At 59.4% G+C, this 57,524-nt stretch carries 50 protein-coding genes; 17 read left to right on the top strand and 33 right to left on the bottom strand.

Annotated features, from left to right (window positions below; all coding sequences use genetic code 11):
• The first annotated feature begins 93 nt into the window (after positions 1-93).
• Positions 94-480, top strand: a complete 387-nt coding sequence (locus ACZ89R_RS00250) for a DUF2784 domain-containing protein (RefSeq protein WP_052966899.1) — start codon at positions 94-96, stop codon at positions 478-480.
• 15 nt (positions 481-495) lie between these two features.
• Here the strand turns inward: ACZ89R_RS00250 and ACZ89R_RS00245 are convergent, their stop codons facing one another.
• Together ACZ89R_RS00245 and ACZ89R_RS00240 are read right to left on the bottom strand one after the other, a co-directional pair.
• Complete coding sequence (locus tag ACZ89R_RS00245) at positions 496-2,073, bottom strand: sensor domain-containing diguanylate cyclase (RefSeq protein WP_429547142.1); 1,578 nt, start codon at positions 2,071-2,073, stop codon at positions 496-498.
• Positions 2,074-2,223: 150 nt separating this feature from the next.
• Positions 2,224-2,751, bottom strand: coding sequence for a DUF3087 domain-containing protein (locus ACZ89R_RS00240; protein WP_429547143.1), 528 nt, complete (start codon positions 2,749-2,751; stop codon positions 2,224-2,226).
• 226 nt (positions 2,752-2,977) lie between these two features.
• Between ACZ89R_RS00240 and ppnN the strand changes: the two genes are divergently transcribed.
• Positions 2,978-4,351, top strand: coding sequence for a nucleotide 5'-monophosphate nucleosidase PpnN (ppnN, locus tag ACZ89R_RS00235; RefSeq protein WP_429547144.1), 1,374 nt, complete (start codon positions 2,978-2,980; stop codon positions 4,349-4,351).
• Positions 4,352-4,646: 295 nt separating this feature from the next.
• On the opposite strand, the gene ACZ89R_RS00230 is transcribed toward ppnN, so the two are convergent.
• The 7 genes from ACZ89R_RS00230 to ACZ89R_RS00200 form a co-directional block, all read right to left on the bottom strand.
• Positions 4,647-5,006: a DUF6124 family protein gene (locus tag ACZ89R_RS00230; RefSeq protein ID WP_429547145.1), complete on the bottom strand. Its 360-nt coding sequence runs from the start codon at positions 5,004-5,006 to the stop codon at positions 4,647-4,649.
• A 608-nt stretch (positions 5,007-5,614) separates the two neighbouring features.
• Complete coding sequence (locus ACZ89R_RS00225) at positions 5,615-5,986, bottom strand: hypothetical protein (protein WP_427623069.1); 372 nt, start codon at positions 5,984-5,986, stop codon at positions 5,615-5,617.
• Between the two features lie 2 nt (positions 5,987-5,988).
• Complete coding sequence (locus ACZ89R_RS00220; RefSeq protein WP_429547146.1) at positions 5,989-14,616, bottom strand: two-partner secretion domain-containing protein; 8,628 nt, start codon at positions 14,614-14,616, stop codon at positions 5,989-5,991.
• A 30-nt stretch (positions 14,617-14,646) separates the two neighbouring features.
• Complete coding sequence (locus ACZ89R_RS00215; RefSeq protein WP_429547926.1) at positions 14,647-16,356, bottom strand: ShlB/FhaC/HecB family hemolysin secretion/activation protein; 1,710 nt, start codon at positions 16,354-16,356, stop codon at positions 14,647-14,649.
• A gap of 392 nt (positions 16,357-16,748) precedes the next feature.
• A complete protein-coding gene (locus ACZ89R_RS00210; protein WP_429547147.1) occupies positions 16,749-18,176 on the bottom strand; it encodes an FAD/NAD(P)-binding protein in 1,428 nt (475 codons plus the stop codon).
• A 158-nt stretch (positions 18,177-18,334) separates the two neighbouring features.
• Positions 18,335-18,679: a hypothetical protein gene (locus ACZ89R_RS00205; protein ID WP_429547148.1), complete on the bottom strand. Its 345-nt coding sequence runs from the start codon at positions 18,677-18,679 to the stop codon at positions 18,335-18,337.
• 129 nt (positions 18,680-18,808) lie between these two features.
• Positions 18,809-19,372: a helix-turn-helix domain-containing protein gene (locus ACZ89R_RS00200; protein ID WP_401171523.1), complete on the bottom strand. Its 564-nt coding sequence runs from the start codon at positions 19,370-19,372 to the stop codon at positions 18,809-18,811.
• Positions 19,373-19,387: 15 nt separating this feature from the next.
• Here ACZ89R_RS00200 and ACZ89R_RS00195 point away from each other — a divergent pair, with 15 nt between their 5' ends.
• Positions 19,388-20,404 (top strand): DMT family transporter, encoded by a 1,017-nt coding sequence (locus tag ACZ89R_RS00195; protein WP_429547927.1) that lies wholly within the window; start codon positions 19,388-19,390, stop codon positions 20,402-20,404.
• Positions 20,405-20,469: 65 nt separating this feature from the next.
• On the opposite strand, the gene ACZ89R_RS00190 is transcribed toward ACZ89R_RS00195, so the two are convergent.
• Complete coding sequence (locus ACZ89R_RS00190; protein ID WP_429547149.1) at positions 20,470-21,558, bottom strand: acyltransferase family protein; 1,089 nt, start codon at positions 21,556-21,558, stop codon at positions 20,470-20,472.
• A 577-nt stretch (positions 21,559-22,135) separates the two neighbouring features.
• On the opposite strand from ACZ89R_RS00190, the gene ACZ89R_RS00185 reads away from it, so the two are divergent.
• Genes ACZ89R_RS00185 through ACZ89R_RS00160 form a run of 6 tightly spaced genes read left to right on the top strand, consistent with a single transcriptional unit; the run spans position 22,136 to position 28,211 of the window.
• On the top strand, positions 22,136-25,066 hold the full coding sequence (locus tag ACZ89R_RS00185; RefSeq protein WP_429547150.1) for a monovalent cation/H+ antiporter subunit A: 2,931 nt from the start codon (positions 22,136-22,138) through the stop codon (positions 25,064-25,066).
• On the top strand, positions 25,066-25,410 hold the full coding sequence (locus ACZ89R_RS00180) for a Na+/H+ antiporter subunit C (protein WP_008029186.1): 345 nt from the start codon (positions 25,066-25,068) through the stop codon (positions 25,408-25,410). Before ACZ89R_RS00185 ends, ACZ89R_RS00180 begins: the two co-directional genes overlap by 1 nt.
• Entirely contained in the window at positions 25,407-27,092 is a 1,686-nt protein-coding gene (locus tag ACZ89R_RS00175) for a monovalent cation/H+ antiporter subunit D (RefSeq protein ID WP_429547151.1), read from the top strand. Before ACZ89R_RS00180 ends, ACZ89R_RS00175 begins: the two co-directional genes overlap by 4 nt.
• Complete coding sequence (locus tag ACZ89R_RS00170) at positions 27,089-27,577, top strand: Na+/H+ antiporter subunit E (RefSeq protein ID WP_429547152.1); 489 nt, start codon at positions 27,089-27,091, stop codon at positions 27,575-27,577. Before ACZ89R_RS00175 ends, ACZ89R_RS00170 begins: the two co-directional genes overlap by 4 nt.
• The gene (locus ACZ89R_RS00165) at positions 27,574-27,852 is read left to right on the top strand and encodes a K+/H+ antiporter subunit F (RefSeq protein ID WP_123494180.1); all 279 of its coding nucleotides are present in this window, start codon (positions 27,574-27,576) and stop codon (positions 27,850-27,852) included. The genes ACZ89R_RS00170 and ACZ89R_RS00165 overlap by 4 nt, the downstream gene beginning before the upstream one ends.
• The gene (locus tag ACZ89R_RS00160; protein WP_007895414.1) at positions 27,849-28,211 is read left to right on the top strand and encodes a Na+/H+ antiporter subunit G; all 363 of its coding nucleotides are present in this window, start codon (positions 27,849-27,851) and stop codon (positions 28,209-28,211) included. The genes ACZ89R_RS00165 and ACZ89R_RS00160 overlap by 4 nt, the downstream gene beginning before the upstream one ends.
• Before the next feature lie 100 nt (positions 28,212-28,311).
• On the opposite strand, the gene ACZ89R_RS00155 is transcribed toward ACZ89R_RS00160, so the two are convergent.
• From ACZ89R_RS00155 to ACZ89R_RS00140, 4 genes are all read right to left on the bottom strand, one after another.
• Positions 28,312-28,749, bottom strand: coding sequence for a DUF3995 domain-containing protein (locus tag ACZ89R_RS00155; protein WP_429547153.1), 438 nt, complete (start codon positions 28,747-28,749; stop codon positions 28,312-28,314).
• Positions 28,750-28,992: 243 nt separating this feature from the next.
• Entirely contained in the window at positions 28,993-30,009 is a 1,017-nt protein-coding gene (locus ACZ89R_RS00150) for an ABC transporter substrate-binding protein (protein ID WP_429547154.1), read from the bottom strand.
• Positions 30,010-30,128: 119 nt separating this feature from the next.
• Positions 30,129-30,332: a hypothetical protein gene (locus tag ACZ89R_RS00145; protein WP_429547155.1), complete on the bottom strand. Its 204-nt coding sequence runs from the start codon at positions 30,330-30,332 to the stop codon at positions 30,129-30,131.
• On the bottom strand, positions 30,332-30,802 hold the full coding sequence (locus tag ACZ89R_RS00140; RefSeq protein WP_008067697.1) for a hypothetical protein: 471 nt from the start codon (positions 30,800-30,802) through the stop codon (positions 30,332-30,334). The genes ACZ89R_RS00145 and ACZ89R_RS00140 overlap by 1 nt, the downstream gene beginning before the upstream one ends.
• Positions 30,803-31,212: 410 nt before the next feature.
• On the opposite strand from ACZ89R_RS00140, the gene ACZ89R_RS00135 reads away from it, so the two are divergent.
• The 3 genes from ACZ89R_RS00135 (at position 31,213) to ACZ89R_RS00125 (ending at position 32,239) form a co-directional block, all read left to right on the top strand.
• Positions 31,213-31,461 (top strand): hypothetical protein, encoded by a 249-nt coding sequence (locus ACZ89R_RS00135; RefSeq protein WP_123494172.1) that lies wholly within the window; start codon positions 31,213-31,215, stop codon positions 31,459-31,461.
• Positions 31,462-31,618: 157 nt separating this feature from the next.
• Positions 31,619-31,849, top strand: a complete 231-nt coding sequence (locus tag ACZ89R_RS00130; protein ID WP_008067701.1) for a hypothetical protein — start codon at positions 31,619-31,621, stop codon at positions 31,847-31,849.
• A 150-nt stretch (positions 31,850-31,999) separates the two neighbouring features.
• The gene (locus ACZ89R_RS00125) at positions 32,000-32,239 is read left to right on the top strand and encodes a DUF2789 domain-containing protein (RefSeq protein WP_192342784.1); all 240 of its coding nucleotides are present in this window, start codon (positions 32,000-32,002) and stop codon (positions 32,237-32,239) included.
• A gap of 26 nt (positions 32,240-32,265) precedes the next feature.
• Here ACZ89R_RS00125 and ACZ89R_RS00120 read toward each other — a convergent pair whose 3' ends face one another.
• From ACZ89R_RS00120 to ACZ89R_RS00050, 15 genes are all read right to left on the bottom strand, one after another.
• Positions 32,266-33,489 (bottom strand): methyl-accepting chemotaxis protein, encoded by a 1,224-nt coding sequence (locus ACZ89R_RS00120; RefSeq protein ID WP_476241485.1) that lies wholly within the window; start codon positions 33,487-33,489, stop codon positions 32,266-32,268.
• Positions 33,490-34,121: 632 nt separating this feature from the next.
• Positions 34,122-34,526 carry a TraR/DksA family transcriptional regulator gene (locus tag ACZ89R_RS00115; RefSeq protein ID WP_007907888.1) on the bottom strand — a complete coding sequence of 135 codons (405 nt, stop codon included), beginning with the start codon at positions 34,524-34,526 and terminating at the stop codon, positions 34,122-34,124.
• Positions 34,527-34,853: 327 nt separating this feature from the next.
• Entirely contained in the window at positions 34,854-35,876 is a 1,023-nt protein-coding gene (locus ACZ89R_RS00110) for an ABC transporter permease (protein ID WP_007907889.1), read from the bottom strand.
• A gap of 178 nt (positions 35,877-36,054) precedes the next feature.
• A complete protein-coding gene (locus ACZ89R_RS00105) occupies positions 36,055-37,620 on the bottom strand; it encodes a sugar ABC transporter ATP-binding protein (protein WP_429547157.1) in 1,566 nt (521 codons plus the stop codon).
• 69 nt (positions 37,621-37,689) lie between these two features.
• Positions 37,690-38,616, bottom strand: a complete 927-nt coding sequence (locus ACZ89R_RS00100; protein WP_429547158.1) for a sugar ABC transporter substrate-binding protein — start codon at positions 38,614-38,616, stop codon at positions 37,690-37,692.
• Between the two features lie 52 nt (positions 38,617-38,668).
• On the bottom strand, positions 38,669-38,839 hold the full coding sequence (locus ACZ89R_RS00095) for a hypothetical protein (RefSeq protein ID WP_429547159.1): 171 nt from the start codon (positions 38,837-38,839) through the stop codon (positions 38,669-38,671).
• Positions 38,840-38,983: 144 nt separating this feature from the next.
• A complete protein-coding gene (locus tag ACZ89R_RS00090; RefSeq protein WP_429547160.1) occupies positions 38,984-40,036 on the bottom strand; it encodes a Gfo/Idh/MocA family protein in 1,053 nt (350 codons plus the stop codon).
• Positions 40,037-40,173: 137 nt separating this feature from the next.
• Positions 40,174-41,034 carry a sugar phosphate isomerase/epimerase family protein gene (locus tag ACZ89R_RS00085; RefSeq protein ID WP_123360825.1) on the bottom strand — a complete coding sequence of 287 codons (861 nt, stop codon included), beginning with the start codon at positions 41,032-41,034 and terminating at the stop codon, positions 40,174-40,176.
• Between the two features lie 158 nt (positions 41,035-41,192).
• The gene (iolG, locus tag ACZ89R_RS00080; RefSeq protein WP_429547161.1) at positions 41,193-42,218 is read right to left on the bottom strand and encodes a bifunctional inositol 2-dehydrogenase/D-chiro-inositol 1-dehydrogenase; all 1,026 of its coding nucleotides are present in this window, start codon (positions 42,216-42,218) and stop codon (positions 41,193-41,195) included.
• Positions 42,219-42,249: 31 nt separating this feature from the next.
• Entirely contained in the window at positions 42,250-44,181 is a 1,932-nt protein-coding gene (gene iolD / locus ACZ89R_RS00075; protein ID WP_429547162.1) for a 3D-(3,5/4)-trihydroxycyclohexane-1,2-dione acylhydrolase (decyclizing), read from the bottom strand.
• 130 nt (positions 44,182-44,311) lie between these two features.
• Positions 44,312-45,133, bottom strand: coding sequence for a TIM barrel protein (locus ACZ89R_RS00070; protein WP_429547163.1), 822 nt, complete (start codon positions 45,131-45,133; stop codon positions 44,312-44,314).
• 26 nt (positions 45,134-45,159) lie between these two features.
• Complete coding sequence (locus ACZ89R_RS00065; protein WP_429547164.1) at positions 45,160-46,662, bottom strand: CoA-acylating methylmalonate-semialdehyde dehydrogenase; 1,503 nt, start codon at positions 46,660-46,662, stop codon at positions 45,160-45,162.
• 44 nt (positions 46,663-46,706) lie between these two features.
• Positions 46,707-47,516, bottom strand: a complete 810-nt coding sequence (iolB, locus tag ACZ89R_RS00060) for a 5-deoxy-glucuronate isomerase (RefSeq protein ID WP_429547165.1) — start codon at positions 47,514-47,516, stop codon at positions 46,707-46,709.
• Complete coding sequence (iolE, locus tag ACZ89R_RS00055) at positions 47,516-48,406, bottom strand: myo-inosose-2 dehydratase (RefSeq protein WP_429547166.1); 891 nt, start codon at positions 48,404-48,406, stop codon at positions 47,516-47,518. Before iolE ends, iolB begins: the two co-directional genes overlap by 1 nt.
• Before the next feature lie 167 nt (positions 48,407-48,573).
• Entirely contained in the window at positions 48,574-50,511 is a 1,938-nt protein-coding gene (locus ACZ89R_RS00050; protein WP_429547167.1) for a bifunctional 5-dehydro-2-deoxygluconokinase/5-dehydro-2-deoxyphosphogluconate aldolase, read from the bottom strand.
• Here ACZ89R_RS00050 and ACZ89R_RS00045 point away from each other — a divergent pair.
• The 3 genes from ACZ89R_RS00045 to ACZ89R_RS00035 all read left to right on the top strand — a co-directional run bounded on the left by ACZ89R_RS00045 (position 50,510) and on the right by ACZ89R_RS00035 (position 52,456).
• A complete protein-coding gene (locus ACZ89R_RS00045; protein WP_429547168.1) occupies positions 50,510-50,653 on the top strand; it encodes a hypothetical protein in 144 nt (47 codons plus the stop codon). The two genes, ACZ89R_RS00050 and ACZ89R_RS00045, sit on opposite strands and share 2 nt — an antisense overlap.
• 168 nt (positions 50,654-50,821) lie before the next feature.
• Positions 50,822-51,742: a MurR/RpiR family transcriptional regulator gene (locus ACZ89R_RS00040; RefSeq protein ID WP_007907898.1), complete on the top strand. Its 921-nt coding sequence runs from the start codon at positions 50,822-50,824 to the stop codon at positions 51,740-51,742.
• 102 nt (positions 51,743-51,844) lie between these two features.
• Entirely contained in the window at positions 51,845-52,456 is a 612-nt protein-coding gene (locus ACZ89R_RS00035; protein WP_429547169.1) for a glutathione S-transferase, read from the top strand.
• Between the two features lie 155 nt (positions 52,457-52,611).
• Here the strand turns inward: ACZ89R_RS00035 and ACZ89R_RS00030 are convergent, their stop codons facing one another.
• From ACZ89R_RS00030 to ACZ89R_RS00020, 3 genes are all read right to left on the bottom strand, one after another.
• Positions 52,612-53,151 (bottom strand): hypothetical protein, encoded by a 540-nt coding sequence (locus tag ACZ89R_RS00030; RefSeq protein WP_429547170.1) that lies wholly within the window; start codon positions 53,149-53,151, stop codon positions 52,612-52,614.
• A 232-nt stretch (positions 53,152-53,383) separates the two neighbouring features.
• The gene (locus tag ACZ89R_RS00025) at positions 53,384-54,334 is read right to left on the bottom strand and encodes a hypothetical protein (RefSeq protein ID WP_429547171.1); all 951 of its coding nucleotides are present in this window, start codon (positions 54,332-54,334) and stop codon (positions 53,384-53,386) included.
• A 182-nt stretch (positions 54,335-54,516) separates the two neighbouring features.
• Positions 54,517-54,840, bottom strand: a complete 324-nt coding sequence (locus ACZ89R_RS00020; RefSeq protein WP_429547928.1) for a YdcA family protein — start codon at positions 54,838-54,840, stop codon at positions 54,517-54,519.
• 161 nt (positions 54,841-55,001) lie between these two features.
• Here ACZ89R_RS00020 and ACZ89R_RS00015 point away from each other — a divergent pair, with 161 nt between their 5' ends.
• Both ACZ89R_RS00015 and ACZ89R_RS00010 read left to right on the top strand, forming a co-directional pair.
• Positions 55,002-55,685 carry a response regulator transcription factor gene (locus ACZ89R_RS00015; RefSeq protein WP_192342768.1) on the top strand — a complete coding sequence of 228 codons (684 nt, stop codon included), beginning with the start codon at positions 55,002-55,004 and terminating at the stop codon, positions 55,683-55,685.
• Positions 55,663-57,057, top strand: a complete 1,395-nt coding sequence (locus ACZ89R_RS00010) for a sensor histidine kinase (RefSeq protein ID WP_429547172.1) — start codon at positions 55,663-55,665, stop codon at positions 57,055-57,057. The genes ACZ89R_RS00015 and ACZ89R_RS00010 overlap by 23 nt, the downstream gene beginning before the upstream one ends.
• A 149-nt stretch (positions 57,058-57,206) precedes the next feature.
• Here the strand turns inward: ACZ89R_RS00010 and ACZ89R_RS00005 are convergent.
• Positions 57,207-57,524, bottom strand: a 318-nt coding sequence (locus ACZ89R_RS00005) for a DinB family protein (RefSeq protein WP_476241460.1), incomplete at its 5' end; no start/stop codon positions are given.

The raw sequence follows: 57,524 nt of genomic DNA, 5'->3' as shown, positions 1-57,524 counted from the left end.
CACGGCCCATGGCTTGAACTATCTTGCGCACTTTTGGCGATTATCCGGCGCGAGTACCATGGAACGATTCACATAACGCGTCAGGGAATCGACATGCTTTACCGAATCGCCGCTGACGGGCTGGTCCTGTCTCACTTGTTGTTCATTCTGTTCGTGCTGTTCGGCGGGCTGCTGGTGCTCAAATGGCACCACCTGGCCTGGTGGCACCTGCCCGCCGCCGCGTGGGGCGTGATCGTGGAAGTTTTCCACCTGACGTGCCCACTGACCGATTGGGAAAACCTCATGCGCCACGCGGCCGGGCAAACCGGTTATGGCGGCGGTTTTATTGAACATTACGTGTGGCCGATTATTTATCCGGCCGGGCTGACCCCCACGATTCAGCTAGGGTTGGGCAGCGTGGTGCTGGCGATCAACGTGCTGATCTACCTGCGGCTGATCCGCTTATGGAAGCTGCGACATCCGACTCATTCAGGGCAATAACCGCTCTGGTTGAGTTCAGTTGGCAATGACGCTCATGTTCCGGCCACTGGCCTTGGCCACATACAGCGCTTTGTCTGCTGCACCGATCAAATCTTCGGGCTGGCTCTGCGCCGTCTGGTTGTAGGCACAGACCCCCAGGCTGACCGTGACGAGGCCTTCGGGGCTGCCGCTATGCTTGATGTCGATTTGCTGAACCGCGCGACGGATCTTTTCCGCCACCAGAAACGCCCCCACATAATCGGTGCCGGGCAGCACCACCGTAAACTCCTCACCACCGAATCGGGCAGCAAGATCGCCGGGGCGCTGGATGTTGTCGGTGATGATGGTGCTGATCCTGCGCAAACACTCATCGCCCGCCAAATGACCGTAATGATCATTGAAACTCTTGAAATGATCGACATCGATCATCAGCAACGCAAGGCTGGTGTGGGTACGCCTGGCACGGCCCATTTCCGCCAGGATGAACAGGTCGAATTGACGCCGGTTGGAAAGGCCGGTCAGTGCATCCTCCAGAGCCAGCAACTTGAGGCTATGGTTGACCTCAATGAGTTTTTCCTGAGCCTCCAGCAATTCGTTCTGAATAGTATTCTGCTGCTTCATGACACGGATCAGGCGATAGCCGAGAACGCTCACAAACCCCAGCAGCAATGAGACGATGCCCGCACTGAGTATTGACTCCTGCCGCCAGCTGGCCAGGACTTCTTCCTTGTCGAGGGCGGTAAAAACGATGAGCGGATAACCCTCGACCCGCCGAAATCCCACCACCCGCTCCACCCCGTCGACGTAGGATTTGACGATGGCCGTTCCGGAATCCCCCTTGGGCAACAGCTGGGTAAACAGCGTCCCCTTGGCGACATTGGTGCCGATATCGGCTTCATTGAACGGTCGGCGAACGACGATGGTGGCGTCGTCGGCGATCAGATTGACTACCCCGTTACTGCCCATATCGATGCTGTTGTACAGGTCCAGGAAATGGTTGAGATAGATCGAAGCCGCCACCACGCCGGCAAACCGACCATCGGCATGATTGATTCTGCGTGACACGGTCATGACCCACTCACCGGTCGAACGACTTCTTATCGATGGACCGACATAAGGACCTCGGTCGGGATGATCACGGTGGTAGATAAAATATTCACGGTCGGAGTTATTGGCATTGGCCACCACCGCGTTATTGGAGTTGGCGAGCCCGCGTCCTTCTTCGTCGAAAACGAACAGCCCATGGATCTGCGCCAGTTCATTGCGCTGGGCGTGGAGCAAACGTTGCAGTCTGGGAATTCTTGCCGGTTCCATGCCGTCGTTTTCGAGGCGATCCACCACGGCAAACAGCAGCGTGTCGGCCTGTTTGATCGATGCTCGCGCCTGCGAGGCGAGGGTTTGCGCCAGGTTGGACATCTCCACTTCGCTGCCGCGCAAATGATACTGACGGGCGTTCCAGCCTTCCCCGATCGCAATGGCCGTCATGGACAGGCACACCGCAACGAGCAGGAAGACTGCGTATCGAACCTTGAGTTTCGACTCAACCTGCCCGGGTAACCAAGGCGTGGCGAGTCGGGTCCTTTCGATACGATCTTTGACGGACGGATGTCCCATGACGCTCCCTTAATCCCTTATGACATGGCGAATTTTCCCGTTCGCCCTTTTAGCGCCAGCCAGCCGTGGCTGATGCTCGGACCACTATGACTCATCAACGAATACGATAGGTGATTTGCACGAAAATGCTCATCGCCAACAATCGCAAGGCTACATCTGCGTCTGTTTCACCGCCTCAAGCCAGGCCGGATTCAATTGCGTCTGTTCGGTCTCGATACCCAGCGCTTCCATCCGCGCCTTGTGCTGGTCCATTTCACGGGTCAGCTGGCTATGGTCGCTGGAGTTGCCGTCCAACTGATGCATCTGACTCAACCCCAAGTGATAAAAACGCAGCAGCTTCATGGCGCTCGGATCGCCCTTCTCCACTGCCGCCGTGACCTGGTGCATGACGTTGGTGATGCTCATGAGGCTGCGCTTGAGCTGCCAACCGTAGACCGCTGGCGCCATCCATTCCTGGGTCCAGAACTTGCCGCGCATCAGTGCCACCACCAGCAACAATGCGGCAAACACGCCGCCCACGTTGAAACGCAGATTGTCGCCGCCGGGCTCGCCGAACAGCGCCACCGCCGCCGTGGACAGCACCATCGCCAGCGCCAGGAACATCAGGGCGATGATCACCGTGCTGCGCCGCGTCTGGCGTCGATAGGTTTGGGCATTCATCGGCTGGATTTCGAACATCGCGACGGGGTTCCTTACGTCAATGGAAAAGGCTCTGTGGCAAAAAGACTGCGGGGCATTATCGCCTCCCCGAAGGATTTAGCTATGCTGGAGCTCCTTTTCATCTTTCCATCGTCAAACGGGGAGCATGGCGATACAGCGCAGTTCGTGCCATCTTCTCCATGGATACACACTATTCGGATGCCATGCGCCTGCCGGCGGATGACATCGTTTTAAGGATCATTGAATGACCCAACGACATGTAATCAACGCCTCGGTCAGCCCAAAAGGCAGCCTGGAAACACTGTCCCAACGTGAAGTACAGCAACTGAGCGAAGCCTCATCCGGCATCACCTACACCCTTTTCCGCCAGTGCGCCCTGGCCATCCTCAATACCGGCGCCCACGTCGATAACGCCAAGACCATCCTGGAAGCCTACAAAGACTTCGAAATCCGCATTCACCAGCAAGACCGCGGCGTACGCCTGGAACTGCTGAACGCCCCGGCCGACGCTTTCGTCGATGGCGAAATGATCGCCAGCACCCGTGAAATGCTCTTCAGCGCCCTGCGCGACATCGTCTACACCGAAAACGAACTCGATGCCTTGAGCATCGACCTGAGCACCTCCCAGGGTATCAGCGACTACGTCTTCCACCTGCTGCGCAACGCCCGCACCCTGCGCCCCGGTGTCGAACCGAAAATCGTGGTGTGCTGGGGCGGCCACTCGATCAACACCGAAGAATACAAATACACCAAGAAAGTCGGCCACGAGCTCGGCCTGCGCAGCCTGGACATCTGCACCGGTTGCGGCCCGGGCGTGATGAAAGGCCCGATGAAAGGCGCGACCATCGCCCACGCCAAACAGCGCATCCACGGTGGCCGCTACCTCGGCTTGACCGAACCCGGGATCATCGCCGCCGAAGCGCCGAACCCGATCGTCAACGAACTGGTGATCCTGCCGGACATCGAAAAACGTCTGGAAGCCTTCGTCCGCGTCGGTCACGGCATCATCATTTTCCCGGGCGGCGCGGGCACAGCCGAAGAATTCCTGTACCTGCTCGGCATCCTGATGCACCCGGACAATGAAAGCCTGCCCTTCCCCGTGGTCCTCACCGGGCCGAAAAGCGCCGCGCCGTATCTGGAGCAGTTGCACGCCTTCGTCGGTGCCACCCTCGGTGAAGCCGCGCAGCAACACTACGAGATCATCATCGACGACCCGGTTGAAGTGGCGCGGCAAATGACTCAGGGCCTCAAAGAGGTCAAACAGTTCCGCCGCGAGCGCAACGACGCGTTCCATTTCAACTGGCTGCTGAAGATCGACGAAGGCTTCCAGCGCCCGTTCGACCCGACCCACGCCAACATGGCCAACCTGCAACTGAGCCGCAACCTGCCGTCCCACGAACTGGCCGCCAACCTGCGCCGCGCGTTCTCCGGCATCGTCGCCGGCAACGTCAAGGACAAGGGCATTCGCCTGATCGAAGAACACGGGCCGTACCAGATCCGTGGCGATGCTGCGGTGATGCAGCCGCTGGACAAACTGCTCAAAGCGTTCGTCGCCCAGCACCGGATGAAACTGCCGGGTGGCGCGGAGTATGTGCCGTGTTATCAGGTGGTGGCGTAACAATATTGATGTGAGCTGTAGCCCCTTGTAGGAGCAGGCTCACTCCCGCACTGGACAAGAAACCCCGCGTGCTGCGGGGTTTCTTGCATTTGGAGACTGGGGGAATCTGTCGTGGACCTCCCTCGCCCAACAAGCCCTATTGCCACGGAGCTTCAAGATCAAAAGATCGCAGCCTGCGGCAGCTCCTACAGATTCGGTGTTCGCCGCCCTATTGCGATCTGTTCACCACCACATTGCGATCGAACACAATCCTATGTAGGAGCTGGCGAAGCCTGCGATCTTTTGATCTTTCTGGCTAACCTCGCGGATCGAGATTATCCAGCACCCGGTTCACCGCCAACTCCCCGAGCATGACCACCGATTGAATCCCCAACATCATGTTGCGATGTGGCATGTCCATCAACCCGGCGAACTCGCTGAGCATCATGCTCGCTGACGCCAGGGATTCGCAGGCGTTGACCAGCAGGGTTTCGTTATCGACCTCGGGGCCGACATGGTAAATGGTGCTGGGTTTGCGCTTGGTGTCTTTGGGGATGGGCGGCTTGAGGTAGTAATCGAGGGCGCGGTCGGCGGCTTCGTTGAGTTTTTTCGAATCGAGGGATTCGTAGGGGGATGTTGGATCGGTTTCCGGTGGATTTGGTGTTGGTTTGAACATATGACGCTCCTAGAGTTATGGAGCCGCTACAAATCGCTGCTAAACGAAAAAGAGGTGGCGGCTGTACGCGGGTTAGCAGACCAGGACTCTAGAACCCGGCGCACCGAAGTGCCCCACGCAAAGCCGCCATAACATGAACGGTTAACGTTGTACGTCTAGAGATGACCCGGGCTGCTAAACCCGATCACTGATTCGTCAGCGACCCGGAAACGATAGAGCCCGGTCAAGGCGCACAAGCCGGCGGATTCTGGCGTAGTCGTAGGCAACGGCGCAAGGATGTGTAGCCTGAGTGAGTATCTGGAGATGTCGATTAAACATCCCTTGTTTATCGGTCTCACTTCGGGTTCTGTAGTGGATGGGCTGGCCTCTTCGCGAGCAAGCCCGCTCCCACAGTTGATTTGTGTCGGTCACAAATAATGGGTCCACAGAAGATCCAGTGTGGGAGCGGGCTTGCTCGCGAAGAAGCCCGAAAAAACACCCTCCAACTTTCGGTCAAACCACCGGATAAATAAATTCGTCCCCTTTCCCTTCTACCACTACGCCCGAAGCAAACAAATAAATCCGCCCCAAATCCGCCCCCTTTTCCTTTATTCCCTACTCCCCCAAAACTACAGTTCAATAAAACTAAACGCCTGACGAAACGCTTGCTCTGTCGTGGGGGCTGCCTCTAATTTTTTCAAAGCCTCCTCTAGTGACAAAGGCATATCGTAAGGCTTCATCCCGCGACGAACGGCTATGCCATACAGCGCATACTCTTCATCATCACTATGTTCCCAATAAGGTACCCTACCGATGATCTGATAGATTTTAAAAATTTCATCATCAAACTCCATTAGGTCATACAGAAAATATGGCGCGTTTTCTAAGGTGGCACTCTGAGCGCACCAGATTTGGAACTCAGTTTTACTGATAGCCTCACAAAATAGACAGACAAGTACGAACCCCATCAACTCGTCGTTATAGCGCTCGAAATTCAACATAATTACATTCCTCCTCCCATAGCTTCGCCACCGATATGCCCCGTCTTTTTATGTACCATCTCAGGAATCAATTGCATTCGGCCGTTATCCTGATGGTGATGCCATGTGTAACCATCAATTTTCCTAGCGCCCATTTCAATCTGCTGCAACTGTTTGGCGGAAAAACTAGATTTTTTCACTTGCCCCTGTTGAATCGCCCCAAACAAATCCTTCGTTGCAAGTTTCATTTGCTGTTCATAACTTGCCGCTTTAAATAAATCATTTGAAATCCTCGTATCAAATGTAGCGACATCATCAAAAATGGGGAATCCTCTATTATCAAAAACGACTCCAGTTACTGGATGACGCTGCCCTGCCAGATGGACGTTCCTTCCGTCAATTGGTGGAACTGTTGATGAGATAACATTGTCGCGACCATAAGTAGTTTCAAGATCAACTCTTACCGTTTGGGGATTATATGGAGCGTCCGAGCCGCTGCCTTTTACTCCCGTAACCCTCGTCTCACCCGCAACCAACTCCGCCAGACTACCCCCAGCCTTCGGCTTGAGTCCACCCTCGGCGGTTTCGTAATAAAAGCCCCCATCAGCGCCAACGACTTCAGTATTACCGGTCTTGGCATCAACGACCCGACGATAACCCGCTGGAAGTGAGGCAAGCTCGGCACTATCAACCGCTCTGCCTGCCGCCCCCAACTTCGCCAGCGTCTTAACCCGGTTTACCGGAAGGAAGTTCAACGCAAATTCAACATCGCTTTGCGCACGGATCGCGGCGCTGGCGGCGGTGTTGCCCTGCATGTCATAGAGGCTCGCCAACGCCATTTTGGTTTGGCTCGCCTCGACGCTGCTCATCAAAGAGTCGACCGGGTGTTTGGTCAGCCCTGCCAGGCCATTGACGATTTGTTCGCTGCCTTGCGCCGGATTGCTCAGCAAAGCCCACGCCGAACCCGCTGCCTCCGACAATGCCTTCCCCGCACCTTGGGTGCTGCCGCTTACCGTTCCCCAATCCGTCAGGCCCGGGCCGCCCGCCAGGTTCTTGCGGTAGTAATTGGCGTATTCATAACTGAGATCGCCTGTGAATAGCCCTTGCAGGTTGATGGCATTGATTGAGTTGTCCGCGTACTGCGCCGCATGGGTGCTGCTGTAGTTGGCAATTAACGCGGCGGTTTCGGTAGGTGTGTAGGTTTTCGCGGGACCGATTGCCGGAATATCCGTCGCTGCTGCGGATGCATATGTGGCGCCCAGCGGTGAAAGCGCGATGCCCAAGTGTTTGACCGTCACAGCATCGGGCGCAGCACCTTGGCCGCTCAGCACACCGTTCCAATCTTTGTCGGTGTAATAAACCAGCGCTTTGGCCAAGCGACTTTCAGCTTCTTCAGGGCTGAGTTTGGCTTCCTTCGCCAGACTGTCCGCCTGTTTCTTCAGAAGCGGGATTTCGTCCGGATGAAGCTGACGGTTGTACTGATCGGCCATCAGCGAAACCCAGGCCGCTTTCTCAACGTCTTTACCGGCAAGACCGGCGGCGGTCAGGCCGACGATTTGTGCGGCGGCCTCGCGATATTCCGGCTGCGTTTTGAAGACATCATTTAAAGCGCCAGCCATGGCCTGGCTGGCACCGGCGGCCACTGCACCGGTCGCGAAGTCGCCGCCGGTGGCCGAGGACATCGCGCCGCCCATCATGGCGTGCAGCGCGGTTCGTCCGGCGCCACCCTCGGCCCACAGCGCCATGCCGACCGAGTCTTTATCGGCCGCTGCCTTGAGGTACTCTTTCTGAGCGAAGCTGCCGACCTGGCTGAACCCCACAGCCGCGGCAACGGTCCCGGCCTGGGCCACGAGTTCATCGACCAGGTTGTCGCCCAGGCTGCCGCCGTTGACTGCGGTTTTGACCACGCCTGAGGTAACGCCTTGTGCGCCGGCATGCACGGCGAAACCACCTACGTCCTCAAGGGTAGATAAGTCAAAACCCTTGGTGATGCTGTTGTAAGGCTTGGTTGTCCCGCCCAATTTCGGGTCGATCACGCCGGTGGTAAACCCGGCGACCATCCCGGAAATGGCGGCATTTTTCAGGCTGTCACTGCTGAAAGTGTCTTTAACAGCCGCGCCCAGATTACCCTTGTTGTTGATGACGCTAACGGCACCCGTGCTGGCCATGGAAGTCATCGCCGCCGTGGCCATGACGTTGCCCCAACCAGCCCCGACATAGGTCGCCCCGGCGGCCACTGCCTCGGCAGTCGTCGCCGCCGCCATGGCGGAGGCGGTGCCGGCCTGAGCCCCGGCCGCCGCGCCAGCCAGACCACTGGCCGCACCTGCGGTGAGGATCGTCACGATGATGATGATCGCCAGCATCGCGCCCTGGCCCAGGCTGGAGTGGCTGTACTTGAAGGAATCATGCACCTCCTTCACTTGGCGCCAGTCCACATCCCCGCGTTTTTCAGCTTCCTTGACCCAGGCCAGTTGCGGGTCGGCCTTGACCATCGCATCGATGGTCTGGCTGACGGTGTTTTGATTGATCTGTTTGATGTCGATTTTCAGCCCATCGACAGCCCGAATGGCCAACGAGCCTTGGGCAATCAGCGTGCTCTGACGCAACGTTTCATCGGTATTGCCCTTGCCCTTGGAGCTGGTCCAGGCCAGGTCGCTCTTGCTCTTGGTGTGGCTTTCGTCGTGGTAGTCCTTGACCCCCTCAAAGGCGATGGCACCGCCGCTTTCAAGGATCAGATCTTTGCCACTGTTGAGCTTGGCGACCTGGTAGCGCTGATCGCCCGCACTGGCGAGAGTGAGACGGCCGCCGGTGTTGATCTCGGTACCGACGTGGGTGATCTGAGTGACTTCATCGCGCTGGGCCTTCTTGGCGCCCCAGTTACCCTTCTCCTTCATGTCATACAGCGTATGCATACTGTTCTGCGCGGCCAGCAGGCTCAGCTTGTTGCCGCTGTACAGATACGCTTCATTGCCGGCGCTGATCTTGCTGGCGATGAGGTTGATGTCGCGGGCGGCCTGGGCGTTGAAGTTGTTGCCCGCGCTCAGGACGCTGGCGGCCTGGGTGGTGCGGTCGTTTTCTTCGGTGATGCGTTTTTTGCCGTCCTTGGTTTTGCTGGCGACGTTGTGGATGTCGTCGGCAGAGGTCACGTTGAAGTCCTGGCCGGCCTTGACGGTCAGGTTGTTCCCGGCCTTGACCTGGCTGGCAATGACATTGACGTCGCGGCCCGCGTCCACGGTCAGGTTGCCGCCGACAGTAACGGTCGCGGCGAGGTTCTTCACGTCAGTGGTGATGCTCGACTTGTGGCCGCCGTCGCTGAATTCGTGTTTCTCGCTGGTATCGGTTTTGGCCGCCAGGTTGATGTCCTGGCCTGCCGTCAGGGTCGCGTTGCCGCCACTGCTCAAGGCGCCGTGGTTGGTCAGGTCGCGGCCGGCCGCAACGGCCAGGTTTTCCCGGGCGCTGATGCTGCTGCCCGCATCGGTCAGGGTGCGCATGCCGGCGCCGTCACGAACCTGAATCGCGGTGCGGTCGTTGATGATGTCGCCCTTGAGCGCGACAAGGCTGACCTGGCTGGCGCGGATCTCGCCGGCCATAGCGTTGCGAATGCTGTCTTGCGCCAGTATTTGCAGGTCGTTACCGGCCTCGACCAGCCCGCCCTGGTAGACGCTGCCGGCGCTTTGGACGTTGAGGTTGTTGCTGGCGCGAAGCGTGCCGACGTTGACCAGATCGCCGCCGGTGAACAGGTTCAAGTCCCGACCCTGGATCAGGCTGCTGCCGCGTACATTGCGGTTATCCGCCTGGGCCAGGTACAGCACCGGCACGAGGACTTTTTGCCCGTCGACGATGCGGTTTTCCATCCAGACAATGTCATGGGTCAGCGCGCTGACCTGCTCGCCCGTCAACGAGACGCCAAGGCTCAGGCGCAGTGCGTCTTTGCTGGCGAGGGCGTTGTCCATCAGGTAGCGGTATTGCTCGTAATCGCTGGTCAAACCGCCGGCGAGAAAACGCTGGCCGGTTTTCGCCAGCACCGCATCGCGAATCAGGCGCTGCTCGTAGAGGCCATCGCCGAGTCGACGCCAAGTGCTGTCGGCGTTGACGTTCAACAGCTTGAGCAGGTAGTCCGAACCAAAGAACTGCGACAGGTTCGTGAGGTTCGAGTTGGTCTCGATCAGGTAGCGGCTGGTCGGGTCGGGGTTCTTGATGAACAACCCGTAATCGCCCTTGGGCGTTTGGAAATTCGGCCCGGCCGTCGGGTCCACGGAGGTGAACGGTAGCCCGCTGTAATCCACCGGTTTGAAGACGGTCTGTACGCTGCCATCCGCCGCGATACGCTCGATGGGTTGCACAGCGGCAGGCGTCACGGCGGCGGCACTGGTCGCCTGCGGGTTGAGGTTGATATTGACCTCACCTACCCCGACGCCGGTCTGGTCGTCGCCCAGCGTACCGGTCAGTTGTTCGAGCGTGTTCTGGTGCAGCGTTCCGTTTTGCACGGTACGCGTGACGCTGAGGTTGACGGTGGCGCCGGCCTGAATCGTGGCGGCGTAGGTCGGCTCAGGGTTGTCGGTCCAGACGGTGACATTGCTGCGCTCCTGGAAGCGGCTGTCGCTGGAACGCGATTTCAGCAGCTCGAAGCGGGCGTCGTCGTAGTTCCCGGCGGCAACGGCCGCGTTGAAGGCCGGGACGTCGACGTACTCCATCTGATCCCAATAACCGGTGGAAATGCGCCTCGGTGTACGGATCACGATGGTGTTCTGCCCGGTGCGAGTGGACGCGCCCTGGTTGAGCAGGTCATCGGCAATGATGGTCAGGTTGTTGTTGGCGGCCAGCAGGCTGTAGCGGTTCTGCACGCTTGAGGCCTGGATGTTGAGGTCTTTGCCTGCAACCAGGCGCGCCGAAGCAGAGTCTTTGATGGCGCGCTCGATGAACGTTTGGCCAATGGTGATCCAGCCGCGTTTGAAGGAGTCATGTCCGCCACAGTGTTGGCTGCACGCCCACCTCAAGGTGCCGCTTACCCGTTGTTGTTCCAGCTCGAATTCGGCTTTGGCATTCTCCAGCGAGACGGCGTGAAGGCTGATATTGCCTTGGCTTTCGACGGTCCCGGAGAGATTTCTGAAACTTTGCGCGGCGGCGCCGTCGATGCCGGCGAAGCTTAGATTGCCGGCGCTGTAGAGGTCGCCATACCCGTTGAGCAGGCTACTGGCGCGCAGGGTCATGTCGCCGCCGCTGAACAGCAATGTATCGGCGCCGTTAGTGATGCCGCCGGTGGCGGTGAGGTTGACTTTGCCTTGGGCACCCAGTGTGCCGTGGTTGTCGATTTGCGCCGCGTCGATGCGCAGGTTCTGGCGGGCAGTCAGGTAACCGAGGTTATCCAGCGTACCGCTCAGGTTGAGGCGTGTGTCGGTGCCGGCCCCCATGCGTCCGCCGTTCTGGCGGACGTCATGGGCGGTGATAGCCAGCATTTTCTGTGCGGATAACCGACCGCTGTTGAACAGATCGCCCGTAAGGTTCAGCGTGAGGTCGCCATCGCTGAGCAGCTCGCCGCCGTTGCTCAGGCTGCCAAGGTTGAGCACCAGTTCGGTGCTGCTGGCCAGGCGATCGCCGGACTGAAGCGTCAGCGAGTCGCTGGTGTAAGTCAGGGCCTCGTTGAGCTGTGCACGCCCCAGCCCATCCACCGCGCCAAAGTTCCAGTCGCCGCTGCCCAGGCCGGTGATGTCACCACCGGCACCGATCAGGCGATCGAGGTTCAGGGTAAATAACCCGGTGTTGGCGTGTTCGAGGGTCCCGGTACGGTTATCCAGCGTGCTGGATTTGAAACTGAACGACGAGTTACCGACCTCGATGGTGCCGTTGTGGTTATTGACGGTGTCGCTGAAATCGAGCGTGCTGATGTCGTCTGTCGAGACGTGAAGAGTACTGACGTTGTTGCCCAGCGCACGGATTCGCCCGGAAGCGCTGTTGTCCAGCGTGCCGCCCTGGAGTGCAAGCCAGGTGTTGGATTCGATCAGACCACCCTGGTTGGTCAGTTGGCCGGCCGTCAGGTCAACGGTGTTGCCACTGAGCTGTCCACCGCTGTTGTCCAGCGTGGAGCCTTTGAACACCAGCGCGGTCTTGGCGAAGAGTTTGCCGGCGCGGCTGGTCAGTGAATCGACGGTCAGCTTCAGTTCGCCCACCAGGCTGGCGATCATGCCGGCCTTGGTGCCGTCGCTGCTGTTATCGAGATTGCTGGCGGTCACCTCGACGGTGTCGCCCTGGATCGTGCCGCCCAGGTTGCCGATGCTGCCCTTGCCGAGCTTCAGGCTGGCAAGCCCACCGTCGGCGAGAATAACGCCGCCGCTGTTGTCCAGTCGGTTCCCGCGGTAGGTCAACCCGCCAGTCCCTGCGACCAGTTGCCCCTTCTGACCGTTGAGCAAAGTGGCCGCCTGAAGGCCCAGTTGCTGGCCGCGAATCGTGCCACCCTGGTTGTCGATCAGGCTCGCGCCGGTGACGGTGGCCGTGTTGTTACCGGCATCGATTACACCGGTCAGGTTGCTCAACAGGTTGCTGACATTCAGGACAACGTCGCCGCCATTGCTGACCAGTGCGCCCTTGCCGTTGTTGATCAGGCGTTGAGCATCGACCTGGATGGTTTTACCCAGCACTGTGCCAGCGCTGTTGTCCAGCCAGCCACCTTGCAGCAAAAGGCCGCCGTCGCTCTGAATGCGCCCTTTGTTATTGAGCAACTGCGCCTTGATGGCCGCCGGATCGAAAATCAGGCTCATGCCCTGGGCGCCTGCCGCCAGCAGCCCCGCGTTGCTGTTGTCGAGCCCCGAGGCGTTCAGATCAACGCGCTCGCCGACGATTTTCCCGCCGCGGTTGTCGACCTGCCCCCCCGGCGCGCGAATGCTGACCTTGGACCCCAGCACGCTGCCGAGCTGGTTATCGAGGCTCGAGGCTTTCAGATCGAGGTCACCGTTGACCGCCAGCAGCCTGCCGCCCTGGTTGATGACCTCCTGGCCCGTGACTGAAAGCTGGTTTTGCGCCTGGAGAGTGCCCGAAGTGTTGTCGAACCTGCCGCGGGTGTTCACCCGCGCATTACCGGCGCTGGCAGAAAGCAGGCCGGCGCGATTATCAAGCGTGGTGGTATCGACAATAAGGCCGCCAGCGTCGATTTGCCCGCCACGGTTATCCAGCTGGCGGGCGGTGATTGTCAGGCTGCCGCCCTGCACCTGGATCAGGCCTTCGCGGTTGTCCAGGCTGTCGAGTTGCAAGGACGCCGCCTGCCCCGCGCCAAAGCGGATCACCCCTGCCAGGTTGACGATGGCCGGTGTATTGATCACCAGCGACTGGTCACCGACGATTCGCGCAGCAGCGCCCTGATTGGTCACCCGGGCGCTGGTCAGATCGACCGCCGTGCCCTGAACCACGCCTTGATTGGTCAGGGTTGTGTTCGCACGGATGCTCAACGAGCGACTGGCTTCAAGACTGCCGCTGTTGGTCACGGAGGGGCTGGTGATGCTCAGGTCGCCCGTGGAGTTGCGGCTGTTATCGGCCTCGATGCCCGCGGCAATCACGCCGGAGTTACTGAGTTTGTCGGCATTGATGTCGATGCGGTTGCGGGCGGCCAGACTCTGCCGGTTGACCAGCTCGCCGGGCGTACGTACATCGACGCTGCCGGCGTAAGCCTTGCCGGTCATCTCGACACTCTGCGCGTTGACCCGCAAGGCACCTTGGGCCGATGTCTGCGCCATGCTCAGATGGCCGCCGGCATCGATTTGAATATCGCCGGCACTGGCGGCCATGTTGCCCGCCAGCTTGACCCCGACGCCCTGCTCGGTGCCCACCAGTTTGATGGTGTTGGCATACATCCCGCCCAGCGCCGCCGCATCGATTGCCAGTTGAGGCTTGTCGGCATCACGGGCCGCGCGAGGGGTGGTGGCCAGGCTGTCGGCGTTGACGTTGTTGGCACCGGTAATGACATTCAATTGCCGGGCATGGATGTCTGCGTTGATCTTCGCCGAACGGGTAATCAGGTCGAATTGGTCAATGTTGGCCGCATCAAGCCCCATGCCATCGATGGTGATGCTGCCGCCATCAACCTCGAAGTGATCAAGCTTGCCGCTGCCGTCGAGTACAGGCTTGCCGGTGCTGAGGGTCACGCGTGGCGTGTTGATGAAGCCGCAACCGTTACAGCTCACGCCGTAAGGGTTGGCAATGATGACCCTCGCTGACTGACCTGCCACTTCGGTGTAGCCGTTGAGCTGGCTGGGGCTACCGCCGTTGACTTCGTTGAGAATGGTGCCGGCTGCCCGTCCACCGAGCTGGCTGTTGCCCAGGATGTGGCCGCCCAGTTGGGTGTTCTGCACTGCGTTTGTCGCGTTGTTGAGGATCACGCCCTGGCGACCGACGTTGTAATCCTTGAACTGGTTGTGCGAGAGCCCGGCACCATTGGGCGCGGCAATATTGATCACCGGTACGCCGTTGCCGGCCTGCCCTATGCCGGTCTGGGTGTTGCCACTGACGGCGATGCCCTCGGCCTGGGCCCAGATCGGCTGCCAGAACATGACGTTCGCCAACAGCAATGCCAGCAAGCGTTTGGGCATGCCCAGGAAGTGCGTGCGAGGGGCCACGGCAGCCGAAGGCTGGCGGGACAGAAAGGCAAGCTGGTGAACGTCCATATTCAGAATCTCGACGCGATAACAAATGAATTAAAGAAACAGGTCGACCTGGAAGTAGATCGGCGCCTCGCGCTCGGTGAGCACGGTGGGGCGTTCCAGTGAGTGGGCGAACGTCACGCGAGTGGCGAGGTACTTGCCACGGGCGAAGAGTTCCAGAGAGTTGCCGGACATTCGGCCATGCACTTCGCTGTTGTATCGGTCATTGCTGATCACGCCTTGGTCATAGCCGACACTGGTGCCGTACTCGCTCAGTGCCGGGCGCAGCCAATCGACCGTCACCGGGCGGGTCCAGCGCAATTCGTTGCGCCAGTAGCCGCCGCTGTCCCCGGATAAAAACTGGTCTTTATAGCCACGTACCGATGAGCTGCCACCCAGGCTGATGCGTTGCGGGCTGAACAACACGTCTTCGCTGCGCTGGCCCGTGGCGAGGCTGCTGAACGTGAAGGACTCGCCCAGCCAGTTGAACGGCAACAGGTAACTGGCCGTGGCGGTGTACTTTCGATAGCGAGCGTTGGCGGTAAGATTGCCGGCATCATCACGACGCTGGTCGTTGCCTTGTGCATCCAGCGCGCCTATGCCCTGCTGCATACCCAGGTCCAGGTTGACGAACGACTGGCCAATACGCCGGCCGTGGTTGATACCCAACTGGGCTTCGGTAATACGCTGGCTGCTGTTATCCAGGCGGCTATCTTCGATGTAGTTGTTAGTGCGCAGATGGGCGAAGCCGGCATTGATCGACGTTTTGCTCACCGCATCGCGATGGACGAGGCGCTCGGCGCGAAATTGATGATTCTCGCTGTCGCCGCTCTGGCTGAAGTTGAAACCATTGCCTTGGGCCTGGGAGCGGTACTCGCTCTGGCTGTAGGTATAACTGAAGTTCCACCAGCCCCAAGGCACGTTGTAATAGAGCATGGCGTTTTTCGAGGTTTTCTGGTGATCGCTCACCGCGTCATGGCCGCCGTGCAACATCAACTGGTCGGCCAGCCCCAGCGGGCTGTCCCACTCCAGGCCTGCTCCCCACTGCTGTTCACCGGTGCTTTTCTGACCGTCGTTGTTACGCGACAGGCTGGCACGCCAAGGCTTCTGTGGGTTGTTCTTGACCAGCACGCTACTGCCGCCGACCTGAACGCCGGGGGTCAGTTCCATTTGCGCCTGATTGGAGGGCAAGCGGTTCAACTGATCCACCAGTTGTTCTATTTCACGAAGATTGAGCAATTCGCCCGTTTTACCGGGGAAGGTCATGGACAGTTCCCGATCGGAAATATGGCTGTCGTCAGCGCCCTTCAAACCCTCAAGTTTGCCCTCGACTACAAACACACTTAAGTGGCCGCTGGAGAGGTCTTGCTGCGGCAAGTAAGCGCGGCTGGTGATCATGCCCTTGGCGATGTAATGGTCGGTGATGACCTTGAGCAATTCGTTGAGTTGCGAGACACCCAGGCATTGACCGATATAAGGCTTGAGCAAGCGCTCGCGGTCAGCAGCGGACAGACTGTCGGCGCCCTTGAGTTCGATGTCTTTGATAGGAAAGCAACGTGTATCCACCGGGGCGGCCGGTGTTGCGGGCAATGTTGGCTTGCCCGGCAGTTCCTTGAGTTCTTCCAGTCGACGCTGCTGTTCTTCAATCAGGCGGTTCTGGCGATCGCGGATCAGCTCCTGGTCGCCCGGCGTTGGCAGGCTGGCGCCATCGGCGCTGCTCTGTGTACCCAAGCCAAGCAATAGCGCGCACAGCACCGGCCACATCCGTGGGGAGATAAGCATAACGCTCCATGTCATAAGTGCTGAGGGCGTACATTGATGCCCGCAGGGGAAGGGTCGTGGTCACCCTGAAATTGATGCCAGAAATACTGGCTAAATGACGCCAGCCATCACGGACGGTAAACAGACCCCACACATTTTGAAAAATTCAGCCGACAAGGAAATTAAGTCAGACCAACTGAACCACGCGGCGGGCTCGATACAGCAGCGAGAGGCTTGCCCCCGTTGGGTTGCGGCCAGCAGGATTGCGTTATCGACCTCGGGGTCGACGTGGAAAAGAGTGCCGTTTAAACAATGCTTGTTTAGTGGTCTGAGCGTTGTAGTGACTGTACTGGCCTGCTCGCGAAGGGCCCGAAAAGACCCCCTCCAACTTTCGGTCAAACCACCAATCGCGCCGCAAGAGACTTGGCCTGGCTCGCCACGTCGGTCACTGCCGTGCTCTCCCACCACATGCCGCGCAGCGGCGGGCCCATGGCGAACAAACGGCTGGCGACCTGCCCATCAGCGCCTGACACCGCGCCGTCATACGTGGCGGCAATGCCCAACGCCAATGGCCCCGGCCGCACCAGCCCGCGCGCCAACAGCTGCTGCGGCAATGGCCGCGCCACTCGCCGCCAGTCGTATTCGATGCCGCTGGAATTGATCAGTGCCGCGCCGTGCACCACGCAGGTTTCGGCCTCGCCACGGCGACGGATGCGGATACTCACCCCACCACTCAACGAAGGCTCCAACCCTTTGAACGATGCAGCCTGAATCCGCAACCGCCCTTCCCCGTGCAGCCGCGCCACCAACTCGGCACTCAACGGCGGCGAGCGATGGTGATGACTCTCCCACCACGGCCGCACATGGCGCACGAATTGCCGGCGTTGCACGTCCGTCGCCTGACTCCACAACCGCCCGATGTGCGCTCGCACGGTGTCGAGTGGCGCTTGCCAGTCGATGCCTTGGGCGATGGCGTCGCGGCAATGCCGACGCAGTTCACGCATCAGCTGACGCGGTGTGCGAATGCTGTGATCCTCGGCCAAAAAATCCGCCCAGGCCGGCGGCTGCCTACGCACGTGAGGCAACAGCCCATGCCGGGAAAACACCTCGATCGGCCCGCGATGCCCGGCCTGCTCCAGCGACACCACGGCATCGACCATGGTTAGCCCGGAACCGATGATCAGCACCGTGGATTGTGGATCGAGCTGCCGCATGGAGACCACGTCCCACGGGTCGAGGGCGGCGGCGTTCAGGCCGCTGGATTCGGTCTGCGGCGTGCGTGCGGCGGGGAACATACCGGTGGCCAGTACCGCATAGGCGCCTTGCAAGCATTGCCCATTACTCAAGGTCAATTGCACTGAATCGTCCCGGGTTTGCAGGTCCACCACTTCGGCACGCACATGTTCGACGGCCGAACCGTGGCGCTCACCCACTGCCTGCGCTTCGGCCAGACGCTGCTGCACATAGACCCCAAACAGCCCACGCGGCGGGAACAATTCACTGACTGGCACATGTTGCTGATCCGACTCCGGCCATCCACCCGCCGCGATATGTTCGGTGAGCCATTGGGTCAAATCATCAGCGTTGTCGGGATCGACACTCATGCGCGCCGCGTTGCCGTTAAGCGTATGCCCCAGTTCGACCGCGCTATAGGCCTCGCCCCGACCGAGTTCGGCGCGGGGCTCGATCACCAGCGCCTGACGCTTGCCCGGCAAACGCAACAACTGCGCCGCCAGCATCGTCCCGCTCAGGCCACCACCGATGATCAGGATATCCGCGTGGCGGATGGGTTTGGTCGCCTGTCCGCTTGGGGTGTCAGTCATGCCGTTCTCACTGGTCAATGTTTACCTGAATAGACATTGGGCATATCGCCCCATGCAGTCACTCATCGGCGCTGCCGGACAGCCCAGCGTAGAAGAAAACACATCAACTAAAAAATGCAAGATGTTCCACTGTTGCCCCGCCAACAGCCTGGCCTGTCTCACCAACGCATCGATACGCCCAAATCGAGCACTTCGCTTTTATGGAATGGATCGTCGACCCAATACCGCATCTGCATTCCCCCCACCCACAGACTGTTAATAAATGCGCAAGCAGGAATCAAGAATGATGCTCGTCCCTCTTGAAGGGGAATCACTAATCTATTGGGAGTGTTGCCAACCTTGTATTCAAGGGTCACCTGCGTGCCCGGATAGACGTTCCGGTTCAATTCAATATCGACCCGGGCACCGGCAATGACATCTTCGAGAAAGACATTGTCGCCGTAGGCCACTGGTAGTACGGGTGCAGGTAAAAGCTCTGACGGCTTTTTGTGATTGATAGACATGTCTGAATCCGATGTTAAGGAGTGGGCCGCCATTCGCCGGCGCACTCATCATTGTTGGATCCGAGGCTCATCGTCTACTGTGAGAAGCAACAGGTATATACGTGTTTTACGCGACAGAATCGGCACCGATCAAATCACCACATTACGCACAAAGCGCGCCGCCACGTCCCCCTCATTGCGATAGGAATGCGGCTGATTACTGGCAAACATAAAGAACTCACCGGCCGCGATTTTCTGCGGCTCGTTGCCGAGCATCAGGGTCAGGCAGCCTTCAAACACATAAATCTGTTCGCTATAGCCATCGGCATCCGGCTCCGAGGGGTAATGCTCGCCTGGCTCAAGGCGCCATTCCCAGAGTTCCACTTCACGAGTGGCGGTAGCTTTGGCCAGCAACACCGCTTTACTGCCAGGGATCGTGCCGGCCCAGGCCAGTTCATTGATGCGGCTCGGGTCGCGGGCTTCAGGGGCCTGGATCAAGTCGCTGAAGGCAACGTCCAGCGCTTCGGCCACGCGGTCGAGGGTGGTCAGGCTGACGTTCTTCTCGCCGGCCTCGATGGCCACCAGCATGCGGCGACTGACACCGGATTTTTCAGCCAGGGCGCTCTGGCTCATGTCGGCGGCATGGCGCAGACGTCGGACGTTCTGGCTGACGTGCTGGAGGACCGACGCCCGTTGGGTGGAATCTTTGTGCACTATATTGCTCACTTGATGGTGTTGCGCAGTATACTGCCCAACTTCCGGCGCATTGTGCGTCTCCCTCAGGTAGCGCGCAAGGTCATGACGTCGATGAACTCCTCCCCTGCTTCCTCCCGCTTCTCACGGTTCAGCAAAGCTGAGTGCGTGTTGGTGCTGATCACCATGGTCTGGGGCGGGACCTTTTTGCTGGTGCAGCATGCAATGACCGTCAGCGGGCCGATGTTTTTCGTCGGTCTGCGTTTTGCTGCGGCGGCGAGCATCGTGGCGCTGTTCTCCTGGCGTCATCTGCGCGAACTGACCCTGTTCGAACTCAAGGCCGGGGCGTTTATCGGCGTGGCGATCATGCTCGGTTACGGCTTGCAGACCGTGGGCTTGCAGAGCATTCCCAGCAGTCAGTCGGCATTTATTACCGCCCTGTATGTGCCGTTCGTGCCGTTGCTGCAATGGCTGGTACTGGGTCGGCGGCCGGGGTTGATGCCGAGTATCGGGATCATGCTGGCCTTTACCGGGTTGATGCTGTTGTCGGGGCCGTCCGGCGCTTCGTTCAATTTCAGCCCTGGTGAAATCGCCACATTGATCAGCGCCGTGGCGATTGCAGCGGAGATCATTCTGATCAGCACCTATGCCGGTCAGGTCGACGTGCGCCGGGTGACGGTGGTGCAACTGGCGGTGACTTCGGTGCTGGCGTTTCTGATGGTGGTGCCGACTCAGGAAGTGATTCCGGGGTTCACCTGGTTGCTGTTGTGCAGCGCATTGGGCCTGGGCGCGGCGAGTGCGGCGATTCAGGTGGCGATGAACTGGGCGCAGAAGAGTGTTTCGCCGACGCGGGCGACGTTGATCTATGCCGGGGAACCGGTGTGGGCCGGGATAGTCGGGCGGATCGCCGGGGAGCGGTTGCCGGCGATTGCGTTGGTTGGCGCGGGGTTGATTGTCGCGGCGGTGATTGTCAGTGAGTTGAAGACCACGGGTAAGGATCGTGAGACGATTGAGGATGAGTTGGAGAGCGAGCCCGTCGATTCAGATAAATGAAAATCTCAATCGACGGATTATAAACAACTCTCCTTTCGCCATGACGTTCACGACACATCAGTTTTCTAACTAATGGACTTCAGATCTTCACCCGCCACAGACGCAGATTCCTCGCTCTTCTCAAATTGGTTTGCGAGCATTCGACCTTGACTCTTTGGTTTGTGCTTCAAAAATTGTTTTTCAATCAAATGCCAAGAACAGTAACCCAGAACCAACGAAATCAATACAGTGACAAAAAGGTAGGTCGGGTAAGCGATGCCCGGATACTGAAGCAATACAAACTGCTGTACCGGAAAAGCATAAATATAAACACCATAGGAACAATCGCCGACTTTATTAACCCAACTCCCCAACCAACTCCGAGACAGACCGTAAGCCAACACGATGTAAGGCAAGGTGATCCACATTAGAAACTTCGAAACGCTTGCATAGGGCGCCAACAAAATCGTCGCCATAAGAAGTACAGCTACACCCGAGAGGCTGAACCAACGCTCCAAACCAAATTTTGCATAACAGGCACCTATCATAAAATAGATACCTGTGAGAAAAATACTCCGGACATCAGTACCGTGCACTACGATTAAAGGGGCATCCCTCCAGCACCAGAATACTACTGCCAGAACGAAAATCCCTGTGGCAGCAGCGTAGATCAGCCTCCGCCCCTTGAAGAGCAAACCAAGGCCCATCACTACCAAGTACATAAAGAATTCGACAGGTAGACTCCAGAGTGATCCATTAACCGCACTCGGAATCCTTGAATGCTCCAGTACGCCTGGCAAATAGAACACAGGCTTCAAGACTATATTGTTAAAATAGGTCAAAAAATTCGAATGCCCAAAATACTCTTTTATTTCCAGCGTGGAGAAAACAGGCCCCAGCAAAAACATGCTAATCAACACAACAACAATCAACGCTGGAAAAATTCTCAGCGATCTTTTTATTATAAAGCTCATGGGAGACGGATCAAAATCCCAACTTTTTACAATTAAATAACCACTAATGACAAAGAATATAGCGATACCCAACCCACCATAAGAGGCGAGCCCGAGAAAACTAGTCGGCGCGTTACCATAAAATGCAAAGGAGTGCGCATAAAGAACCATTAGCGCGGCTACAAGTCGTAACAAATTTAAATTATTGTCTTTATGCTGCATTCATTCCCGCCCCAACACCCATTAAATTCGAAATTTTCCGAACACTAAACACGTACTTATTAAAAAAAACGTCTCCCAAAAAGCAGCATTCAAAAACCTGGAGGCCTAAAAACCACTTCCCATGATGGCCGCAAATCATAACATCATCTGCCACTCGTCCCAATGCGGACCTCTCCTCGCCGGAGTATTTCTCGCCTACCTTCCCGAACATCCTTTGACGTGTCGTCCAAATACACTTGGGGCGCCCCCCCTTTCAGACAGTAGTCTACCGAGGATATCGCCTGCGCACGACGAAGTGCGATTAAATCATCAAGAAAGCGCCACTGATCGCTGAGTTTGATGTTGATTGACACGCCGCTATCGCGAGCAGGCTCGCTCCCACATTAGTTCTGCGTTCTGCCACGATGGTATGAACGCAGCTAAACCACGAAGGGCCGAACGGTTAAAACCGGCCTTTCGAAACAATGATAAACAGGAATTCCCCGCTTACTTTGTAGGATTCTGCGACAGCTTGGCGTTTGGTGATCGGGGAGCTGGCACGTATGATGCTTCACAAACTTCCGCAGATTAGAAGCCTATGTCTCTGATAGTTCTACTGCTTCTGCCTTTTATCGGCAGCTGTCTGGCAGCCTTGCTGCCGCACAACGCGCGTAACACCGAATCGCTGTTGGCTGGCCTGGTGGCCCTGATTGGCACCGTGCAGGTCGCGCTCTTGTACCCGCAAATCGCCGATGGCGGCGTGATCCGCGAAGAGTTCTTCTGGCTGCCGAGCCTGGGCCTGAACTTTGTTCTGCGCATGGATGGTTTCGCCTGGCTGTTCTCGATGCTGGTGCTGGGCATCGGCACGCTGGTTTCGCTATACGCCCGCTACTACATGTCGCCGGATGATCCGGTGCCGCGTTTCTTCGCGTTTTTCCTGGCGTTCATGGGCGCCATGCTGGGGTTGGTGATCTCCGGCAACCTGATCCAGATCGTGTTTTTCTGGGAGCTGACCAGCCTCTTTTCATTCCTGCTGATCGGCTACTGGCACCACCGCGCTGATGCGCGACGTGGTGCCTATATGGCATTGATGGTCACCGGTGCCGGTGGCTTGTGTTTGCTGGCGGGGGTCATGCTGCTCGGGCATGTGGTGGGCAGCTATGACCTGGACAAGGTCCTGGCCGCCGGCGATCTGATCCGCGCACATGCCCTCTACCCTATTCTGCTTCCCCTGATCCTGATCGGCGCCTTGAGCAAAAGTGCGCAATTCCCCTTCCACTTCTGGCTGCCCCACGCCATGGCGGCGCCGACACCGGTCTCGGCGTATCTGCACTCGGCGACCATGGTCAAGGCCGGGGTCTTCCTGCTCGCACGGCTGTGGCCGTCGCTGTCCGGCAGTGAAGAATGGTTCTACATTGTCGGCGGAGCCGGGGCCTGTACGCTGTTGCTCGGTGCTTACTGCGCGATGTTCCAGAACGACCTCAAGGGCCTGCTGGCTTACTCGACCATCAGCCACCTGGGCCTGATCACGTTGCTGCTGGGCCTGAACAGTCCGCTGGCCGCCGTCGCCGCAGTGTTTCATATTCTCAACCACGCCACGTTCAAGGCCTCGCTGTTCATGGCCGCCGGAATCATCGACCACGAAAGCGGCACCCGGGACATTCGCAAACTCAGCGGCCTGATCAAACTGATCCCGTTCACCGCCACCCTGGCCATGGTCGCCAGTGCCTCCATGGCCGGCGTACCGCTGCTCAACGGTTTCCTGTCCAAAGAGATGTTCTTCGCAGAAACGGTGTTCATCAACGCGACGGCCTGGATCGAGATGACCCTGCCCATCGTCGCGACCATCGCCGGGACGTTCAGCGTCGCCTACTCCCTGCGCTTCACTGTCGATGTGTTCTTCGGCCCGACCGCCACCGACCTGCCGCACACCCCGCACGAGCCGCCACGCTGGATGCGCGCGCCGGTGGAGTTGCTGGTGTTCACCTGTCTGGTGGTGGGGATCTTCCCGGCGCAAGTGGTCGGCCCGTTGCTCGCGGCGGCTGCATTGCCGGTGGTGGGCGGCACGCTGCCCGAGTACAGCCTGGCGATCTGGCACGGCTGGAACGCGCCGATGATCATGAGCCTGATCGCCATGTCCTGCGGCATCATCCTCTATCTACTGTTGCGCAATCAGCTCAAGCGCGGGCGCTTCACGCACCCGCCGGTGATCAGCCACTTCAACGGCAAACGCCTGTTCGAGCGCGGCCTGGTGATCATGATGCGCCTGGCCCGTCGTCTGGAGCGGCGGATCAGCACCCGGCGCCTGCAAACCCAATTGTTTCTGGTGGTGCTCGCCGCCGTGCTGGCCGGGTTGATCCCGATGCTGCACAGCAGCCTGAGCTGGGGCGACCGGCCGAAAATTCCGGGCTCGATCGTGTTCGTGACCCTCTGGCTGCTGGCGATTGCCTGTGCCCTTGGCGCGGCGTGGCAAGCCAAGTATCACCGGCTCGCGGCCCTGACCATGGTCAGCGTCTGCGGCCTGATGACCTGCGTGACCTTCGTCTGGTTCTCGGCGCCGGATCTGGCCCTGACGCAATTGGCGGTGGAAGTGGTGACCACGGTGTTGATCCTCCTCGGCCTGCGCTGGCTGCCACGACGAATCGAAGAGGTGTCACCATTGCCGAGCAGCCTGCGCAAGGCACGCATCCGCCGTATCCGCGACTTGCTGCTGTCGATCGCGGTGGGTGGCGGCATGGCGCTGCTGTCCTACGCGATGCTGACACGCCAGACGCCCAACGACATTTCCTCGTTCTACCTCAGTCGCGCCCTGCCCGAAGGCGGCGGCAGCAACGTGGTCAACGTGATGCTGGTGGACTTCCGTGGCTTCGACACCCTCGGCGAAATCACCGTGCTGGTGGCGGTGGCCCTGGCTGTGTTCGCCCTGCTGCGACGCTTCCGTCCACCGAAAGAAAGCCTGCAACTGCCGGCCCAGCAGCGCTTGCTGGCGCCCGACGTGGTCACCGACCTGGTCAACCCGCGTCACGCCAGCGACACCGCGCTCGGTTTCATGATGGTGCCAGCGGTGCTGGTGCGTCTGCTGCTGCCGATTGCGTTTGTGGTGTCGGTCTACCTGTTCATGCGCGGGCACAATCAACCGGGCGGCGGTTTCGTCGCCGGTCTGGTGATGTCGGTGGCGTTCATCCTGCAATACATGGTCGCCGGCACCCAGTGGGTCGAGGCACAAATGAGCCTGCGGCCGCTGCGCTGGATGGGCACCGGGCTGCTGTTCGCCACGGTCACCGGGCTCGGGGCGATGGTGGCCGGGTATCCATTCCTTACCACTCACACCTGGCATTTCGCATTGCCGCTGCTCGGCGAGATTCACATCGCCAGCGCACTGTTCTTCGACATTGGCGTGTACGCCGTGGTGGTCGGCTCGACGCTGTTGATCCTGACCGCCCTCGCCCACCAATCGGTACGCGGTCATAAAACCAGCGCGCAACCCAAGCCCGTGGCCAAAGCAGCTGCCACGCAAGGCGCCATCTGATGGAAGAAGTCATCGCAATCGCCATTGGCGTGCTGGCCGCGTCCGGCGTGTGGCTGGTGCTGCGGCCACGGACATTCCAGGTGGTCATGGGCCTGTGCCTGCTGTCCTACGGCGTCAACCTGTTCATCTTCAGCATGGGCAGCCTGTTCATCGGCAAGGAGCCGAACATCAAGGATGGCGTGCCTCAGGATTTGCTGCACTACACCGACCCGTTGCCGCAAGCGTTGGTGCTGACCGCGATCGTCATCAGCTTCGCCATGACCGCGCTGTTCCTGGTGGTGCTGCTCGCCTCCCGGGGCCTGACCGGCACCGACCATGTGGATGGCCGGGAGCCTAAAGAATGAATCCGATGGCGCACCTGATCGCAGCCCCCATTCTGCTACCGCTGCTGACCGCCGCGGTGATGCTGATGCTGGGCGAGAAACACCGCCCGTTAAAGGCCAAAATCAATCTGTTCTCCAGCCTGCTGGGGCTGGGCATTGCCGTGATGCTGCTGCAATGGACGCAAACCACCGGCGTGCCGGGCTCCATCGGTGTGTACCTGCCGGGCAACTGGCAGGTGCCGTTCGGCATTGTGCTGGTGGTCGATCGTCTGTCGGCGCTGATGCTGGTGCTGACCGGGATCATCGGCGTCAGCGCCCTGCTATTCGCCATGGCGCGCTGGGACGGCGCCGGCTCGAGTTTCCACGCGCTGTTCCAGATTCAGTTGATGGGCCTGTACGGCGCCTTCCTGACGGCGGACCTGTTCAACCTGTTCGTGTTTTTCGAAGTGCTGCTGGCCGCCTCTTACGGGCTGATGCTGCACGGTTCGGGCCGGGCGCGGGTGTCGTCGGGGCTGCATTACATTTCGATCAATCTGCTGGCCTCGTCGCTGTTTTTGATCGGCGCGGCGTTGATCTACGGCGTTACTGGCACGCTGAACATGGCCGACCTGGCGCTGAAAATCCCGCTGGTGCCGGAGGCCGATCGCGGCTTGCTGCATGCCGGCGCGGCGATTCTGGCGGTGGCGTTCCTGGCCAAGGCCGGGATGTGGCCCCTGAATTTCTGGCTGGTGCCGGCCTACTCAGCGGCCAGCGCTCCGGTGGCGGCGATGTTCGCGATCATGACCAAGGTCGGCGTCTACACCTTGCTGCGACTATGGACGCTGCTGTTCTCCGGGCAGGCCGGGGCATCCGCGTATTTTGGTGGCGACTGGCTGATCTACGGCGGCATGGCGACCATCGCTTGCGCCGCCGTGGCGATCCTCGCCGCGCAACGCCTGGAGCGTATGGCCAGCCTGAGCATTCTGGTGTCGGCAGGCATCCTGTTGTCGGCCATCGGTTTCGCCCAGCCGAACCTGATCGGCGCGGCGCTGTTCTATCTGGTCAGCTCAACCCTGGCCTTGAGCGCGCTGTTCCTGCTGGCCGAATTGATCGAGCGCTCGCGTTCGGCCAACGAAATGCCGCTGTTCGACGACGGCGAGCTGCTGCCACGGCCCCTCGAATCCTTGCAGCCGCCCAAAGGCTTCAACCTCGATGACGAACAGAAAGCCGTGGTCGGCCAAGTGATTCCCTGGACCATGGCGTTCCTCGGTTTGAGCTTTATCGCCTGCGCCCTGCTGATCATCGGCATGCCGCCACTTTCCGGGTTTATCGGCAAACTCAGTTTGCTCAGCGCCCTGCTCAATCCGTTGGGTTTGGGGAATGGCAGCGACGAACCGGTATCGAACGGCGCGTGGGGTTTTCTCGTCCTGTTGATCTTGTCCGGGTTGGCCTCGTTGATCGCTTTCTCGCGTTTGGGCATCCAGCGTTTCTGGACCCCGCAAGAGCGGCCGTCGCCCTTGCTGCGGCGCCTGGAATGCGTGCCGATCGTCATTCTGCTGGGGCTGAGCATTGCGCTGACGTTCAAGGCTGAACCGCTGCTGCGCTACACCCAAGCGGCGGCCGATGCATTGAACAACCCGCAGCAATACGTGATGGCGGTGCTCGAAACCCGTGTGATTCCGGGTCCGCAAACCACGGCAGCGGCGTCGGAGGTGCAACCATGAAGCGTCTGTTTCCTGCACCATGGTTGTCGCTGGCGTTGTGGCTGCTGTGGCTGGTGTTGAACCTGTCAATGAGCCCCGGCAATTTACTGCTGGGCGCCATGCTGGGGTTCTGCGCGCCGTTGATGATGCGCAAGCTGCGACCGCTGCCGATCCGCATTCGTCGGCCTGGGGTGATCCTGCGTTTGTTCTTGCTGGTCGGGCGCGACGTGATCGTGTCCAACCTCGCCGTGGCCTGGGGCGTGCTCAACGCGGGCCGTCGTGCGCCTCGCTCGCGGTTCATCAAGGTGCCGCTGGATTTGCGCGATGCCAACGGCCTCGCGGCGCTGTCGATGATCTGCACGGTGGTGCCCGGCACGGTCTGGTCGGAATTGGCGCTCGATCGCAGCATTCTGCTGCTGCACGTCTTCGACCTGGATGACGAAAGCCAATTCATCCAGCACTTCAAGGCGACCTACGAGCGCCCCTTGATGGAGATCTTCGAATGAGCGCATTGCTGTCGAACGCGATCCTGCTGAGCCTGTTCATCTTTTCGATGGCAATGATTCTGACCCTGATCCGGCTGTTCCAGGGCCCGTCGGCCCAGGACCGGGTTCTGGCCCTGGATTACCTGTACATCATCGCCATGCTGATGATGCTTGCGCTGGGCATTCGTTATGCCAGTGACACTTACTTCGAGGCGGCGCTGCTGATCGCCCTGTTCGGCTTCGTCGGCTCGTTCGCCCTGGCCAAATTCCTGCTGCGTGGCGAGGTGATCGAATGAGGCCTGAATTGTCTCTGTGGGTGGAAATTGCGGTGGCGATTCTGCTGGTGCTGAGCAGCCTGTTTACGCTGATCGGTGCGGTCGGGCTGCTGCGGATGAAGGATTATTTCCAGCGCATGCACCCACCGGCGCTGGCCTCGACCTTGGGCGCGTGGTGCGTGGCATTGGCTTCGATCATTTATTTTTCGGCGCTCAAATCGGCGCCGGTGCTGCATGCCTGGCTGATTCCGGTTCTATTGTCGATCACCGTGCCGGTGACCACGCTGCTGCTGGCTCGGGCGGCGCTGTTTCGCAAGCGCATGGCGGGGGATGATGTGCCGGCGGAGGTGAGTAGTCGGCGCACAGAGAGCGGGAGTTAAGATCAAAAGATCGCAGCCTTCGGCAGCTCCTACAGAGCGTACGCCGATCCAATGTAGGAGCTGGCGAAGCCTGCGATCTTTTGATCTTGCTTGTCTCGAATCAGATCCAGGCCACTGCCAACAACCCCGCGCCCAACACCACACACAGCGGCGAATACGCCCATGTGTCGAGCCGGGCAAACTTCGAATCCTTGACCTGCTTGAAGAACCCCACCAAATTCGAATCGCCGATCGCCCGGGCGAACATCAGCATCGCGATCGCGCTGATCACCCATTGCAGCGACCAATGATGCACGGTAGGCAGATACAGCCCGACCCGCAGGCACACCAGCATCGCGATCAGCAGCAAGCCCACCGCTACCAGCAACGTGCCAAAGCCCGACGGCTTGAACGCCGGCCTTGATGCCTCGCCGCCCTCCCCGGGCACGCGCGGCACCGCCGCCTCGCTGCCCCACTTGCCACCCGCCGCCCAATACAGGTGGACCAGGCTGATCAATAAAAAGATTGCAGCAATCCATTGCGCGACCAAAAGGCTCATATTCAGACATCCAGCGTGAAATGTTGCAGCAGGATGAACTTCCTTACGCGTTTTTGTAAGGGTATTCACTATCGAACCGTCGCTCGGCTGCAAATGCGATTAAAAGCGCTCCCCCTGTAGGAGCTGCCGCAGGCTGCGATCTTTTGACCTGGCTTTAAAAAACAAGATCAAAAGATCGCAGCCTGCGGCAGCTCCTACGGGATTTATGTACACCCGAGATTTCCCGGGCGTACATAAATCGGTTTATTTCAGGGCCGCAGAAACTTTATCCGCCACATCCTTCGGCACCCAGGCCTGCCACACGTCCGGGTGCGCCTTCATGAAGGCCTCTGCCGCTTGACGTGGCGGGGTGTGTTTTTCGCTCATGTCGGCCAGGGCCTTGTTCAACGCTTCGATCGGTAAATCGACCTTGGTGAAGAACTCGGCAATCTGCGGGTATTGTTTTTGAAATGGCGTGGACACACCGATGGACAGCTTGGAGGGCAGCGAGCGCGTCGGTTTCGGATTGGGGTTGTCCGCGTCAGTCAGGGTTTTCCAGGCGTCGGCGTCGAACGGTGGCTCTTGCAACTGAATCAGCTTGAAACGGCCGAGCAACGGCGTCGGCGACCAGTAATAGAACAGGACCGGCTTGCCGCGACGAATCGACGAGCTGATCTCTGCGTCCAGCGCCGCTCCCGAACCACTGCGAAAGTTCACATAGCTGTCGTCCAGCCCATACGCCTTGAGCTTCTGCTTGTTGACCACTTCCGACGTCCAGCCGATCGGGCTGTTGAGAAAACGCCCCTTGCCCGGGGTTTCCGGGTCTTTGAACACGTCTTTGTAGCGTGGCAGATCACTGATACTGCGCAGATCCGGCGCCATCGGCTTGATGCCCTTGGCCGGGTCGCCCTTGATCACATACTCCGGCACCCACCAGCCCTCGGTAGCACCTTTGACCGTATCGCCCAGGGCCATGACTTTGCCCTCGGCCTCAGCCTTGACCCAGACCGGACTGCGACCGGCCCATTCCTCGCCAATGACCTGAATGTCATTGTTGGCCAGCGCGGTCTCCAGGGTAATGGTCGTCCCCGGTAAGGTGTCGGTCGGCAAGCCATAGCCCTTCTCGACGATGATCCGCAGGATATCGGTGATCAGGCTGCCGCTTTCCCAGTTCAGGTCGGCGAAATGAATCGGCGCCTGGGCAGAGAACACCGGAACGGGTGAAGCCAATAAACCGAACGTGGCCAGGGTAGCGGCCAGTAACCGTCGAAATCCCCTCATGCTTTTGCACCTCGCGCTGTTCACAGCAATAGCAGGATGGCCTGACAAAGAAGACCGCAAGCCTCTGAATACTCAGTCATCTGACTGTAGTTGAGGTTCCTGCTTTCGAGGGACGAGGATTACTTTTCGCAAGGTTCCTGCAAGCGTGCAAGCTCTCTTCTGACCATGCTGGCGTACGCCGCCGGACGTAACAGGTAGATCTGTGACGCCACCCAATTCAGCCAGCCCCCCTGCAGAACGGCCTTTTGAGCCAACAGACGCTGCGCCTCGGTGTGCGCACTGGCCTGGTTCTGTTCGTGGAAGTCGGCGCGGGTCAGGGTCATTACTCGCTGGCCTTGAAGGTCACCAGTTCGCCCTTGCGCCACTTGGCGGCCTTGGCGGTCACGGCTTTCAGGGTTTTGGTCAGGCCTTCCTGCAATTGTTGATGGGCCGCGAACACCATCACCACGCTATGACCTTCCTTGAACACAATGCCGTGGCCGTCTGCGGTGGTCACGAACGCGTAATCCCCCAGCCCGTACACCGTCAGTTTGATTTCGCGGAACTTGATATCCAGCTTGCCGCCTTCGCGACTGGGCAATACGGAAGCACTGAAATGGTCGCCGACTTTGAGTTTAAGCCCTGGCTTGTCATCCACCACCAGCGCTGCTTCGGTGTCGAGCTCGGCAATGTAAATGCCTTCAGCGTTCTGTTCGGTGATGTAGACGAAACGTGACTGAAACTGTTTAACCAGCTTTGCGCGCAAATCACCCAGTACGAACAAAGCATGCATATCGAGATTACTTACTGCCAAGGAAACATCCCCACATCTGAAAATGACGCCGTACGCGGGAAACGCGCACAGCAGAAAAAAGCGGCAATGCCGAGGTGTAGCCAAATGACCCGGGTCGAATCCTGGAATGAGCAGAGGGCCCATTCATCGTGAGGCTTGAGAAGATTACTGGAACATCCCTCACGTCGTCTTGCCTGGCGGTCGTCAGATGTTGAAGGAAAACGCCCTTCTGACGGCCAGATAAAACCGGATTACCAACTTTAGGGAAAATTCTCTTTAAAAAAAGCACTTTTCCGACATATCGCCAGTAAAAAATTGCTTTAGATGGGCATCAATCGCCAACCATCAATGGCGATTCTAGAGCAGCCATGCTCACCAAGACTACCCATAACACCGTACACACGTCGGTAAAACCACGAAAAGGACTTCATATGTGCACACTGACTCACTTTGCCCAGCCTCACATCCGACACACCAATGGCTCGTCATCTCTGCATTCGATGGTGTTCCACGAGCAGGATTTCCTGCCTGAAGAGCGTCTGCTCCCACGTTTTCAGGTGGTATTGGCCGGCAACGCCTTTTTCCACATCAGGGAAATATCCACCGGACGTGTAAGAGGTTTCCGCGGCAATCATAACGATGCCTGCGCCCTTGCCCGTTTACTCGAGGCACGCAGTTGAGGCACCTGCAGCGCTCACTTCTATAGACGTTTCGTCACACCGGTGACTTAACTCAGCCGCCGGCAGGCAACTACTGCCATACTGCCCGACCAATGAAACCCGCCCCCAGGGCGGACGGCGTTCAACACAACAATTATTTCCAAGGGAAGACTGCTACGTGACGGAATTTGATATCGGTGAATTTTTTATCCGGGGCGAAGCCAGAGAGGTCGAAGGCGAATTCCAGGCAGTCATTATCATGCGCGCCAAACCGCCGTTGACCACTGTGACGTCTCACCAGGTCGAAAAGGATCGCTGGTTCAAGACCGCGGATGTCGCGGCCGTTGCCGCCCAGGATGCCGCCAAGGCGCTGAAGCTTGCCGTCGATGAAGGTGCATTGAAAGCCTGATCATCGGATTTGCAGTCTATGCTCATCCCTGCTTTTGAATATCGCTATCGAACTCCTGAAGCGCGGTTCTCTCAGATGCCTCTCAGCTGCAATGAAGCCGCACCTCGGATCTCGCACTCGACGCGACGGATTATCTGCAAGGAGATGAAGATGGACTCACCCACACATGATTTGAAAGGCCTGTTCGACCAGCTCGGTCTGGACTCCAGCGAGAAGGCCATCGACGATTTCATTGCCAGCCATTCTCCCCTGGCCGACAACAAGAAACTCATCGACGCCGAGTTCTGGACCCCGCAGCAAGCCGGCTTCCTCAAGGAACAACTGCGTGAAGACGCCGATTGGGCGCATGTGGTCGACGACCTGAACCTGCGCATGCACCAGATCCACTAATAACCGATAACAATTGCCGGGCCTCGTCAGCGAGGACTTTGCGGCTTGTAACCCAGGCGCAAACCACCCCAATGCCGGCCCTTGAGCATGATCGGCACCGACAGGTCGTGCATCAGTTCACCGGTGTCGCGGGTGTAAGTCTGCAACAACACGGCCTGTTGGTGGCTGCCACAACGGATCCCGGTGCGGTCGGTGAATTTGCGTTTGGTGCGGTTGTGCAGGGTATCGACCTGCACATCACCGGTCAGCGGCTGGCTGAACACGGTGTTATGGGTGGGCACATAACCCTGCTGCGTGCAGGCGATGGCGAACACCAGGCCTTCATGGCGCGGCAGCAACGGTTCCTGGATCGCCGGCAATACCTGATCGGTGTAGCGGTCGAAACGGGTCTGGTACTTGGCCGGGCTGGTGTTGGGGATTGTCTGGTAACTGCGATCAAACAGGTCATCGAGGCTGATCCGGCCCTGATCGATATCCGCTTCGAAGCGTGCCGCAATCTGACTCGCCCCTTCGCGGGCCAGGTCGTAAATCCGCTGGTGATAGTCATCCAGTCCGACTGCGGCGAGGCGTTCGCTGATGGTTTCGGCCTGCCCTTCCATTTGCACCGCTGCCTGGGCGAGTCGCTGAGTCTGCTGGTCGCTGATCGCCAGATCGCTGCGCATCTGTTCGATGGCGTGGAACAGACTGTCGAGTTGTTCACGGTTGGTGTCTGCGCCCTGAGCGATTTCCCCGACCTGCCTTTCGCCCCCTGCGGCCAGGCGCGCGATGTTTTCCAGGTGCTTCCCGGTGTGCTCGACTTGCGCAACACCGGTATTCAGATCGCTCGCCAGTTGACGAATCTGCTCCACCACTTGCGCGGTGCGTTGCTGAATGTCGGCAACCATCTCCCCGACTTCACCGGTCGCCGTCGCCGTGCGCGCGGCCAGCCCGCGAACCTCATCGGCCACCACCGCAAAACCGCGACCGTGCTCGCCGGCCCGCGCCGCTTCGATGGCAGCGTTCAGCGCCAACAAATTGGTCTGGCTGGCGATGGACTGGATCACCAACGTGACCCGCTGGATATCGTCGCTGCGCAGGCTCAGCGCTTCGATCAGCTCGCGACTGCTGCTGGCACGCTCACTGAGTTGATGCATGCGCGCAATGGACTCGACCAGTTCCGTGCGCCCTGCCGCGCTGCTCTGATGGGCTTCGCTGGCCGCGCTCAAGGCTTCCCGACTGAGTTTCGACGTAGCGTGCTCGGTGGCGATCATCACTTCAGCGCTGCTGACAATCTGCGCCGCGGCGTTGAGCTGCGATTGCAGTTTGTCCGCCAGTTGCTTGACCGAATAGGCCACGCCGGCAGCCGACAAGGCGTTATGACTGGTGGTGTAGGAAAGATCGCGAGTCAATTCGGCGATGGCGCTGGAACTGTCTGCGGGGGTTGCATCAGGGAGAGTGCGCGAGCGCAGGCGCGGCAGCCAGATAATCAGCACGGCCAATGGCAGGCCAAGGTAAAGCGACCAGCCAGCCAATGCCATGCCGCACAGCAAGAGCATCAGGGCGATGCTTTGCAAGGTCGGCGTCAGCCAAAGGTTTTTCGGCAAAAGTGCTGGTGCAGGCATTGCCCCAACCAGAGATCCGTCCCTCGTCATCTTCATCACCCCACACGTCTTCTAGTTGTTGTGATCGCATTAAACGCCACTACAAAGCCATTATCTATGGTCCGTTAGTAGTGGGGGGTTGCAGCAGATCAATAGAAGTGAGTGAGATTTTTCGAAGACGTCGAAAAGCAAAGATCGCAGCCTTTGGCAGCTCCTACAGAGGTTCGCATAAACCTGTAGGAGCTGCCGAAGGCTGCGATCTTTTCAGGGGCAACCAGTTATTCACTGGTTACCCCACAGAATCAAGCCTGACGCTGGTGCTTGTCGATCTGCTCGTGACGCTCTTGAGCTTCGATGCAGTACTTGGTGGTCGGGCTGATCAGCAGACGTTTCAGGCCGATGGCCTCGCCGCTGTCGTCGCACCAGCCAAAGCTGTCTTCCTTGATGCGTTCCAGGGCTTGTTCCAACTGAGGCAGCATGCGCTGGTCGCGATCGATCGCGTTTACCAGCCAGGTGCGCTCTTCTTCGACGGAAGCCGCGTCAGCCGGATCGGCCGGGGTGTCCAGGCTCTCGATGGCGATGCGATTCTGCTCGATGCGCTCATGGGTTTCGACTTTCATGTTCTGCAACAGCTCAGAGAAAAAAGCATGTTGCTCGGCATTCATGTAGTCATCCGCCGGCATGGCCAGCAACTTGTCCTTTGTCATTGATATCTCTATAAAAAAACGTGCATTAAGGCGAATTAGGGAGCGATCCGTTGAACCTGAAGCGGTCATTGGAAAGGCGCCGTTTATTCCAAGCGCCACCCGGCACTCAATTTACGAGGGGCGGCAGTCTAAGGCCGACTTGAGGCCTCAGCAACTGAAAAGACAGCAAATCTGTCCGACAAAGCCCTGAAAGTGCGCTACGGCTGGCTTTGAGGCGCTTATCGGAGTGCGTTTATAGCAAGAAATTCAGTCGAGCGGCTGTATATAGAAGACAAACGGCTGCGCCACGCGGGTCAGGCGTGGCGCATTTTCGCGTTTCGTCCGGCTTCAGCGCTTGAGTTTGCGCTTGTTGCGGTACTGGTCGATGACCACCGCCACCACAATAATCAGCCCCTTGATGATGTCTTGAATATAAGCATCAACCCCGACAAAGGTAAAGCCGCTGGCCATGACCCCGAGGATCAACGCGCCAATCACGGTGCCAGTGATCCGCCCTACGCCACCGGCCAGGCTGGTGCCGCCAATGACTGCCGCGGCAATCGCATCCAGTTCATAAGACATGCCCATCCCGGCCTGCCCGGTCGCGGCCCGCGCCGACGCCACCACACCGGCAAGGCCAGCAAGCAACCCGGCGATGCTGTAGACGATCACCAGATGCCGCTTGACGTTAATCCCGGAGGTGCGCGCCGCCTGCATGTTGCCGCCGATGGCGTAGGTGTACTTGCCGTACTTGGTATAGCGCAGGGCGATGTGAAAGATCACCGCCACCACCAGAAAGATGATCACCGGCATCGCGCCGTGTCCGATGGCCGTGTAGGAATCCGAGAGCATGCTCACCGGCTGACCTTCGGTGTAGTAGCGCGCCAGGCCGCGGGCCGAGACCATCATGCCGAGGGTGGCAATGAACGGCGGAATCCCGGTGATCGCAATGATGCTGCCGTTGATCGCCCCCGCCAGCAATCCCACTCCGAGCCCGACGATCACTGGAATCCACACCGGCAAGTCAGTCAGGGACGGAAACACCGCCCGGGCAAAGTCCGAAGTCTGGGCCAGGCTGGCGGCAATCATCGCCGACAGCGCCAGCACCGAACCGGAAGACAGGTCGATACCCGTGGTGATGATGACCTGGGTCACTCCGATAGCCAGCAGGCCGATGATCGACACCTGCAAGATCATCAGCACCAGACGCTGAGAGTTCATCAGGAAGCTCTGGTCCCGCACGATCCAGCCGAACATTTCGAAGACCAGGCCGATGCCGATCAGCACCAGGAAGATACTCAACTCGGTCGGAAAGCGCCGGCGACTCTTGACCGGTACCGCCGCAGGCTTGTTTTCCAGTATCGCGTTCATAACCACTCACCCTTCAAATGAAATCCGTGTGGCGAGGGAGTTTGTTTGTGGCGAGGGAGCTTGCTCCCGTTGGACTGCGCAGCAGTCCCATTCTTTTAGGGCCGCTTCGCAGCCCAGCGGGAGCAAGCTCCCTCGCCACACAATCCCCTTTCACCCTTGAACTGCGTTCACCCTTGATTTAATGACACTGGGACATGCCCGAGGCCAGTTGCATCACCCGTTCCTGGGTCGCTTCGCTGCGGTCGAGAGTGCCCATCAGGTCGCCCTCGTGCATGACCATGACCCGGTCGCTCATGCCCAGCACTTCCGGCAGTTCCGAGGAAATCATGATCACCGCCATGCCTTCGCTGGCGAGGTAGGAGATAAGCCGGTAGATCTCGGCCTTTGCGCCGACATCGATACCCCGGGTCGGCTCATCGAGAATCAGGATGCGTGGATTGGTCATCAGCCAGCGCGCCAGCAAGGCCTTCTGCTGATTACCACCGGACAGCGTGTCGATGCATTGCTCCAGGGACGGGGTTTTCACCCGCAGCTTCTTGCACATGTCTTCACATAACGCGCGCAAGGCTTTCTGCTGGATGAAGCCGTTGCCGACGTAATGGGGCAAGACTGCCATTTCCATGTTTTCCAGCACCGACAGGCACGGAAACAGGCCGCTCAATTTGCGATCTTCGGTCAACAGTGCGAAGCCCTTCTCGATCGCCATGTGCGGATCGCTGATGCGCACCACCTCGCCGTCGAGGCGGATTTCACCGCCGTCGCTTGGGGTGATGCCGAAAATCGCTTCGGCGACGTTGGTCCGCCCCGAGCCCATCAACCCGGCGATGCCAAGGATCTCCCCGGCATGCAGGTCGAAGGAGACGTCCTTGAAAATGCCGTCCAGCTTGAGATCGCGTACCGACAGCAACAGATCGCCGATTGGCTTCTCGCGCACCGGGAACAACTGGCTCAGCTCGCGGCCGACCATCATTGAAATCAGGCTGTCGCCGTCCATGCTGTCGGCCCGCTGCAGGCCGATGTAGGCGCCGTCACGGAACACCGCCACTTCATCGGCGATGCTGAACACTTCGTTCATTTTGTGGGTGATGTAGATGATGCCTTTGCCCTGGCGCTTGAGGTCGGCAATGATCGAGAACAGATGGGCGACTTCCTTATCGGTGATGGCCGAGGTCGGCTCGTCCATGATCAGGACGTCGGAGTCATAGGACACAGCCTTGGCGATCTCGACCATCTGCCGTTCGGCGATGCTCAGGTTGCCCACCTGTTCTTCCGGGTCGAGGTTGATCCGCAGGCGTTCCAGCAGTTTGGCGGTGCAACGGTGCATCTCGCGATGGTCGATCATGTGCAGGCCGTTGAGCTGTTCGCGGCCGATCCAGATGTTCTCGGCGATACTCATGTGCGGCATCAAGTTGAGCTCCTGGTGGATCATCGCGATCCCGGCCTGGAGCGCAGCCAGTGGTGTTTCAAAGACCACCGGCTTGCCCCGCAGGCGCAACTCGCCGGCGTCCGGCTGGTAGATGCCGGCAATGATTTTCATCAGGGTGGATTTGCCGGCGCCGTTCTCGCCCATCAGCGCCAGCACGGAACCAGGACGCACCCGCAGCTGTACGTCGGACAAGGCCACCACACCGGGAAAACCCTTGCTGACGTTGATGATTTCCAGCAGGTACGGCTCATCGACAGGTGTTGCTGTCGGCTGGACACCCATTAACGGGGTGCTCGAAGCAGTCGCTGAAGCGAACATGATCAGGTACTCCATCAGCAAGGTCGCGTTGCAACCTTGCGTGCTTATTGTTGTTATCGAACGGACGGACTATTTGAAGGTGTCGACGTTCTGCAGCGTGATCAGGCGATATGGCACCCACACGGCCGGTTCGACTGGTTCGTTCCTGGCCATTTTCACCGCCGTGTCGATCGAACCGTCTGCCTGACCCTTGGCATCCTGGAACACCGAGACCAGCAGAGAGCCCTTCTTCACCGCGTTCAAACCGTCAGGCGTACCGTCGACACCGGCGATCAGCACACTGCCTTTGGCGACGCCAGCCTGTTGCAGGGCCATGGCCGCGCCAATCGCCATCTCGTCATTGTTAGAGACCACCGCGTCGAATTTGCGGCCCTGGGTCAGCCAGTCGTTGACCAGGGTCATGCCCTTGTCCCGCAACCAGATGCCGGACTGTTCTTGCTCGATCTTGATGTTCGGGTACTTGGTCAGCACCTCTTTTACGCCCTTGGTGCGGTTGGTGGTGGAGTTGTTGGCCAAATCACCGAGCAAAATCACGATGTCGCCCTTGCCGCCCATTTTTTCGGCCAGGTATTGCATCTGCATCTGGCCGGCTTCCAGATCGTTGGAGGCGACAGTGACCACACCTTTGGGCAGGTTCAGGTCATCGGGACGACGATTGACGTACACCAGCGGAATACCGGCCTTGACCGCTGCTTCGGTGATTTTTTTGGTGGCGGCGGTATCCACCGGGTTGACCACAATGGCGTCGACATTCTGACTGATGAAGCTTTCTACCTGGCTCAGCTGCCTGACCACGTCGCTGCGCGCGTCTTCGAACTGCAGCTTGACGCCATCGGGGTAGGACTTGGCTTTGGTGTCCATGGATTCGCGCAGGTAGGTCAGCCAGGTGTCATCGAACTGCGACATGCTGACGCCGATCTTCATGTCAGCGAGTGCGGCGCCGCTGGCGAACATCAGGGACAAGGCCAGCGAGGCGAAACGGATCTTGGTCTTCATGAAAAGTCTTTCTCCACATTCTTGTTGGTTTTATGGATAAGGCGTGACGATTTCAGTAAGTGGGCAAGCGGACAATCGGTGCACCCGGAATACAGCAGACCAGGGCGCCATTGCGTTCGACGCAAAGCAAGCGAAAGAAGGAATGAAACGAGACGCGAGGCAGGTCGCGAGAGAGGTGCAGCGCGGAACGTAAAGCATGCAGCGCAGAGTTGAAGGTTTTCATCGACGGTACCTGGCTTCTGTTTCTTGTTTTTGGTGCGTCCTTCACCCGCTCAAGGCCTGCTTGAGCGTGATCGGACGTTGATAGTCGGCAACCTGGAAATGACTTTATTGGAAAATAATTTCTATATCAACTCATTTTAGAATTTTATTCTGATTTTATTCCATGACTGTCGAACGGGCTCAGTGTCACCACTTGATGGCGCTCGAAGCTGAGCCGCGCAGCGTCTAGCACGCGGGTGGTCGCCAGTGCATCACGGGCATCGACCGGCAGTGGGCCACCGCTCTGTAACGCGGTTTGTAGCTGCAAATAGAACTGGTTCCAGCAGCCACGCTCGGATGGGACCCGCTCACGCACCTCGCCCTGCTCGAACCAGCCCCAGCGCCGGTGCTCTTCGACGCCCCAGCGCTCGCCTTCGGATTTCGGCGTAAGCCCGGCGAGGGTCGACGCCTCCTGCCCATCCAGACCGTCGACGCTGTAGCAGCCCTGGGAGCCGGTCACGCGAAAACGCGGGCCGGGGGTGTTTTGCAGGCAACTACCGCCCAGGTGCGAGATCACGCCGTTGGCATGGGTCAGGGACATAAAGAAGCCGTTGTCGAAAACCTGGCCTTTTTCGAGGTAATCCAGTTCGGCGTAAACCCGGGTGACGGGGCCGAACAACAAGAGCGCCTGATCCACCAGATGGCTGCCCAGATCGCGCAGGAAACCGCCGCCGCTGCCGTTGTTCACCGACTGCGGCGAATAGCGCTCGATCCGCGATTCGAAACGGGTGACCTGACCCAGCGCACCGGACTCGATGAGTTTGCGCACGGTGAGAAAGTCCGAGTCCCAGCGCCGGTTCTGGTAGACGCTCAGTTGCACGCCTTGGCGCTCGGCCATGGTTATCAGGGTTTGCGCTTGTTGCGCATCAGCAGCGAACGGCTTGTCGCTGACCACCGCCACACCGTGTTCGATGGCGTCGAGCACCAGCGCCGGGCGACCTTTGAGCGGCGTGGACACGACCAGCACATCGACCCCGGCTTCGACCAGTTGGCCGATGCTGTCGAAAGCCGGCACACCGGGATGCTCCGCCGCCAGCAGTTGTCGGCGCTCGGCAGAACGGGTGACCACGCCTACAAAGGTCGCCGCCGGCAAACTGCTGATCAGCGGAGCATGGAAAAACCGGCCGCCATGGCCGTAACCGACAAGTCCGATACGCATGAATCAACTCCTTCTTATTGTTATGCACCCGTAGGAGCTGCCGAAGGCTGCGATCTTTTGATCTTGTTTCTAAAAGCCAAATCAAGATCAAAAGATCGCAGCCTTCGGCAGCTCCTACACGGGAAGTGTGAAGGCCGCTAGCGGCAGAGTTCGCGGGTCACGCGTTCAAGCATCATGCGATTGGACTCGTCCGGCCGGTCTTCCCAGGCGAATACCGAGACGGTCGCGATGCCATCGAACTTGATCTCGCGCAGGGTGCCGAAAAATGCTTCCCAGTCGACCTCGCCCTGGCCGATGTCCAGATGCTGGTGCACGGTGGCGGTGACGCCCGGCGGGTTGACGATGTAGCGCAAGCCCGAGGAAGCCTTGTGGTTGTAGGTGTCGGCGATGATCAAGTGGCTCAGTTTCGAGCCGGCGTACTTGAGCATCGAGGCGATATCACCGACACCGTCGTCATAGAAAAACGTGTGCGGCGCGGCGTAGAGGTAATTGATCCAGTCCCGGTCCAGTCCGCGGATGATGTCCACGGACTCGTTATTGCGCTCGCAGAAGTCATAAGGATGGGCCTGGATATCGAGCTTGATGCCTTCGCGTTCGAACTCGGGGATCAGCTCGTCCATGGAGCGCATGAACTGGTTTTCGCACACCAGCGGGTTGTCCGACTGGCCGGTGAACTCGGTGTTGACCAGCTCGCAGTCCATCTCCACGGCAATCTGGATCGCGCGCTTCCAGTTACGCACGGCGGCCACACGCAAACCTTCATCGGCGGCAGCCCAGTGGTACATCGGTAATAAGGAAGAGAGTTTGACTCCGGTGTCGCTCAGGGCTTTGCGAAATTCCTTGATCCGCGCCTTGTCGACCCGCGGGGCTTTATAGAACGGCAGGAAATCTTCCCGGGGCGACAGCTCGATGTGTTCGTAACCAAGCTCGGCAACCTTGTCGACCATCTTGCCCAAGGACAGGTTGCGGTACATGTAGGGGTCTAGTGCGATGCGCATGTTTTTTAGTTCTCCTTAGCCAGAACCGACACCATTCCCTGTAGGAGCTGCCGAAGGCTGCGATCTTTTGATCTTGATTCTAAAAAGCAAAATCAAAAGATCGCAGCCTGCGGCAGCTCCTACATGATCGATGAGTGTCAGCAAAGATCAGGTTGGGGTTAGCCGTAGAAGCGGGGGCGGTCGGGCAGGCCGACTTTTACGATCTGGCCGCTGCTCTGCGCTTCGATGCAGGCATCCGCCGCCACCGCTGCCGCGAAACCATCCCATGCCGACGGCCCGCCGACCTGCCCGGCCCGTACGCCATCGATAAACGCCTGCAACTCGACGTCGTACGCGGCGATGAAACGATCCTTCCAGTCCATCAGAATCGCATTGGACAGCTTCGCCCCGCTGCGCAATTGAACCTGCGACGGCTCCGGCAGTTTGGCGATGCCGGTCTCCCCCACCACTTCGCACTGGATGTCGTAGCCGTACTGGCAGTTGACGAACACTTCCACATCAATGCGCGTGCCCTTGGCGGTTTCCAGCAGCACGATCTGCGGGTCTTTCAAATGGGCGTGGGCCTTGCTGGTCTTGCGCGGGAACACCACTTGCACCGACACATAATCGTCGTCGAGCAACCAGCGCAACACGTCCAGCTCATGAATCAGCGTGTCGGTGATCGCCATGTCAGTCTTGTAGTTTTCACCCACGGTCGGGTTGCGGTGGGCGCAGTGCAGCATCAACGGCTCGCCGATCTGGCCGCTGTCGATCACTGTTTTCAACGCCCGATACCCTTCATCGTACGGGCGCATGAAACCGACCTGCACCAGCCGCTTGCCGTGGGCCACTTCGGCCTCGACGATCTTGCGGCACCCTTCGGCGGTGACCGCCAGTGGTTTCTCGCAGAACACCGGTTTGCCGGCGGCAATCGCTGCCAGTACAAATTCTTCGTGGCTCGGGCCCCAGGAGGTCACGAGGATCGCCTCGACTTCCGGTGCCTTGATCAGCGCATGACCGTCGGGATAGACCTCGGCCGTCAGTTTCAGATCGGAAACGACCTTGGCCGCTTGCTGCAGATTGATGTCGGTGACCGCGACGACCTGGCTGTTGAGCAAGGTCTGGCTGCAACGACGGATGTGGTCCTGGCCGATGGCCCCGGTGCCGATAACGCCGATCCGCAACGAATTGGAAAGCAAAGACATATAAACACTCCTGTGGGTTCGTTCAGGGCAATCAGTATTGACGGGCCTTGGTCAGTCGTTCATTGAGGGTCTTGGCCACCGCATCGGTGCGGGCGCTGGTGGAGACTTGCGCCACGCCGACCCGCCACCACGACAGGTATTTGTGAATCATAGTTTTGGGCAAAACCTTGATATCGATCAGCGTCGACACCGTCTGCAACCGCGCATCCGCCAACGCAGCTTGCAACTGTTCAACGGTGTTCACTTTGTAAGTCTTGCAGCCGTAAGCCGCCGCGCTCATGGCGAAATCCACCGGCACGAAGCCGCCATCGAGCTTGCCGGTTTCCGGGTTACGGAACCGGAACTCGGTGCCGAAGCTGTCCATGCCGTGTTCCATTTGCAGGTTGTTGATGCAACCGAAGGTCATGTTGTCCAGCAGCACCACGTTGATCTTGCGCCGCTCCTGGATCGAGGTCGCCAGCTCCGAGTGCAGCATCATGTAGGAGCCATCGCCCACCAGTGCGTAGACCTCGCGCTCAGGCTCGGCGAGCTTCACGCCCAGTGCGGCGTTCACCTCGTAACCCATGCACGAATAACCGTACTCGACGTGGTAAGTGTTCACGCCCTTGCTGCGCCAGCTGCGTTGCAAGTCGCCGGGCAGACTGCCGGCGGCGGCGACGATTACCGCGTCATCAGACAGGGTTTGATTGAGCACGCCGAGCACCCGGCTCTGGGTCAGGCAGGAACCGGTCAGCTCGATGAATTCGCGCAGCACTGCCGGGTCCATGTGGTCGTTGATTTCCGGGACAAAATTCTCGGCCTGATACTCAACCTGATAAATGCGATCCACTTCCTCATCCAGCTGCGCCTTGGCCTGGCGGGTTTGATCACCCCAGCTGGAGCGATAGTCGCCCAACACATCGGCCAAGGCGCTCAAGCCGGTTTTGGCGTCTGCCAGCAGTTGCACGCCGTCGAGTTTCAGGGCATCACAAGGGCTGATATTTAGGTTGAGAAATTGCACGTCCGGGTGCTTGAACAAGGATTTCGACGCGGTGGTGAAATCGCTGTAGCGAGTGCCGACACCGATGATCAAATCAGCATCCTTGGCCAACAGGTTCGCCGCCAGGCAACCGGTTTCGCCGATCCCGCCAACGTTCAGCGGATGGCTGGACACCACCGCGCTCTTGCCGGCCTGGGTTTCGGCAAAGGGAATATCGAAGCGCTCGGCGAACGCCTGCAACGCTGCATTGGCGCCGGAATATTTGACCCCACCGCCGCAGATGATCAGCGGCTTGCGCTTGCCTTTGAACAGGGCCAACGCATCACCGAGCATCGCTTCGGTGGCCGGGCGGCGCTCGATGCGGTGCACGCGTTTTTGCAGGAAGTAATCGGGGTAGTCGTACGCCTCGGCCTGCACGTCTTGCGGCAAGGCCAGGGTCACCGCGCCGGTTTCGGCGGGGTCGGTGAGCACGCGCATGGCGTGGATCGCCGCGGTCATCAGTTGCTCGGGACGGTTGATGCGGTCCCAGTATTTGCTCACGGCCTTGAACGCATCGTTGGTGCTGATGCTCAGGTCGTGGAACTGCTCGATCTGTTGCAGCACCGGGTCCGGTTGACGGCAGGCGTAGACGTCGCCGGGCAACAGCAGCAAGGGAATACGGTTGGCAGTGGCCGTCGCGGCAGCGGTCAGCATGTTCGCCGCTCCCGGCCCTACCGATGAAGAGCAGGCGTAGATCTTGCGCCGCAGGTGTTGCTTGGCAAACCCGATGGCGGCGTGGGCCATGCCTTGCTCGTTGCGACCCTGATGGACGATCAGGTCGCCGCTGTCCTGCTCCAGGGCTTGCCCCAGACCCAGCACATTACCGTGGCCGAAAATGGTAAAGATCCCGGCGACGAATTTGCTCTGGACCCCATCGACCTCGATGTACTGGTTATCGAGGAATTTCACCAGGGCCTGGGCCATGGTCAGTCTTGTTGTGGTCATGCTTGCACCTTTTCTGTATGCAAATCCGATCCCCTGTAGGAGCTGCCGAAGGCTGCGATCTTTTGATCCTGATCCTTAAAAACAAGATCAAAAGATCGCAGCCTTCGGCAGCTCCTACGGGGGGGAGATGTCAGCTCAGGGATTTCTGCAGGTGATCCATGCTCGCGCCAATCGCCGTCTGGATATCCGCCAGGCCATGGACACTGTCGGCGAACGGTTCGAACGACAGGTAGCCGCTGTAGCCAGTAGCGAGCAAGGTCTCGATCTGCGCCGCGTTGCCGAGGATATCGCCCTCGCCCACCAGCACCCGATGGCCGTCGCGGATGGTCGCCAGTGGCGCCTCGGCATCTTCGACGCCGGAGATGTGCACCAGCCCGGTCAGCTCGGGGAAGAATTCATGTTCGCTGGCCAAGTGATGGTGAAAGGTGTCATGCACCAGACGGAACACATCCAGCCCACCGATGGCCTTGATCGCGTCGACCGCCGTGCGTTTGCGCCGCAACGAGCACTCTTCGAAACCCAGCGGTTCGATGAAACCGAGGATGCCGTGATCGCGCAGGATCGGCGCCAGTTCACTCAGCGCCGTGCGCAGGCCGGAAGCACGCTGCGCTTCGGTTCGTGGATCGGCGCGGTCGTTCAACGGGCACATCACCAAACCCTGCGCGCCACAATCACGGGCATAAGCGGCGAGTTTCAGCGCGTGTGCACGGCGCTCGTCATTCCACACATCGAACGGATACAGCGCGTTGATCGATAGCACGGTGATGCCTTTGGCCGCGCACAGTTCACGCACGTGTGCGGGCGCGGTGCCGTCCTCGATCTCGACGCCCTTGAGGTCGTTGCGGATCTCAATGGCATCGGCCTTGAGGGCCACCGCCAACTCGATGAACGCGGGCAGGGACAAACGCGGGGCGACCATACGATTCAGGGCGAAACGCAGGGGTTTGCTCATTTTTTGTTGTTCTCCGCACAAGTGAATTAGTTGGCTGTCGGCATGCTGAATTCAGGGCCCTTGGCGATGCTGTCGGGCCAGCGCTGCATCACGCTTTTGTAGCGGCTGTAGAAGCGAATGCCTTCTTCACCGTAAGCGTGGTGATCACCGAACAGCGAGCGCTTCCAGCCGCCGAACGAGTGCCAGGCCATGGGTACCGGAATCGGTACGTTGATGCCGACCATGCCGACCTTGATGTTGCGGGCAAACGAGCGGGCGATGCCGCCATCGCTGGTGAAGCAGGACACGCCGTTGCCGAATTCATGGGCATTGATCAACGCCACGGCGCTGGCGAAATCCGGCACGCGCACGATGCCCAGCACCGGGCCGAAGATCTCTTGCTGGTAGATGCTCATCTCGATCGTGACGTTGTCGAACAGCGTCGCGCCGACGAAGAAACCATCCTCGGCCCCCGGCACCTTGAAGTTGCGCCCGTCGACAATCAGCTGCGCGCCCTGGGCCACGCCTTCGCCGATAAAGCCCTCGACCTTGGCCTTGTGCTCGGCGGTCACCAGCGGTCCCATATCGCTGTCGTCCTGCATGCCATTGCCGACCTTCAATTGATCGATGCGCGGCAGCAGTTTGGCAATCAACTGGTCGCCGACATCGCCGACCGCCACGGCAATCGAAATCGCCATGCAGCGCTCACCGGCCGAGCCGTACGCGGCGCCGATCAATGCATCTGCCGCTTGGTCCAGATCGGCGTCGGGCATGACGATCATGTGGTTCTTCGCCCCGCCCAGCGCCTGTACGCGTTTGCCGCGCGAAGTCGCTTGCTGGTGGATGTACTCGGCAATCGGCGTCGAACCGACAAAGGAAATCGCCTCGATGTCCGGGTGTTGCAACAAGGCGTCGACCGCGGCCTTGTCGCCCTGGACCACGTTGAACACACCGTCCGGCAACCCGGCTTCGGTCAATAATTTCGCCATCAGCAAACTGGCCGACGGGTCTCTCTCGGACGGTTTGAGGATGAAGCAGTTACCGGTGACCAGCGCCAGCGGAATCATCCACAGCGGCACCATCACCGGGAAGTTGAACGGGGTTACGCCGGCACACACGCCCAACGGTTGGCGCAGGTTCCAGTTGTCGATGCCGCCGCCGATGTTATCGCTGAAATTGGTTTTCAGCAGGTTCGGCGCACCACAGGCGTACTCGACAATTTCGATGCCGCGCGTCACTTCGCCCTTGGCGTCCGAGAACACCTTGCCGTGTTCGCGGCTGATGATTTCCGCCAGTTCATTGTGATGGCGGTCGAGCAGTTCCTTGAACTTGAACATCACCCGCGAACGGCGCAGGGACGATTGTTCGGACCACGCCGGGAACGCCTTCAGGGCTGAGGCGACGGCATCGTCCACGGTCTTCTGGCTGGCCAGCCCGACCCGCGCCTGAACCGCGCCGGTGGCCGGATTGAAGACATTGCTGAACCGCTCGTTGCCGCTGTCTTGCACCTGACCGTCGATGTAATGGCCTATTACCGGGGCGTCACTCATTGTTCTTGTTCTCCGTTCGGATGTTGAAATTCAGGCTTTTTAGTTCAGAGCTCAAGCAGCCAACTGTGCTGCGGATCGTTATGGAACTGCCAGACGCGTTTCGGCCCGGCCATCACGTTCAGGTAATACGACTCGTAGCCGTAGGGCACGCTGACCGGGTGATAGCCCTTGGGCACGACGACCAGGTCGCTGTTCTCCACGGCCATGGCCTGGTCGATGCTGCGATCGTCGGTGTAGACCCGCTGGAACACGAAGCCCTGGGGCGGGTTGATCTGGTGGTAATAGGTTTCTTCGAGAAAACTCTGGTGTGGCAGATCGTCGGTGTCGTGCTTGTGCGGCGGGTAGCTCGACGAGTGACCCGACGGCGTACGCACTTCCACCACCAGCAGCGAATGGGCCGGCTCGGTGTCCGGCAGGATGTCGCAGACGTAGCGGGTGTTGGCGCCCTTGCCACGCACGCTGCGTTTCATGCTGTCGGGTTTGATCAGCCGTGGGCTGTGATTTTCGGCGGTCGAACCGGGCGCGGCGCAAACGGCGATTTGCACGTCGCTGAGTGCGACCACTTGCGCCTGACTGCCCGGTGGCAAGTACGCAGCGAACGGCGACTTGTCTTCGAACACCGATTGGCGATCGCCGATGTTGTCCCAATTGAACGCGCCCTGCCCCGGCGCTTCGCCCTTGATGCTGACCCGACCGCTGAGCAGCACCAGGCACAATTCCTTGTCACCGGCGCTGACCGGCAGGGTTTCGCCGAGGCTCAGGCGGTACGCGGCGAAGCCGATGTATTCCAGTTCACCCTGCCCCAACTCGACCATGGTCCGGCCGCGGGCATTGCTTTTGACCAAGAGGCTCATTACTTAATCCTCTCGTCGAGCAGCGCACGCAGCGTGTCGTAGCCTTTTTTGGCGTAGACGTAACTCGGTGCCACCGCCGGATCCTGCTCGGCCTCGACCACCAGCCAGCCGTGGTAATCGGCACCCAGCAGTACGTCGAGCAAGGCGCCGAAATCGATGTCGCCATCGCCGGGCACGGTGAAGGTGCCGTTGATGATGCAGTCCGGGAAGCTCCACAGATTGTTGCGCGCCAGTTGCACCACCGGTTTGCGCACGTCCTTGAAATGCACGTGGCAGATACGCTCGATGTGTTTGCGCAGCACCTGCAAGGGTTCACCGCCGCCCATGTAGCAGTGACCCGAATCGAACAGCAGGCCGACTTCGCTGCCGGTCAATGCCATCAGTTTGTCGATGTCGGCCGGGGATTCGACGTAGGCGCCCATGTGATGGTGATACGCCAGGCGCACGCCTTGGGACAGGGTAAAGCGTGCCAGTTCGGTGAGTTTGTCGGCGTATTCCTGCCAGGCCTGCTCGCTGTGAAAACGCGGGCGCTCGACCAGCGGAATGCGCTGGCCTTGAATCGAGTCAGCGACTTCGCCATAGACCAGCACCTTGGCGCCGTTCTTCGCCAGCAACTCGACATGGCTGGCGATGGCGTCGATTTCCTCGGCCACGGAACGGCGGGCCAGACGGCTGGAATACCAGCCGGACACCAGCGCCAGATCGTAAGGCCGCAGCACGTCGCCGACGCCTTTGGCATCCTTGGGGAATTTACCGTTGAGTTCGAAGCCTTCGTAGCCGATGTCCTTGCCTTCGCTGAGGGCAGTGCTCAACGGCGTCTCGCCCCCCAGGGATGGCAAGTCGTCGTTGCTCCAGGAGATCGGGTTGATGCCAATTCGGATAGCGGGCATGGCTGCACCTTTTATTGTTTTACATAACCATTGAATGCGGCGCGAAACCCTGTGGGAGCGAGCCTGCTCGCGATAGCGGTGTGTCAGGCGACTTTAATATTGACTGTCAGTCCGCTATCGCGAGCAGGCTCGCTCCTACAGGTTCAGTGTTCACATATTGAAAATATTCAACTCCGGGCCGTGCACCAGGCATCGATCAGTTCGACGAACGTGCCCTGCACCTGGCGGATCAGCGTTTCGTCGTCGATTTCACCGGCCATCCACGCGCGGCTCGGTTCCTGGAAAATCGTCCGGCCTACGGCAAAACCTCGGCAGGTCTGGCTCTGGCTGGCCTGCTGAAACCCTTCGGCCAACGCCGCCGCTGGCGCATTCAGGCCCAACAGCACCACGCCACGGCAGTACGGATCGCGTTCCTGAATCAGCTCGTCGAGTTGTTTCCATTCCTCGGCGCTTTGCGCTTCGATCTTCCACCACGCCGGGTAGATGCCCAGGTTGTAGAGGCGTTTCAGCGCGCGATACAGCACGTCCGGATGCGCGGACGGGTGATCCTTGGGCGGAATGATCTCCAGCAGCAGTTCATGACCGCTGACTTGCGACGCCTGATACAACCCCTTGATCTGCGCTTCCTGCTCCAGACGCAGCAGCGGTTCGTCATCGGGGTGGAATTGCACCAGGCACTTGATGATTTGTTCCTGCGGCCAGGCGATCAGATTGCTGCCGATCGAGCGACCGTGCTCGAACGCCAATGGCCGCGAGCCCTGCACCTCCACCGGCCGTGCCACCCACCAGCCGCGACCGGTGGCAGCGTTCAGCGCGTCCTGACCGAAACGTTGATCGGCCAGCAAACCAACGTCGGCGTCGACGCCCTGCTCACGCAAATCCGCTTCGACCCGTTCCACGGCCTGGATAAAGAGTTGTTTGAGTTCGCCGATCGCGTTCAGGTCGCGACCGCCCTTGTGGGCCAGCTCCACCAACTGCCCGCGATGATCGAAGGCAAAGATGAACAGTTGTTTCCACTGTTTGCGCGGCACGCTGACTTGATGCAGGCGCTGCAACACGGCGTCCTGATCCGGCCGGGTGATTGGCACCGGGCTGCTGAACAAGTAATCGAGTTCGGCGCGGGTCGGCATCGCCGGGGCGCAGGCATGGCGCGACACCACCAGAGCGCCACAGGCATTGGCCAACTGGCAGCAACGCTCGTCGCTGGCGTCCTCCAGCCAGCCGCTGAGGAAACCCGACATGAACGCATCGCCGGCCCCCAGCACATTCAGCACTTCGACGCGCACGCCGGGATAGATCGCGCCGTCTTCCAGACGCGCCGGAATCGCTCCGTGAATCACCGTGCAGCCTTGCGGGCCGAGTTTGACCACCAACGTCGCCGCGCTCAGTTGCCGGACATTGCGCAGCGCAGTGAGCAAATCCTCGGAGCCCCCGGCAATCAGGAATTCTTCTTCAGTGCCGACGATCAGGTCGAAACGCGGGAGGATTTTCTGCACATGCTGGCTGACGTTCTGATCAGCGACGAACCGGGTTTCGCCGTCCGCCTTGCCGGCCAGCCCCCAGAGCACCGGGCGGTAGTCGATGTCCAGCACCCGTTTGACGTTGTGCTTCTCGGCATAGTCCAGCGCCTGAATGCTCGCCTTGTAGACGCCGTCGGTGGAGAAATGGGTGCCGGTAATCAGCAGGGCTTTGCTGGAAGCAATGAAGGCTTCGTTGATGTCTTCGGCGCGTAACGCCATGTCGGCGCAGTTTTCGCGGTAGAACACCAGCGGAAAGGTTTCGCGGTCCTTGAGGCCCAGCAGGACCATGGCGGTCAGGCGTTCCGGATCGACCTTGATGCCGCTGACGTCGCAGCCTTCGCGGGTCAGCGATTCAACGAGGAAGCGGCCCATGTGGTCGTCCCCTACCCGGCTCAGCATCGCCGATTTCAGACCCAGCCGAGCGGTGCCGAAGGCGATGTTGGCGGACGAACCGCCGAGGTATTTGGCGAAGCTGCTTACATCCTCCAGCCGCGCTCCGACTTGCTGCGCATAGAGGTCGACGCCTAGGCGCCCCAGGCAAATCAGATCCAATTGACGCCCACTGGCAAAACGAGTCTGGCCCATGCTGGCTCCTGTTATTTTTATCAGCCTGCGTTCGGGCGATGAAGGCGCCGAACACTCTTGGTGGATGCAGACTAAAACGACCGGGACCGAACAATCAATAATTATTCCAAATATTTTTTACGTGGAATATTTTTTCCAATAAACTTCTGCACAAGCGTTCCAGACGCAGTGCATCGTTTCAGCAGACCCCAAGGCGGGCGCAAGCTCAAGATTTTATTCCGGCCTACCCTGTAGACTGCGCACAGCCAACCCTATTGTCAGGGGATGACCCGCCTGTCATCTCTATAAGCACAAGCCAGAAGGATTCCTTATGTCCCGCACCGATCAGCCGGCTACGACCGAGAGCACGCCCGACAGCGATCTCGCCAGCCCTCCGATCAATGCCGAGCGTTTGTTGCAGTTGATCACCGATGAATACGAAAGCCTGCCGCGCCAGCTCAAACGCATCGCCAGCTATATGAGCCAGCAGAGCGACCGGATCATGGTCGACCGCATCAGTGATATCGCCCGTGAATGCGAAGTGCACCCGTCGGCCATCGTGCGGTTTTCCCAGCGTTTCGGCTTCAGTGGTTTCAGCGAAATGCAGGCGCTGTTTCGCGAGGCCTACACCCACAAGACCACGCCGGTGCAGAATTACCAGCAGCGTATTCGCAGCATGATCGCCAACAAGTCCCAGAAGGCCAGCGGCGGCGATCTGGCGCGCGAATGCATCAACGCCACCCTGTCGGGCATCGAGCGGCTGGGGCTGGAACTCGATGACCAAGCCTTCGACAAAGCCGTGGACCTGGTGGTGAATGCCGACAACATCTACGTGGTCGGGGTGCGCCGCTCGTTCGCGGTGGCCGATTATCTGGTCTACAACCTGCAACACACCAACAAGCGCATCCATCTGGTGTCGGGCCTGGGCGGCAGTTATCGCGAGCAGATGCGCAGCGTGCGCGCCAATGACCTGGTGATCGCCATCAGCTTTACGCCCTACGGCAAGGAAACCCAGCACTGCCTGCGTATTGCCCAGCACCATCAGGCGAAAACCCTGATCATCACCGACAGCAACCTTTCACCGTTGGCCAAGCGCGCCAACACGGTGCTGTTGGTCAACGAAGGCAGTTCGTTTGCCTTCCGCTCGCTGAGTGCGACCTTGTGCCTGTGCCAGGCGCTGTTTATCGCCGTGGCTTATCGGCTGGAATTGAAGGTCGATGAGATTCATGAGCAGGTGGGCTTTGAGGATTAGCCTTTGAGGATTAGCCTCCGAGGATTAGCGCGAGGCTGTTTGCAGGTCGCTGAACCTCAGCTAAGGTTGTCCATCCCCCAAGGACCGTCGAGGAGAGGCTCAATGAAACTGATCGGCATGCTGGATTCACCCTACGTGCGGCGCGTCGCCATTTCCGCCAAATGCCTGGGCATACCGCTGGAGCACGAGTCGGTTTCGGTGTTCAGGACCTTCGAGCAATTCCAGCAGATCAACCCGGTGGTGAAGGCGCCGACCCTGGTGCTGGATGACGGCGAGGTGTTGATGGATTCGACGCTGATCATCGACTACCTGGAAGCTCTGGCCGCGCCGGGTAAAAGCCTGATACCCAACGATCTGGAGCAACGCTTGCGCTCACTACGGCTGACCGGCCTGGCGTTGGCGGCGTGTGAGAAGTCGGTGCAGCTTTACTACGAACGCAACCTGCGGCCGGCGGAGATTCAGTACGCGCCCTGGGTGGAACGGGTCGAAGGGCAATTGGCCGCGGCGTATTCGGCGCTGGAGCGAGAGTTGGAAAAGCAGCCACTGAAAACCGACGGTTCGATTGCGCAGGAGGGGATTACCCTGGCGGTGGCCTGGAGTTTTACCAACCTGGTGGTGCCGGATCAGGTGGAAGCCGCGCAGTTTCCTCGGATCAGCGCCTTCACGGTGTATGCCGAGGGGCTTGAGGTGTTTGTCGGTACGCCGATTAACTGAGCCACAACGATCGTTCCCATGCTCTGCGTGGGAACGATCATCACAGGTCATCGCCGATCATGCGAGCTACCTGTAGGAGCGAGCGGTGCGGCGATCCGACTTGCCCGCGAAGGTGTCCTCAAGCATTCCATTTCTGCCGCGCTCGGCACCGATCTTCAGCTGGAAAACACGTAGCGTCCTTTGACCTTCTTCGAGCCGAGGAACCCCAAGTCCGGGAACAACAGCGTCTTGAGGTAAGCGACGAACAACACCATGCCCAAGGTGATTGCCGCACCCATGAGCGTCAGCAACGGATCTTCCTCAAACCCCTGGAACATTCGCGGAAACTGGCTCAGGGAAAGGATCACGTAAATAGTGTAGGCCTGGGCGACGTTCTTATAAAAACCCCAAGCGAACAGCAACGGCATCCCTGCGGCAAACAGGGTGAAAAACACAGCGGCACCTGGCCCGATCATCGAGCCGAGGAAGAACCCGAAGACAGCACCGAGCAACGCTTGGACAATGGTCAGAAAAAGTAAGGTCTTGATCTTGCCGGAATGCCGCTGACACAGCGCAGGATCTGCATAGGCACCGATCCAGTACGCTAGCACCCGATCCTTGACCTCGCCGCCGGACAGTGTCTTGAAAATTTCGGTCTTCGAACGCCCGCTTTCGAGCATCGTCACCAGTTGCCGTTTGCTTTCCTTTTTGTCCAAGGTATTTCTCCTGTGAGGCAACACAACATTAAAAGCGGGAGCGGATGTGCTCCCGCTGGGGCGATTCTCGCTGCTTGGGCATCCGAAAAGCAAAACGCCGCTTCTACCTGAAGTAGAAGCGGCGCAAGCAAGTGCCTCAAAGGGGTCACGTGAGCAAGGCAATCAGAATGATGATCGGGATCGGTACGCCGAGAAAGAACAGCAATATAGAGCGCATGAAGGTTCTCCTGGGTTAGCGAACAGGTGGCAGCGTCGTGGTTGTGGTGGTGGTTACGTAGGCATCGGTTTCCAGGTACTCCACGGCATCCCGACGACGACCGCCGAAGATCGCGGCGAGGCTGGCAAAAAATGCACCGGCCAGCAGCGCGACAAACATCCACAACGCGGTCAAGGCTGCGACTTTAGCTGCGGTGTCAGCCGCTTGTTGCGCCGCCAGTTTGGCGTCGGCAACGGCTTTCTGGGTGCGGGCATAGACTTCATCGACACGGCGCTCGGCATCCGCTTGAGTAAGGTTGGTCCGCTGCGCGACCAGTTGTGCCAGGTAGGTCCGATCCTCGGGCGCCAATTGACCGTCGTTACGCAGGCTGCGCGCGAAGATCCGGGTGACGGTGCCATTGACGGCGTCCTCGCTGACAGCGACGGGTCGATCATCACGAAACAGGCTGTCGATGAAGTAACCGTACGGGTCATTGTCGGTATGACCGAGCGCGCTACCGGCAGCCTGGGTCATGGCGCTGGCGGCACTGCCGGCGACCGTTGCTCCGGCCTGCACGCCGCCGCTGACGATGTTGCTGACCGAACCGACCACCAGCGTTGCGGTCACCAGCGTCGCGATACACCAGGCCAGGAAGCCATGGGCCGTGTCACGGAAGTAGACCTCATCGCCGTGCAGGTAGGCCCACCTCACCCGCAGGCGACCGGCGATGTAGCCGCCGAGCCCGGACGCCACGATCTGGGTAAAGGCCAGCCAGATAATCGTCGAGATACCCAGGCTTTTGGCGCTGACGCCTTCATGGGCCCACGGCGAAACCGCCGAAAAACCCAGGCCGAACCCAAGCAGCACGAGGATCAGCGACAACGCCGCAGCCGCCGCGGCCCCGGCGAAAATAGCGGCCCAGGACACGCCCGAGAGCGTGCTGAACTCATCTGCGACAGGATAAAAACCATCAGAGGATCTGTTCATTGTTGTAGTGCTCCAGGCAGGTATTACAACTCGTCAAACGAGCAATTGCAGTCAACGTGCCAGTCGCACTACTTAAATAAATCGTTCTATTTCAAATAGTTGAAAACAATGAACTTCTCAGGGTCATGCAGTTTGCAAGGAGCCAGCCATATCGGCGGGTTTTATGCATTGCGCTAAACGAATTACTTGCGCTTGTAGCTCTTGTTGCCGCTGGGCGTCAGGCAATACACCCCGCCTCTTGGCCCGGTGCAGAACGTGCCGGTGCCGCAGGCGCAGCCATCGGAATCCTGCAACAGCGTCTGCGGACGCGCCTGGCTTTGACTACCAAACATCGCCGAACAGCTTTTCTTCGAACCACTGATGGAACCGTCATTGCACAGGAACAGATCGCCGTCGCAACGATCGATGCCGCCCTTCTTCCCCGAACATGGCGTGTTGGCAGCCCAGGCGGAGGAGCCGACCATGCACAACAACAGCAAAAACATCGGCATCCAGCCACGAACCATTAAAGTGCGCACAGTACAGCTTCCCTTTAGAGTTATGGCCGGATGATATCAACGTTCCAGCCAGGCTCACGAGACAACATGAAAGTTAATTTAAAAAGTCGCGCGTAATTCTTGGCAAAATGAGCCCCACTTCGTATTGAACCGATTATCAGGCAAGCCCTATGACCCGCATCTTGACCATCGAAGACGACGCTGTGACCGCCCGGGAAATCGTCGCTGAACTGAGTAGCCACGGCCTCGACGTGGATTGGGTCGACAATGGCCGCGAGGGTCTTGCGCGCGCGGTCAGCGGTGACTACGACCTGATCACCCTCGACCGCATGCTGCCGGAGCTTGATGGCCTGGCGATTGTCACCACCCTGCGCACCATGGGCGTCGTCACGCCGATCCTGATGATCAGCGCCCTCTCCGATGTCGATGAACGGGTGCGCGGCCTGCGCGCCGGGGGCGACGATTACCTGACCAAACCATTCGCCACCGATGAAATGGCCGCCCGGGTCGAAGTCTTGCTGCGCCGGCAGAACACCGTGACCGCCCAGGCCACCACATTGCGCGTGGCGGATCTGGAGCTGAACCTGATCAGCCACGAGGCCAGCCGCGACAGCCAGTTGCTGACGCTGTTGCCCACCGAGTACAAGTTGCTGGAATTTTTGATGCGCAACACCGGGCAGATTCTGTCGCGGATGATGATTTTCGAAGAGGTCTGGGGTTATCACTTCGACCCCGGCACCAACCTGATCGACGTGCACATCGGCCGTCTGCGCAAAAAGATCGACCCGCCAGGCAAAGTCCCACTGATTCGGACGGTGCGAGGCTCGGGTTATGTCATTGCTGAACCCCTCTAAAGGCTGGCGTTCCTCCAGCAGCCGCTTGCTGGCACTCTACAGTTCGCTGTTCGTGGCCTGGAGCGGGATTCTCATGGGGGTCATGTACTACGAGGTGTCCAGCTATCTGGACACCCTGGCCAAGCATTCGTTGATGCAACGTCAGCATCTGTTTTCCCGATTTCAGGGCGCGCAACTGGAGGACGCCCTCGCCGCCAGTGTGACCTTCGACGTTCGCGGCATCGATGCCTATGGCCTGTTCGATGACCAGCGGCGCTACCTCAGTGGCCCCTTGCGCCAGATCCCCCAAGGCCTGCCGCTGGACGGCAAGATTCACATCCTCAGCGACTGCGTCGACGCCGACGACCCGACTTTACCCGCCGACAGTTGCGATGCCGCGGCGACCCGGACCCTGGACGGGCGCTGGCTGGTACTGGTGCGGGACAACGGTTCGTTGTTTGCGGTGACCCGGATCATTCTGCACGCGCTGCTGTGGGGCGTGTCGCTGACCATTCTGCCCGGTATCGCCGGCTGGCACTTATTGCGACGGCGCCCGCTGCGGCGGATCCGGGCGATCCAGGCCAGCGCCGAAGCCATCGTCGCCGGCGACTTGACCAGACGCCTGCCGCTGTCCAACCGCCGTGATGAGCTGGACATGCTCGCCGCCATCGTCAACGCCATGCTCGAACGCATCGAACGCTTGATGAACGAGGTCAAAGGCGTGTGCGACAACATCGCCCATGACTTGCGCACACCGCTGACGCGCCTGCGGGCGCAGCTGTACCGGATTCAGCAGCAGGCCGATGACGGTTCGACGCTGGCCGTGCAACTGGATTCGGTGCTCGGCGAGGCCGATACCTTGATGGCGCGTTTTCGTGGCTTGCTGCGAATTTCCGAGCTGGAGGATCGCCAGCGCCGTTCGGGTTTCGTGCAACTGGACCCGGTGCCGTTGCTGCAAGAGTTGCATGACTTTTATCTGCCGCTAGCGGAAGAAGGCCAATTGACCTTTGAACTGCAACTGCCCGAGTCCCTGCCCCGGTTCAACGGCGACCGGGCGCTGCTGTTCGAAGCCGTGGCGAATTTGCTGAGCAACTCGATCAAATTCACGCCGCCGGGTGGCAAGGTGATTTTGCGTGGGATGAATGACGCCGGGCATACACGAATCGAAGTACTCGACTCCGGCCCCGGCATTGCGCTGGCCGAGCGTGAGGCGGTGTTTCAGCGCTTCTATCGCGCCGAGGGCGGTAACCCGCAAAGCGGTTTCGGGCTGGGGTTGTCGATCGTCGCGGCGATTGTCAGCCTGCATGGGTTTACGCTGGAAGTGGGCAGCAGCGAACTGGGTGGTGCGCTGTTGGTACTTGATTGCCGGCAGAGTTTGATTCCTCAGGCCTGACACTCATTCACTGACAAAGAAGAGCCCCCCTGTGGGAGCGAGCCTGCTCGCGATGGCGGCCTTCCAGTCAACATTGATGTTGTCTGACACTGCGCTATCGCGAGCAGGCTCGCTCCCACAGGGGATTTGCTTGGGCAGGGGAACTCGATTCAATACCCCGGAACCTCGCGCAGAAACACCGGCAGGTCGGTGATCGGCGGCAAGGCCGGAATCTCGACGTACATCTGGACCACCCAGCCTCGGTGATAACTGGCGTGGTTGACCACATGCAACAGCATCGCGCCGGCGCTCATGATCCCGCTTTCCCCCGAGACGGAGGTGAATTCGATGGGTTGATCCAGCGAGTCGTCGGTCTGGGCCGCACTCCATCCACAGAACCATTGATCGATCTCCTGTTGCGCCATTCGCAACTCGGGGAGTTCGGTATGGAGCAGGTCATGTGAGGTTTTGAAGTCGTGCCCTCGGCC

Source organism: Pseudomonas sp. TE3728 (assembly GCF_056279145.1).
Note: the sequence above shows the minus strand (reverse complement) of the source record. Positions and strands in the feature narration are given on the sequence as shown.

Excerpts from the sequence above, each read along its gene's own strand:
- ACZ89R_RS00250 (WP_052966899.1), top strand. The coding sequence starts at position 94 with ATGCTTTACCGAATCGCCGCTGACGGGCTGGTCCTGTCTCACTTGTTG.
- ACZ89R_RS00245 (WP_429547142.1), bottom strand. The coding sequence starts at position 2,073 with ATGGGACATCCGTCCGTCAAAGATCGTATCGAAAGGACCCGACTCGCC.
- ACZ89R_RS00240 (WP_429547143.1), bottom strand. The coding sequence starts at position 2,751 with ATGTTCGAAATCCAGCCGATGAATGCCCAAACCTATCGACGCCAGACG.
- ppnN (WP_429547144.1), top strand. The coding sequence starts at position 2,978 with ATGACCCAACGACATGTAATCAACGCCTCGGTCAGCCCAAAAGGCAGC.
- ACZ89R_RS00230 (WP_429547145.1), bottom strand. The coding sequence starts at position 5,006 with ATGTTCAAACCAACACCAAATCCACCGGAAACCGATCCAACATCCCCC.
- ACZ89R_RS00225 (WP_427623069.1), bottom strand. The coding sequence starts at position 5,986 with ATGTTGAATTTCGAGCGCTATAACGACGAGTTGATGGGGTTCGTACTT.
- ACZ89R_RS00220 (WP_429547146.1), bottom strand. The coding sequence starts at position 14,616 with ATGGACGTTCACCAGCTTGCCTTTCTGTCCCGCCAGCCTTCGGCTGCC.
- ACZ89R_RS00215 (WP_429547926.1), bottom strand. The coding sequence starts at position 16,356 with ATGTGGCCGGTGCTGTGCGCGCTATTGCTTGGCTTGGGTACACAGAGC.
- ACZ89R_RS00210 (WP_429547147.1), bottom strand. The coding sequence starts at position 18,176 with ATGACTGACACCCCAAGCGGACAGGCGACCAAACCCATCCGCCACGCG.
- ACZ89R_RS00205 (WP_429547148.1), bottom strand. The coding sequence starts at position 18,679 with ATGTCTATCAATCACAAAAAGCCGTCAGAGCTTTTACCTGCACCCGTA.
- ACZ89R_RS00195 (WP_429547927.1), top strand. The coding sequence starts at position 19,388 with ATGGTGTTGCGCAGTATACTGCCCAACTTCCGGCGCATTGTGCGTCTC.
- ACZ89R_RS00190 (WP_429547149.1), bottom strand. The coding sequence starts at position 21,558 with ATGCAGCATAAAGACAATAATTTAAATTTGTTACGACTTGTAGCCGCG.
- ACZ89R_RS00185 (WP_429547150.1), top strand. The coding sequence starts at position 22,136 with ATGTCTCTGATAGTTCTACTGCTTCTGCCTTTTATCGGCAGCTGTCTG.
- ACZ89R_RS00180 (WP_008029186.1), top strand. The coding sequence starts at position 25,066 with ATGGAAGAAGTCATCGCAATCGCCATTGGCGTGCTGGCCGCGTCCGGC.
- ACZ89R_RS00175 (WP_429547151.1), top strand. The coding sequence starts at position 25,407 with ATGAATCCGATGGCGCACCTGATCGCAGCCCCCATTCTGCTACCGCTG.
- ACZ89R_RS00170 (WP_429547152.1), top strand. The coding sequence starts at position 27,089 with ATGAAGCGTCTGTTTCCTGCACCATGGTTGTCGCTGGCGTTGTGGCTG.
- ACZ89R_RS00165 (WP_123494180.1), top strand. The coding sequence starts at position 27,574 with ATGAGCGCATTGCTGTCGAACGCGATCCTGCTGAGCCTGTTCATCTTT.
- ACZ89R_RS00160 (WP_007895414.1), top strand. The coding sequence starts at position 27,849 with ATGAGGCCTGAATTGTCTCTGTGGGTGGAAATTGCGGTGGCGATTCTG.
- ACZ89R_RS00155 (WP_429547153.1), bottom strand. The coding sequence starts at position 28,749 with ATGAGCCTTTTGGTCGCGCAATGGATTGCTGCAATCTTTTTATTGATC.
- ACZ89R_RS00150 (WP_429547154.1), bottom strand. The coding sequence starts at position 30,009 with ATGAGGGGATTTCGACGGTTACTGGCCGCTACCCTGGCCACGTTCGGT.
- ACZ89R_RS00145 (WP_429547155.1), bottom strand. The coding sequence starts at position 30,332 with ATGACCCTGACCCGCGCCGACTTCCACGAACAGAACCAGGCCAGTGCG.
- ACZ89R_RS00135 (WP_123494172.1), top strand. The coding sequence starts at position 31,213 with ATGTGCACACTGACTCACTTTGCCCAGCCTCACATCCGACACACCAAT.
- ACZ89R_RS00125 (WP_192342784.1), top strand. The coding sequence starts at position 32,000 with ATGGACTCACCCACACATGATTTGAAAGGCCTGTTCGACCAGCTCGGT.
- ACZ89R_RS00120 (WP_476241485.1), bottom strand. The coding sequence starts at position 33,489 with ATGATCGCCACCGAGCACGCTACGTCGAAACTCAGTCGGGAAGCCTTG.
- ACZ89R_RS00115 (WP_007907888.1), bottom strand. The coding sequence starts at position 34,526 with ATGACAAAGGACAAGTTGCTGGCCATGCCGGCGGATGACTACATGAAT.
- ACZ89R_RS00110 (WP_007907889.1), bottom strand. The coding sequence starts at position 35,876 with ATGAACGCGATACTGGAAAACAAGCCTGCGGCGGTACCGGTCAAGAGT.
- ACZ89R_RS00105 (WP_429547157.1), bottom strand. The coding sequence starts at position 37,620 with ATGTTCGCTTCAGCGACTGCTTCGAGCACCCCGTTAATGGGTGTCCAG.
- ACZ89R_RS00100 (WP_429547158.1), bottom strand. The coding sequence starts at position 38,616 with ATGAAGACCAAGATCCGTTTCGCCTCGCTGGCCTTGTCCCTGATGTTC.
- ACZ89R_RS00095 (WP_429547159.1), bottom strand. The coding sequence starts at position 38,839 with ATGAAAACCTTCAACTCTGCGCTGCATGCTTTACGTTCCGCGCTGCAC.
- ACZ89R_RS00090 (WP_429547160.1), bottom strand. The coding sequence starts at position 40,036 with ATGCGTATCGGACTTGTCGGTTACGGCCATGGCGGCCGGTTTTTCCAT.
- ACZ89R_RS00085 (WP_123360825.1), bottom strand. The coding sequence starts at position 41,034 with ATGCGCATCGCACTAGACCCCTACATGTACCGCAACCTGTCCTTGGGC.
- iolG (WP_429547161.1), bottom strand. The coding sequence starts at position 42,218 with ATGTCTTTGCTTTCCAATTCGTTGCGGATCGGCGTTATCGGCACCGGG.
- iolD (WP_429547162.1), bottom strand. The coding sequence starts at position 44,181 with ATGACCACAACAAGACTGACCATGGCCCAGGCCCTGGTGAAATTCCTC.
- ACZ89R_RS00070 (WP_429547163.1), bottom strand. The coding sequence starts at position 45,133 with ATGAGCAAACCCCTGCGTTTCGCCCTGAATCGTATGGTCGCCCCGCGT.
- ACZ89R_RS00065 (WP_429547164.1), bottom strand. The coding sequence starts at position 46,662 with ATGAGTGACGCCCCGGTAATAGGCCATTACATCGACGGTCAGGTGCAA.
- iolB (WP_429547165.1), bottom strand. The coding sequence starts at position 47,516 with ATGAGCCTCTTGGTCAAAAGCAATGCCCGCGGCCGGACCATGGTCGAG.
- iolE (WP_429547166.1), bottom strand. The coding sequence starts at position 48,406 with ATGCCCGCTATCCGAATTGGCATCAACCCGATCTCCTGGAGCAACGAC.
- ACZ89R_RS00045 (WP_429547168.1), top strand. The coding sequence starts at position 50,510 with ATGCTGGCTCCTGTTATTTTTATCAGCCTGCGTTCGGGCGATGAAGGC.
- ACZ89R_RS00050 (WP_429547167.1), bottom strand. The coding sequence starts at position 50,511 with ATGGGCCAGACTCGTTTTGCCAGTGGGCGTCAATTGGATCTGATTTGC.
- ACZ89R_RS00040 (WP_007907898.1), top strand. The coding sequence starts at position 50,822 with ATGTCCCGCACCGATCAGCCGGCTACGACCGAGAGCACGCCCGACAGC.
- ACZ89R_RS00035 (WP_429547169.1), top strand. The coding sequence starts at position 51,845 with ATGAAACTGATCGGCATGCTGGATTCACCCTACGTGCGGCGCGTCGCC.
- ACZ89R_RS00025 (WP_429547171.1), bottom strand. The coding sequence starts at position 54,334 with ATGAACAGATCCTCTGATGGTTTTTATCCTGTCGCAGATGAGTTCAGC.
- ACZ89R_RS00020 (WP_429547928.1), bottom strand. The coding sequence starts at position 54,840 with ATGGTTCGTGGCTGGATGCCGATGTTTTTGCTGTTGTTGTGCATGGTC.
- ACZ89R_RS00015 (WP_192342768.1), top strand. The coding sequence starts at position 55,002 with ATGACCCGCATCTTGACCATCGAAGACGACGCTGTGACCGCCCGGGAA.
- ACZ89R_RS00010 (WP_429547172.1), top strand. The coding sequence starts at position 55,663 with ATGTCATTGCTGAACCCCTCTAAAGGCTGGCGTTCCTCCAGCAGCCGC.